Origin of the sequence: Janthinobacterium sp. Mn2066 (assembly GCF_049319705.1) — a bacterium.
In the GTDB taxonomy this organism is placed as follows: Bacteria; Pseudomonadota; Gammaproteobacteria; order Burkholderiales; family Burkholderiaceae_D; genus Janthinobacterium.
Map to the genome: position 1 here is coordinate 1 of NZ_JBMOUF010000007.1, position 57,671 is coordinate 57,671.

General features: G+C 61.6%; 47 protein-coding genes, 1 tRNA gene and 1 pseudogene. 30 read left to right on the forward strand and 19 right to left on the reverse strand.

Features of this window, described 5'->3' with window-relative positions:
- Window positions 1-216: 216 nt before the first annotated feature.
- Window positions 217-801 (forward strand): annotated as a pseudogene (locus ACL9RI_RS14575) (NUDIX domain-containing protein); the annotation flags it as partial.
- A gap of 421 nt (window positions 802-1,222) precedes the next feature.
- Here the strand turns inward: ACL9RI_RS14575 and ACL9RI_RS14580 are convergent.
- From ACL9RI_RS14580 to ACL9RI_RS14610, 7 genes are all read right to left on the reverse strand, one after another.
- Entirely contained in the window at window positions 1,223-2,194 is a 972-nt protein-coding gene (locus ACL9RI_RS14580; protein ID WP_183681095.1) for an ABC transporter permease, read from the reverse strand.
- 4 nt (window positions 2,195-2,198) lie between these two features.
- Complete coding sequence (locus ACL9RI_RS14585) at window positions 2,199-3,278, reverse strand: ABC transporter permease (RefSeq protein WP_422727247.1); 1,080 nt, start codon at window positions 3,276-3,278, stop codon at window positions 2,199-2,201.
- The gene (locus ACL9RI_RS14590; protein ID WP_422727248.1) at window positions 3,275-4,804 is read right to left on the reverse strand and encodes an ABC transporter ATP-binding protein; all 1,530 of its coding nucleotides are present in this window, start codon (window positions 4,802-4,804) and stop codon (window positions 3,275-3,277) included. The genes ACL9RI_RS14585 and ACL9RI_RS14590 overlap by 4 nt, the downstream gene beginning before the upstream one ends.
- 80 nt (window positions 4,805-4,884) lie before the next feature.
- A complete protein-coding gene (locus tag ACL9RI_RS14595) occupies window positions 4,885-5,880 on the reverse strand; it encodes a BMP family lipoprotein (protein ID WP_422727249.1) in 996 nt (331 codons plus the stop codon).
- 362 nt (window positions 5,881-6,242) lie between these two features.
- Entirely contained in the window at window positions 6,243-7,145 is a 903-nt protein-coding gene (locus ACL9RI_RS14600; RefSeq protein ID WP_422727250.1) for a LysR family transcriptional regulator, read from the reverse strand.
- A gap of 76 nt (window positions 7,146-7,221) precedes the next feature.
- On the reverse strand, window positions 7,222-8,151 hold the full coding sequence (locus tag ACL9RI_RS14605; RefSeq protein ID WP_422727251.1) for a pseudouridine-5'-phosphate glycosidase: 930 nt from the start codon (window positions 8,149-8,151) through the stop codon (window positions 7,222-7,224).
- Window positions 8,152-8,154: 3 nt separating this feature from the next.
- Window positions 8,155-9,312 carry a carbohydrate kinase gene (locus ACL9RI_RS14610; RefSeq protein WP_422727252.1) on the reverse strand — a complete coding sequence of 386 codons (1,158 nt, stop codon included), beginning with the start codon at window positions 9,310-9,312 and terminating at the stop codon, window positions 8,155-8,157.
- Window positions 9,313-9,638: 326 nt separating this feature from the next.
- Here ACL9RI_RS14610 and xapA point away from each other — a divergent pair, with 326 nt between their 5' ends.
- The 7 genes from xapA to ACL9RI_RS14645 all read left to right on the forward strand — a co-directional run bounded on the left by xapA (window position 9,639) and on the right by ACL9RI_RS14645 (window position 18,360).
- Window positions 9,639-10,478, forward strand: a complete 840-nt coding sequence (gene xapA / locus ACL9RI_RS14615) for a xanthosine phosphorylase (RefSeq protein WP_422727253.1) — start codon at window positions 9,639-9,641, stop codon at window positions 10,476-10,478.
- Between the two features lie 247 nt (window positions 10,479-10,725).
- Complete coding sequence (locus tag ACL9RI_RS14620) at window positions 10,726-11,919, forward strand: phosphopentomutase (RefSeq protein WP_422727254.1); 1,194 nt, start codon at window positions 10,726-10,728, stop codon at window positions 11,917-11,919.
- Window positions 11,916-12,875, forward strand: coding sequence for a deoxyribose-phosphate aldolase (deoC, locus tag ACL9RI_RS14625; protein ID WP_422727255.1), 960 nt, complete (start codon window positions 11,916-11,918; stop codon window positions 12,873-12,875). The genes ACL9RI_RS14620 and deoC overlap by 4 nt, the downstream gene beginning before the upstream one ends.
- Before the next feature lie 12 nt (window positions 12,876-12,887).
- The gene (locus ACL9RI_RS14630) at window positions 12,888-15,269 is read left to right on the forward strand and encodes an aldehyde dehydrogenase family protein (RefSeq protein WP_422727256.1); all 2,382 of its coding nucleotides are present in this window, start codon (window positions 12,888-12,890) and stop codon (window positions 15,267-15,269) included.
- 80 nt (window positions 15,270-15,349) lie between these two features.
- A complete protein-coding gene (deoA, locus tag ACL9RI_RS14635) occupies window positions 15,350-16,672 on the forward strand; it encodes a thymidine phosphorylase (RefSeq protein ID WP_422727257.1) in 1,323 nt (440 codons plus the stop codon).
- A gap of 58 nt (window positions 16,673-16,730) precedes the next feature.
- Window positions 16,731-17,141 (forward strand): cytidine deaminase, encoded by a 411-nt coding sequence (locus tag ACL9RI_RS14640; protein WP_422727258.1) that lies wholly within the window; start codon window positions 16,731-16,733, stop codon window positions 17,139-17,141.
- A 7-nt stretch (window positions 17,142-17,148) separates the two neighbouring features.
- The gene (locus ACL9RI_RS14645) at window positions 17,149-18,360 is read left to right on the forward strand and encodes a nucleoside deaminase (protein WP_422727259.1); all 1,212 of its coding nucleotides are present in this window, start codon (window positions 17,149-17,151) and stop codon (window positions 18,358-18,360) included.
- Window positions 18,361-18,372: 12 nt separating this feature from the next.
- Here the strand turns inward: ACL9RI_RS14645 and ACL9RI_RS14650 are convergent, their stop codons facing one another.
- The 4 genes from ACL9RI_RS14650 to ACL9RI_RS14665 form a co-directional block, all read right to left on the reverse strand.
- Window positions 18,373-19,551 (reverse strand): dipeptidase, encoded by a 1,179-nt coding sequence (locus tag ACL9RI_RS14650; protein WP_422727260.1) that lies wholly within the window; start codon window positions 19,549-19,551, stop codon window positions 18,373-18,375.
- Window positions 19,545-19,967 carry a VOC family protein gene (locus ACL9RI_RS14655; protein WP_422727261.1) on the reverse strand — a complete coding sequence of 141 codons (423 nt, stop codon included), beginning with the start codon at window positions 19,965-19,967 and terminating at the stop codon, window positions 19,545-19,547. The genes ACL9RI_RS14650 and ACL9RI_RS14655 overlap by 7 nt, the downstream gene beginning before the upstream one ends.
- A 163-nt stretch (window positions 19,968-20,130) precedes the next feature.
- On the reverse strand, window positions 20,131-20,406 hold the full coding sequence (locus ACL9RI_RS14660; protein ID WP_422727262.1) for a hypothetical protein: 276 nt from the start codon (window positions 20,404-20,406) through the stop codon (window positions 20,131-20,133).
- 145 nt (window positions 20,407-20,551) lie between these two features.
- Entirely contained in the window at window positions 20,552-21,034 is a 483-nt protein-coding gene (locus ACL9RI_RS14665; RefSeq protein WP_422727263.1) for a hypothetical protein, read from the reverse strand.
- A 307-nt stretch (window positions 21,035-21,341) separates the two neighbouring features.
- Here ACL9RI_RS14665 and ACL9RI_RS14670 point away from each other — a divergent pair, with 307 nt between their 5' ends.
- On the forward strand, window positions 21,342-22,280 hold the full coding sequence (locus tag ACL9RI_RS14670) for a choice-of-anchor A family protein (RefSeq protein ID WP_422727264.1): 939 nt from the start codon (window positions 21,342-21,344) through the stop codon (window positions 22,278-22,280).
- 69 nt (window positions 22,281-22,349) lie between these two features.
- Here the strand turns inward: ACL9RI_RS14670 and ACL9RI_RS14675 are convergent, their stop codons facing one another.
- Window positions 22,350-23,021 carry a TetR/AcrR family transcriptional regulator gene (locus ACL9RI_RS14675; RefSeq protein WP_422727265.1) on the reverse strand — a complete coding sequence of 224 codons (672 nt, stop codon included), beginning with the start codon at window positions 23,019-23,021 and terminating at the stop codon, window positions 22,350-22,352.
- 9 nt (window positions 23,022-23,030) lie between these two features.
- Window positions 23,031-24,470 carry a PLP-dependent aminotransferase family protein gene (locus ACL9RI_RS14680; RefSeq protein WP_422727556.1) on the reverse strand — a complete coding sequence of 480 codons (1,440 nt, stop codon included), beginning with the start codon at window positions 24,468-24,470 and terminating at the stop codon, window positions 23,031-23,033.
- 218 nt (window positions 24,471-24,688) lie between these two features.
- Here ACL9RI_RS14680 and ACL9RI_RS14685 point away from each other — a divergent pair, with 218 nt between their 5' ends.
- From ACL9RI_RS14685 to ACL9RI_RS14715, 7 genes are all read left to right on the forward strand, one after another.
- Entirely contained in the window at window positions 24,689-26,005 is a 1,317-nt protein-coding gene (locus ACL9RI_RS14685; RefSeq protein WP_422727266.1) for an aspartate aminotransferase family protein, read from the forward strand.
- A gap of 9 nt (window positions 26,006-26,014) precedes the next feature.
- On the forward strand, window positions 26,015-27,517 hold the full coding sequence (locus tag ACL9RI_RS14690; protein WP_422727267.1) for a CoA-acylating methylmalonate-semialdehyde dehydrogenase: 1,503 nt from the start codon (window positions 26,015-26,017) through the stop codon (window positions 27,515-27,517).
- A 39-nt stretch (window positions 27,518-27,556) separates the two neighbouring features.
- Window positions 27,557-28,924, forward strand: coding sequence for an NAD(P)-dependent oxidoreductase (locus ACL9RI_RS14695; protein ID WP_422727268.1), 1,368 nt, complete (start codon window positions 27,557-27,559; stop codon window positions 28,922-28,924).
- A complete protein-coding gene (gene preA / locus ACL9RI_RS14700; protein WP_422727269.1) occupies window positions 28,924-30,204 on the forward strand; it encodes an NAD-dependent dihydropyrimidine dehydrogenase subunit PreA in 1,281 nt (426 codons plus the stop codon). The genes ACL9RI_RS14695 and preA overlap by 1 nt, the downstream gene beginning before the upstream one ends.
- A gap of 140 nt (window positions 30,205-30,344) precedes the next feature.
- A complete protein-coding gene (locus tag ACL9RI_RS14705; RefSeq protein ID WP_422727270.1) occupies window positions 30,345-31,829 on the forward strand; it encodes an NCS1 family nucleobase:cation symporter-1 in 1,485 nt (494 codons plus the stop codon).
- A gap of 24 nt (window positions 31,830-31,853) precedes the next feature.
- Window positions 31,854-33,245 (forward strand): dihydropyrimidinase, encoded by a 1,392-nt coding sequence (gene hydA / locus ACL9RI_RS14710; RefSeq protein WP_422727271.1) that lies wholly within the window; start codon window positions 31,854-31,856, stop codon window positions 33,243-33,245.
- 10 nt (window positions 33,246-33,255) lie between these two features.
- The gene (locus tag ACL9RI_RS14715; RefSeq protein ID WP_422727272.1) at window positions 33,256-34,491 is read left to right on the forward strand and encodes a Zn-dependent hydrolase; all 1,236 of its coding nucleotides are present in this window, start codon (window positions 33,256-33,258) and stop codon (window positions 34,489-34,491) included.
- On the opposite strand, the gene ACL9RI_RS14720 is transcribed toward ACL9RI_RS14715, so the two are convergent.
- The 3 genes from ACL9RI_RS14720 to ACL9RI_RS14730 all read right to left on the reverse strand — a co-directional run bounded on the left by ACL9RI_RS14720 (window position 34,492) and on the right by ACL9RI_RS14730 (window position 38,547).
- A complete protein-coding gene (locus ACL9RI_RS14720) occupies window positions 34,492-35,775 on the reverse strand; it encodes a DUF445 domain-containing protein (protein WP_422727273.1) in 1,284 nt (427 codons plus the stop codon).
- A gap of 1 nt (window position 35,776) precedes the next feature.
- Window positions 35,777-37,534, reverse strand: coding sequence for an allantoate amidohydrolase (locus ACL9RI_RS14725; RefSeq protein WP_422727274.1), 1,758 nt, complete (start codon window positions 37,532-37,534; stop codon window positions 35,777-35,779).
- A gap of 74 nt (window positions 37,535-37,608) precedes the next feature.
- On the reverse strand, window positions 37,609-38,547 hold the full coding sequence (locus ACL9RI_RS14730) for a LysR family transcriptional regulator (protein ID WP_422727275.1): 939 nt from the start codon (window positions 38,545-38,547) through the stop codon (window positions 37,609-37,611).
- A 173-nt stretch (window positions 38,548-38,720) separates the two neighbouring features.
- Between ACL9RI_RS14730 and ACL9RI_RS14735 the strand changes: the two genes are divergently transcribed.
- From ACL9RI_RS14735 to ACL9RI_RS14795, 13 genes are all read left to right on the forward strand, one after another.
- Window positions 38,721-39,953 (forward strand): urate hydroxylase PuuD, encoded by a 1,233-nt coding sequence (locus ACL9RI_RS14735; protein ID WP_422727276.1) that lies wholly within the window; start codon window positions 38,721-38,723, stop codon window positions 39,951-39,953.
- Window positions 39,954-39,963: 10 nt separating this feature from the next.
- On the forward strand, window positions 39,964-41,199 hold the full coding sequence (locus ACL9RI_RS14740) for a M20/M25/M40 family metallo-hydrolase (RefSeq protein WP_422727277.1): 1,236 nt from the start codon (window positions 39,964-39,966) through the stop codon (window positions 41,197-41,199).
- Between the two features lie 67 nt (window positions 41,200-41,266).
- Entirely contained in the window at window positions 41,267-42,184 is a 918-nt protein-coding gene (locus ACL9RI_RS14745) for a LysR family transcriptional regulator (RefSeq protein WP_422727278.1), read from the forward strand.
- Window positions 42,185-42,301: 117 nt separating this feature from the next.
- Window positions 42,302-42,976 (forward strand): hypothetical protein, encoded by a 675-nt coding sequence (locus ACL9RI_RS14750; protein ID WP_422727279.1) that lies wholly within the window; start codon window positions 42,302-42,304, stop codon window positions 42,974-42,976.
- A gap of 104 nt (window positions 42,977-43,080) precedes the next feature.
- Window positions 43,081-44,409 carry an MFS transporter gene (locus ACL9RI_RS14755; RefSeq protein ID WP_422727280.1) on the forward strand — a complete coding sequence of 443 codons (1,329 nt, stop codon included), beginning with the start codon at window positions 43,081-43,083 and terminating at the stop codon, window positions 44,407-44,409.
- A gap of 9 nt (window positions 44,410-44,418) precedes the next feature.
- On the forward strand, window positions 44,419-45,096 hold the full coding sequence (locus ACL9RI_RS14760; RefSeq protein WP_422727281.1) for a DUF2848 domain-containing protein: 678 nt from the start codon (window positions 44,419-44,421) through the stop codon (window positions 45,094-45,096).
- A 4-nt stretch (window positions 45,097-45,100) separates the two neighbouring features.
- On the forward strand, window positions 45,101-46,450 hold the full coding sequence (locus ACL9RI_RS14765) for an amidase (RefSeq protein ID WP_422727282.1): 1,350 nt from the start codon (window positions 45,101-45,103) through the stop codon (window positions 46,448-46,450).
- 119 nt (window positions 46,451-46,569) lie between these two features.
- Entirely contained in the window at window positions 46,570-47,865 is a 1,296-nt protein-coding gene (locus tag ACL9RI_RS14770) for a paraquat-inducible protein A (protein ID WP_422727283.1), read from the forward strand.
- Complete coding sequence (locus ACL9RI_RS14775; protein ID WP_422727284.1) at window positions 47,858-49,492, forward strand: intermembrane transport protein PqiB; 1,635 nt, start codon at window positions 47,858-47,860, stop codon at window positions 49,490-49,492. Before ACL9RI_RS14770 ends, ACL9RI_RS14775 begins: the two co-directional genes overlap by 8 nt.
- Window positions 49,489-50,100: a PqiC family protein gene (locus tag ACL9RI_RS14780; RefSeq protein ID WP_422727285.1), complete on the forward strand. Its 612-nt coding sequence runs from the start codon at window positions 49,489-49,491 to the stop codon at window positions 50,098-50,100. The genes ACL9RI_RS14775 and ACL9RI_RS14780 overlap by 4 nt, the downstream gene beginning before the upstream one ends.
- Window positions 50,101-50,125: 25 nt before the next feature.
- Window positions 50,126-50,521, forward strand: coding sequence for a DUF2946 domain-containing protein (locus ACL9RI_RS14785; protein WP_422727286.1), 396 nt, complete (start codon window positions 50,126-50,128; stop codon window positions 50,519-50,521).
- A gap of 81 nt (window positions 50,522-50,602) precedes the next feature.
- Complete coding sequence (locus ACL9RI_RS14790; protein WP_422727287.1) at window positions 50,603-51,967, forward strand: PepSY-associated TM helix domain-containing protein; 1,365 nt, start codon at window positions 50,603-50,605, stop codon at window positions 51,965-51,967.
- 68 nt (window positions 51,968-52,035) lie between these two features.
- A complete protein-coding gene (locus ACL9RI_RS14795) occupies window positions 52,036-52,422 on the forward strand; it encodes a hypothetical protein (RefSeq protein WP_422727288.1) in 387 nt (128 codons plus the stop codon).
- A gap of 18 nt (window positions 52,423-52,440) precedes the next feature.
- On the opposite strand, the gene ACL9RI_RS14800 is transcribed toward ACL9RI_RS14795, so the two are convergent.
- Window positions 52,441-53,835, reverse strand: a complete 1,395-nt coding sequence (locus ACL9RI_RS14800; protein WP_422727289.1) for a GntP family permease — start codon at window positions 53,833-53,835, stop codon at window positions 52,441-52,443.
- Between the two features lie 380 nt (window positions 53,836-54,215).
- On the opposite strand from ACL9RI_RS14800, the gene ACL9RI_RS14805 reads away from it, so the two are divergent.
- Entirely contained in the window at window positions 54,216-54,884 is a 669-nt protein-coding gene (locus tag ACL9RI_RS14805) for a C39 family peptidase (RefSeq protein ID WP_422727290.1), read from the forward strand.
- A 444-nt stretch (window positions 54,885-55,328) separates the two neighbouring features.
- On the opposite strand, the gene ACL9RI_RS14810 is transcribed toward ACL9RI_RS14805, so the two are convergent.
- Window positions 55,329-55,405, reverse strand: a tRNA-Pro gene (locus ACL9RI_RS14810).
- 77 nt (window positions 55,406-55,482) lie between these two features.
- The gene (locus ACL9RI_RS14815; RefSeq protein WP_422727291.1) at window positions 55,483-57,567 is read right to left on the reverse strand and encodes an AsmA family protein; all 2,085 of its coding nucleotides are present in this window, start codon (window positions 57,565-57,567) and stop codon (window positions 55,483-55,485) included.
- Window positions 57,568-57,671: the final 104 nt, after the last annotated feature.

The following is a 57,671-nucleotide window of genomic DNA, read 5'->3' on the forward strand; positions in this document are numbered from 1 at the left end:
CAGACGTTGATGCCGAGAAAGCTCAGCGAACTGTGCGAGCCATGCCTGCCATTGCGCTTGTTGCATGCTGATCTCCCGGTTTGACTGGTCTGATGAGTCAGACCTCAGCCTTGCAGGAAGATTCCCCTATTTATCGAGGACAGAGCCTTTTTTATGGCCGTATGAAGGGTGGTATTCGCATGATAAAGTTGTTCGATGCAAACATAAGGAGATGAGATGCGCGCAGAGAATACAGAGCAGCAACGGGTACGCATCCAGGGCGTGGTGACCCTGTCGCACGACTGGTATTTATTGCAGAAGACGACCTTTGATTATCTGCGCCGCGACGGCCAGTGGCAGACGCAGACGCGGGAAACCTATGACCGTGGCGATGGCGCCACCATCTTGCTGTACAACAAAATAAAGCGCACGGTGATCCTGATACGCCAGTTTCGTTTCCCGACGTATCGCGAGGGCCATGATGGTTTCCTGATCGAATCGGCCGCGGGCTTGCTGGAACAGGCCAGCCCGGAGCAGCGCATCCGTGCCGAAGTCGAGGAAGAAACGGGATATCAGGTAGGCCAGGTGCACAAGGTATTCGACGCCTTCATGAGTCCGGGTTCCGTGACGGAGCGTCTGCATTTCTTCGTGGCGGAATATGCGCCGTCGAGCCGGATCAGCGATGGCGGCGGCCTGCCACACGAGGGTGAAGATATCGAAGTGCTGGAGTTGCCGCTCGCGCAGGCACTGCAGATGGTGGCCGATGGCGACATCTGCGACGGCAAGACCATCATGCTGCTGCAACATGTGCAATTGCATTTGATGCCGGTCAAGCGTGGTCTGCAGATATTGATTGCTGGCCCATATCGCTCGGGCACGGGTGACGATCCGGCGTTGATGGCGGCCAATGTGGCGGCCATGGAAGCGGTCTGCCTGCCCTTGTATGCGCAAGGGCATTTGCCGGTACTCGGTGAATGGCTGGCCTTGCCCATGCTGGCGCTGGCCGGTTCGCGCCAGGTGGGGGATGTCGTGTATGAGGAATTGTTCCACGCGCATGCAACGCGCTTGCTCAGCCATTGCGACGCCGTGTTGCGGATCGGTGGTGCATCGGCTGGCGCAGACCAGATGGTGGCCGTGGCGCGCAGCCTGGGGCTGCCCGTGTATTGTTCGCTCGACGAGATAACACAGGCATAAAAAAAGCGAAGCCCGTGGGCTTCGCTTGGTGCATCAGGCTAATGGAGAATTAGCGCGATTTGACGAACGGGATACCGATCGCCTTCGGTGCGACCGACTTGGCCATCAAGCCTGCCAGCACGATCACGGTGACGACATAGGGCACCATCTGGATCAGCGAGCCGGGGATGCGGCCCACGACCGGCAAGTCCACGCCTTCGATCTGGATCTGGATGGCGCTGAAGAAGCCGAACATCAGGCAGCCGAGGAAGGTGTACACAGGGCGCCAGTTGCCGAATACCATCGCCGTCAGGGCCAGGTAGCCGGCGCCGGCCGACATGTCGCGCAGGAAGAAGCCGCTTTGCACGATGGCCAGGTAGGCGCCCGAGAACGAGCACAGGATGCCGGCCACCAGCATGGCCATGTAGCGGGTCGCTTCCACGCTGATACCGGCCGAGTCGGCCGCATGCGGGTTTTCACCGCAGGCGCGCAGGCGCAGGCCAAAACGCGTGTGGTACAGCAGCCAGTGCACCAGCGGGATCAGCAGGAACGCCAGGTAGACCAGGATGGAGTGGCCGCCGATCAGGTGGGCGTAGACCCAGCCGATGAACGGGATGTGTTCCACATACTGGGTGCCCGGCAAGACTACGTCGAACAGGCGCGCATTGCCCAGGTCGGGCGTGCGGCCGCCTTGCTGGAAGAAAAATTGCGCCAGCACAAAGGTCAGTCCGCTCATGGCGATGTTGATCGCCATGCCGGCCACCAGCTGGTTGCCCTTTTGCGTGATGCTGACATACGCTTGCAGCAGCGCCAGCGCCACGCACACCAGCATGCCGACGGCCATGCCGTAGTATGGGTTTTGCGTGGTGTAGGCCACGGCCGCCGAAGCAAACGCGCTGGCCAGGATCTTGCCTTCCAGGCCGATGTCGATCATGCCGCTGCGTTCGGCGAACAGGCCGGCCATGGCGGCGAAGATCAGCACCGGCGCATTGCGCACGGTCGATACCAGGATGCTGGCGAAATGAAAGTCGTCGAGTGTCATGGTGTTAGCCTTTGATGCGCTTGAGCAGGGCGGAAATCGCCGGGGCGTAGAAGTTTTCCATCGCGCCGCAGAACAGGATGATCAAGCCCTGGATAAAGATGAAAGTTTCCGTCGGGATATTCGGTTTTTCCAGCGACAGGTCGAAGCCGCCCTGGATCAGCGCGCCGAACAGCACGGCCGACAAAAAGATGCCGACCGGGTGCTGGCGGCCCATCAGGGCAATCGCGATACCGACGAAGCCGGCGCCGCCGACGAAGTTCAGCGACAGGTAATGGGTCGAACCCATCACGGAATTGACGGAACCCAGGCCTGCCAGCGCGCCCGAGATCAGCATCACGATGATGATCATCTTGCTGATCGACACGCCCGCATAGTGGGCCGCGTGCTTGTTCAAGCCAGTGGCGCGCAGCTTGAAGCCCCACGAGGAACGCGAGACCATCACGCCGTAGATGACCAGTGCCACGATCGCCAGCAGGAAGCTGATGTTCAGCGGCGTGTCGCCCAGCGACGGGAACCAGGTATTGAGCAGCGGCATGGCGCCGGCGTCCGAGAACACGCGGCTGGCCGTGTTCTGCTCGCCTGGCGGGATCAGGTACTTCACGATCACGAAGTTCATCAGGCTGGCGGCGATGAAGTTGAACATGATGGTGGTGACCACGATGTGGCTGCCGCGCTTGGCTTGCAGATAACCGGGCAGGAAGCCCCACAGCGCGCCGAACAGGGCGGCGCCAATCATGGCCACGGGAATCAAAGCCCAGGCGGGCAGCGTATGGTCGAAGGCCAGCATGGCCACCGTCAAGCCCAGGCCGCCGATATACATCTGGCCTTCGCTGCCGATATTGAACAGGCCAGCCTGCATCGCCACCGAGACCGACAGGCCCGTGAAGATAAAGGTGCTGGCGTAGAACAGCGTGTAGCTCAGGCCTTCCGGATTGAGCACGGCGCTGTGGAGCAGGATGGACAGCGATTCGAGCGGGTCTTCACCCAGCAGATGAATCACCAGTGCTGCGACCAGCAAGGCCGACAGCAGGTTTAACATGGGCATGACAAAGGCTGTCGCCCAGCGTGGCAAGTCGTTATTCATGATTTATGCATTCCCCCCATCAAGAGACCGATGCGGGTGGTATCGAATTCTTCAATTTTCAGTTCGCCAGTGATGCGTCCGCCGCACATGACTAGGATACGGTCGGCCAGCGCCCGTACTTCTTCCAGTTCGACCGACACCAGCAGGATGGCCACGCCGCTATCGCGCAGGGCCAGCAATTGTCGGTGGATGCTTTCTATCGTGCCGATATCGACGCCACGCGTCGGCTGACCCACCAGCATCAGTTTCGGCTGCGCCAGCACTTCGCGCGCGATCACCACTTTTTGCTGGTTGCCGCCCGACAGCAGGCCGATACGCAGATCCGGGTTGGCCGGACGCACGTCAAAGGTTTTCAGCAGTTCCGCGCAGCGCGCACCGATGGCCTTGAAGTTGAACAGGCCCCAGCGGTTTTTCAAGCTGTCCTGATAACCGAGGATGGTGTTGTGCATGACGGAGAAACTTTTTACTACGCCGTCGCGCAAGCGGTCTTCCGGAATATGGGCGATGCCCAGCTTGCGGAAAGTCAATGGCAAGCCGTCGGCGTCGGTGCGCTTGCCAAACGGCAAGTCCTTGTCCAGGAAACGCAGCTTGCCCGAGGTCGGCAAACGCATGCCCGAGAGGATTTCCAGCAGTTCGCTCTGGCCATTGCCCGACACCCCCGCGATGGCGACGATTTCGCCGGCGCGCAAATTGAAGCCGATATCGGCCAGCAGTTTTACCTGTTGATCATCAGCCAGTTGCAGGTCGGCGACTTCCAGCACCGTGGCGCCCGGATTGTAGGGCGCGCGCGGCAAATGGCTCTGGATAGGACGGCCCACCATCATATTGGCAAGCTCTTCCTTCGACGTGCCCGCCGTAGGAACGGCGCCGACCACCGTGCCGCCGCGCATGACGGTGACGTTATCGGTGATTTCCAGGATCTCTTGCAGCTTGTGCGTGATCAGGATGATGGTCTTGCCCTGTTCCTTGAACAGGCGCAGGATTTCAAACAGCGAGGCCGTTTCCTGCGCCGTCAGCACGGCCGTCGGCTCGTCGAGGATCAGGATATTGGCGCTGCGGTAAATCTGTTTGAGGATTTCCACGCGCTGCTGCGCACCGACCGACAAGTCTTCGATCTTGCTGAGCGGGTCCACGTCGAGGCGGTAGCGCTCGCAAATCTCGCGCAGCTTGGCTTCCGCTTCGGCGCGGTGGCTGGCCAAACGGAAACCGCCTTCCGTGCCCAGCATGATATTGTCGAGGACGGTGAAGTTTTCGACCAGCATGAAATGCTGGTGCACCATGCCGATGCCGAGGTTGATCGCTTCCTGGCTGTTGCGGATCGGCTGTACTTTTCCGTCGAGCAGGATCTCTCCGCCATCGGCACGGTAATATCCGTACAGGATACTCATCAAGGTCGATTTGCCGGCGCCATTTTCCCCCACCAGGCCATGGATGCTGCCCTTGGCGATGGAAAAATTGACGTTGGTGTTCGCCTTCACATGTCCAAAATGCTTGGAAATGCTGCGAAATTCTACTGCTGGCTGCATAGGTTCATAAAGGATAGTTTCATGGAAACGCGCCGCGCGGGGACCAGCCCCGGCGGCGCGCTTAGTGATGAAGAGTGAGTTTAGACCGGGCAGCTGCTGCCGACGCGGTAGTCGATCACTTTGACCTTGCCATCGATAATATCTTTACGCGCACCCAACACGCGCTTCTCGATTTCCGGCGTAATCAGCTTGCGGTTGTTCGCGTCGAGCGCCCAATCCACGCCGCCTTCTTTCAAGCCTTTGGAAACCACGCCACCTTTCCAGGTGCCGTTCTTGACTTCCATGAAGCTGTCATAGACGGTGTTGTCGACCCGCTTGACCATCGAGGTCAGGATGGTGCCTGGATACAGATGGTTCTGGTTCGAATCGACGCCGATGGCCAGCTTGCCTTTTTCCTTGGCCATTTGCAAGGTGCCCAGGCCGCTGCCGCCAGCAACGGCGAAAATCACGTCGACGCCGCGCTCGAATTGCGAGCGGGCCAGTTCGCCGCCCTTGGCCGGGTCATTCCAGGCGCCGGCCGTGGTGCCGACCATGTTTTGCGTAATTTCAGCTTTTGGATTGACCGACTTGGCGCCTTGCGCGTAACCGCAGGCGAAGTTGCGGATCAAGGGAATGTCGATGCCGCCGATAAAGCCGACTTTTTTGCTTTTGCTGGCCATGGCTGCTGCCACGCCCACCAGATAGGAGCCTTCTTCTTCCTTGAACAGCACCGAGTTGACGTTGGCGCCCGTGGCCTGGCCGTCGATCAGCACGAATTTCACGTTAGGAAATTCCTTGGCGACTTTTTGCACAGCTTGTGTCTGGGAAAAACCGATCGAGGCGATCATGTCGAGTTTTTTGCGCGCCAGGCCACGCAATACTTGCTCGGCTTGGGTATCGCTGGACGCCTGCACTTCGATGAACGAGATGCCGGTATCTTTCTTGAAGCGCTCTGCGCCTTCGAAAGCGGATTGGTTGAACGACTTGTCGAACTTGCCGCCCGCGTCATACACGATACCCAGTTTAGGGGTAGCCGCGGACGCTTGAGCAGCCAGCAACGCGGCTGCGATCGTCAAACTAAATTGTGTAAGTTTCATGAATTGGCTCCTGGAAGACCGATATTGTATATTTTTTATAGGGGAAACATCTAATGTGGGGCCGATTTAAGCTGTTTTTCATACACAAGGAAATGATTCCTTATCAACATTGCACCGTATCAGGCAAGAACATTGCAGCTCCAGCATGGTTTTATATCTACAGTGTGATGCTCATGCAACAGTCGCCCGCGTCTCTTTTATGGTTACAACATCGTATCGGTCGCCGGAACTGGCTGAAAGGCAAAAGCAGCACCGGCGCCGTGATGGGCGTCCAGACCACTATGCATCATGCCAGATATGTATGACAAATACGTTTTTATTTATGGATTTATATGTATCACGTATAAATCATCAAGCCAGGATCAGGCGGCAGGCGGATTCAGGATATTCAGGAAGGCACGCACCACGGGCGCATCATCGAGCGTGGTGTAGCTGATATACAGGTTGGCGGACGGGGGATTGGTCTTGATCGGTAAAAAGACCACGCCGGGCCAGCCGATGCGGCTGGTGGTTTCCGGCACCAGGGTCACGCCCAGGCCGGCGCCCACCATGGCCAGCAGGGTTTGCGGTTCGCTTGCTTCCTGGAAAATCACCGGTTCGAAGCCGGCGTTCACGCAGCATTGCACCAGGTAGCGGGGAAAGGCCGACTTGTCCAGGTTGAGGGTCAGCAGCGGTTCGTTGGCGATGTCGATCAGCTCGATGGCGGTCTGTTTCGCCAATGGATGATGTTCATTGATGGCCACGCAGACGTTTTCGCGGAAGCACAGTTCCTGGCGCAGATTGTCGTGGCGCAAGTCATCATCGTTGAGTTTGGGTTCGCGCCAGAAACCGACGTCGATCTGCTTGGCGCGCAGCGCTTCGTATTGGGCAGTGGGGCCGGACTCATGCAAAGTCCAGGTCACGCGGGGGAATTTGGTCTGGAATTCTTCCAGCAGGCTGGGGATGGGACCCCACATGGCCGAGCCGACGATGCCGACGCGCAAGCGGCCCACTTCGCCACGGTCGATCTGGCGGATGGTGTCGATGGTCATGCGCATCTTGGCCAGCAAGTCGGACGCTTCATTCATCAGCGCCTTGCCCGCCACGGTCAGCTCGAAGGTGCGGGTGGTGCGCGCAAACAGGCGCACGCCCAGTTCGCTTTCCAGTTTCATGATCTGCTGGCTCAGGGGCGGCTGCGAGATGTGCAGGCGCTCCGCTGCGCGGCTGAAGCTTTTCTCTTCAGCCACGGCGAGAAAATACTTTAACTGTTTCAGATCGATGGACATGCTTTCCTTGGCGTTGCTGGAGGCTAGGGAAGGGCGCGCCAGTGCTGGGAGTCCGGCGCGTCTTGTTACCGTCCTATTATCGTGCCAGCACCGCCGGCATGGCAATGGCTAATGCCGTACCGACCTTGGCATTGTGCTTGACCAGCGCGATATTGGTCGCCAGGCTGCGGCCATCCGTCAATTGCTTGATGCGTGCCAGCAAGAACGGCGTGACCTGCTTGCCTTTCACGCCGCCGGCGTCGGCTTCCTGCAACGCTTGTGCCGTGATGGCGTCGATTTCTTCCTTCGGCATGGCTTGCGCGGCGGGCACGGGATTGCTGACCACCACGCCGCCTTTCAGGCCCAGCTGCCATTTGGTGGCGATGAAGGCAGCCTGTTCGGCGGCGGTATCGAGGCGGAAATCGGCCTTGAAGCCGCTTTCGCGCGTGAAGAAGGCAGGAAAACCTTCCTGGCCCACGCTGATCACCGGCACGCCATGCGTTTCCAGGTATTCCAGGGTCAGGCCGATATCGAGGATCGATTTCACGCCTGCGCAGACGACGGCGACCGAGGTGTGCGCCAGCTCCTGCAAGTCGGCGGAAATGTCGAAGCTGGTTTCCGCGCCACGGTGTACGCCGCCGATGCCGCCCGTGACGAACACGGCAATGCCGGCCAGTTCGGCGCAGATCATGGTGGCGGCCACGGTGGTGGCGCCCAGCTTGCCTTGCGACAGCACAAACGGCAAGTCGCGGCGGCTGACTTTCATGGCGTCGGGCGAGGTGCCCAGCAATTCCAGCTGTTCCGGCGACAGACCCACGCAGATCTTGCCGTCGATGATGGCGATGGTGGCCGGTACGGCGCCGCCGTCGCGGATGATCTGTTCCACTTCGCGCGCCATTTCCACGTTTTGCGGGTAGGGCATGCCGTGCGAAATGATGGTCGATTCCAGCGCCACGATGGCTTTGCCGGCCGCGCGCGCGTCCAGCACTTCTTGCGAAAACGAGAGGAAGCTATTCAGTTGTGTCATGGTTCAGTCCTGTTGGAAAAGGGTAGGGGGAGGGGGCGCCAGGTCGGCGTCGTCGATATCGTCCAGCGCATCGGCCGAGATCAGCGGCGATACGGTGGCGTCGGATTCCAGGGTCATGGCGGCCAGCTTCAAGCCGCGCCGGCACGCCAGTTTCAAATCGTTGCTGTCGTGATACAGCGACCAGCAGACGGCGGCCGAGAAAGCGTCGCCGGCGCCTGTCACGTCGACGGCGTCGACTTCGCGCGCGGCCAGGTGGGCAATCGGGGCGTCCAGGGTGTCGCCATCCGTAAAATACACGCCTTCGCCGCCGCAGGTGACGATCACCTGGCGCGCGCCCTGGCGTTGCACTTCGCGGCAGGCGGCGCGCAGGTCGGCCGCCGTGGGCAAGGCCCGCGCCACGCGCGTTTCCAGTTCGCCACGGTTCAATATCAGCAGGCGCAAGCCCGTCAGGTCTCGTGGCAAATGGGCCATCTTCGGCTGCGAGACGGCGACGATCACCAGCGGCGCGGCATGGCCATCGGCATTGCGTGCGTCGGCCAGCAGGGTCGCCACGCTGTCGTGCCCCAGGTTCAGATCGCACACGGTCAGGGCGGCGGCAGCGCGCTGCGGCTGGCGGCTGTGCAAAAAGGCCGGCGTCAGCTCTTCATACAGTTGCATGTTCGCCATGGCCAGCAGCATTTCTCCATGCTCGTCGAGCACGGCGGTATAAGTGCCGCTGCCGGTATTACTTAAATGCAAGCTACCGCGCATATCGATGCCCGCTTCCTCTGCATGGGTTTGCAGGGCGTGGCCGGCCGCGTCGTCGCCCAGCGCCGTCAGCAAGGCGACGGGGATGGACAGGCGGGCCAGGTTTTCGGCGATGTTGCGGCCCACGCCGCCAAACACTTCTTCCGAGCGCACGGGATTCGAGGTGCCCATCTGCAAGGTGGCCAGGGTACGCATCTTGCGGTCCAGGTTCGCCGCGCCGATGCACAGCACGGGGCGGCTGTCGGGCAGCACATAGGCCCTGCCCAGCAGGCGGCGTTCGCGGATCAGGCCCGCGATATGGCCGGCCACGGCGGAGCGCGACAAGCCCAGTTCGCTCGCCAGGTCTTGCTGCGAAATGAAGGGATTGCCGCGTATCAGGGCATACAGCTGGTCTTTTTTTGAAATATCGGTCACGGCGGTCATCAGTTGAAAACAATTGTTTGAAACTTTAAACATTTGTCTTGATGCTGTCAATCGCTGTGTGAAGCCGTTGGCAGGCGGGATCATGCTTGCACTATAATATTGGCCATTTATATGTGTTTGATATAAATGCGCAAAAAAAATGGTATTTGCCATACATAATCGCCTGATGCATAGTGGCGTCCATGGCATTTTAGGCATTTCAGTAGCGCATTTTCAGCGAACACCCTCAGACACGCCTGTATCGCCGATCAGCGGGCATAACAGCGCCGCAGACCGACGAACATCTAACCATTACCTTATTCCAGCAGAGGATCACCATGTCGAACAACGCCCCTTTCCACGCCGCCGAAATCATCCGTGCCCGCGCCCCTGAAAACTTCAAGCCGCGCGTGGCGATGATCCTCGGTTCCGGCCTGGGCGTACTGGCCGAGCAAATGACGGATGCCGTCAGCATCAGCTTTGACGAATTGCCAGGTTTCCCGATCAGCACCGTGCACGGCCACGCCGGCGAATTGGTGATCGGCACCCTGTCGGGCGTCGCCGTCGTCTGCATGAAAGGCCGCGGCCATTTCTACGAAGGCTACGGCATGGGCGTGATGACGAGCGCCATCCGCACCCTGAAACTGCTGGGCTGCGAAATGCTGTTCGTGACCAACGCCGCCGGCTCCCTGCGCCCCGAAGTAGACGCTGGCAGCCTGGTCGCCATCAGCGACCATATCAACCTGTTGCCAGGCACGCCGATGGTCGGCCCGAACGATGAGCGTTTCGGCCCACGCTTCTTCAGCATGGCCAACGCCTACGATGCCGACCTGCGCAACCTGGTGAAGGAAACGGCTGCATCGAACGGCATCACTCTGCACGAAGGCGTGTTTGTCGCCTACCCTGGCCCGAACTTTGAAACGGCTGCCGAGATCCGCATGATGTCGCGCCTGGGCGCCGACACGGTCGGCATGTCGGTGGTGCCGGAAGTGGTGTCGGCCCGTCATTGCGACCTGAAAGTGGTGGGCGTGTCCGTCATCACCAACCTGGCCGAAGGCCTGTCGCCATTCGCTCTGTCGCACGAACAAACCCTGAAATACGCGGCCATCGGCGCGAAAGACCTGGTGACCCTGATCCTGGCTTTCCTGGCCAAAGTGGCTGAAAAACCGCAAGCCTAAGCACACCTGTCAAAACCTACTGCGCGTAGCGATTTGCGGCTTGCGATGCTCACTGTGCCAAAGCACAGCTGCGCTTCTCGGCCACAACTCACTTTCGCTCGCTACGGTTTTGTCAGGCGTGTAACTGCTTTATTTTTTAAGCACCAGCAGCAGCGCCACTCACCGGCGCTGCCGCGCGGCAGGCCGGGGAAATCCGGCCTACACTGACCGCATCATCTTTGCATCATTCCATAAAGCGAGCCTTATCATGTCACGCGCATTTATCCTCCTGCTTGATTCCTTCGGCCTTGGCGCGACGCCAGACGCCGCCAAGTATGGCGACGCAGGCGCCAATACCCTTGGCCATATTGCCAGCACTGTCGCCAAAAGCGGCAAGACCTTGAAACTGCCTGTCATGGAAAGCCTGGGCCTGGGCGCTGCCGCGCATCTGGCCAGCGGCGAATGGCCTGCCGGCTTCGACCAGCGCGACGGTTTTACCGGTGCCTACGGCGCCGCGCGCGAACGTTCGACCGGCAAGGATACGCAGAGCGGCCACTGGGAAATCGCCGGCGTGCCCGTCGAATTCGACTGGGGCTACTTCCCCCGCACCACGCCTTCGTTCCCGGCCGACCTGACCGACAAGCTCAAGGCGCTGGCCGGCGTGCCCGGTTTCCTCGGCGACTGCCACGCTTCCGGCACCGACATCATCAACAAGCATGGCGATGAACACGTCGCCACCGGCAAACTGATTATCTACACCTCGGGCGACTCGGTGATGCAGATCGCCGCGCACGAAGAATCGTTCGGCCTCGAGCGCCTGTACGAAGTGTGCGAAATGGCTTTCAAGCTGGTCGAGCCGTACAACATCGGCCGCGTCATCGCCCGCCCGTTCACCGGCAGCAACGGCAATTACACGCGCACCAGCAACCGTCACGATTACGCCGTCGCACCACCGGCCCCGACCCTGCTCGATCACGTCAAAAACGCGGGCGGCGAAGTCGTCGGCCTGGGCAAGATCAGCGACATTTTCGCTACCCAGGGTATCTCGCGCGTGGTCAAGGGCGTCGACAATATGGCCCTGTTCGAAGCGCTGCTGAAAACGGCCGATGAAGTGCAGGACAAGTCGCTCACTTTTGTGAATTTCGTCGATTTCGACCAGGCATTCGGCCACCGCCGCAACGTCGAAGGTTATGCCGATGCGCTGCGCGAAATGGATGCTCGCCTGCCGGAATTCATCGCCAAGCTGAAAGAGGGCGACCTGGTGGTGATCACCGCCGACCATGGCTGCGACCCGACCTGGCACGGTTCCGACCACACGCGCGAACATATCCCGATGATTTTCTTCGGCCCTGGTCTCGCCCCCCGCTCGCTGGGCATTTCCGAGACCTTCTCCGATATCGGCCAGACTCTCGCCAAGCACCTTGGCGTACCACCACTTGCAAATGGAAGCAGTTTGTTATGACACTTATGCACCCCGACTTCAAGCGTAACGAAGCCATCGGCCTCGACCTGGGCTGGATCAACCAGATCCGCGTGAACCGCGCCGCCACGGACCGCCGCGCGGCCAGCCTGGCGAATCGCCGCACGGTGAAAAAGGAATACCAGGCCGCCTGGCTGGTGAAAGCCATCCAGGTGATCGACCTGACTACCCTGGGCGGCGACGATACGCCGGGCCGCGTCGAGCGCCTGTGCATGAAAGCCATGCGCCCGCTGCGCGCCGACCTGATGGCCGCGCTGGGCTTGACGGAACTGAGCACCGGCGCCGTGTGCGTGTACCACGAGATGATCAAGCCTGCCGTGCAGGTGATCCAGGGACGCTTGCCGATCGCCGCCGTGTCGACCGGTTTCCCGGCTGGCCTGACCAGCATGGAAACCAAACTGCGCGAGATCGAATTGTCGGTTGCCGCAGGCGCCACCGAAATCGATATCGTCATCACGCGCCAGCACGTCCTGAGCGGCAACTGGCAAGTGCTGTACGACGAAATGCTGGCCTACCGCAAGGCTTGCGGCGAAGCGCACGTGAAGGCGATTCTGGCCACGGGCGACTTGCTGACCCTGGAAAACGTGGCCAAGGCCTCGTGGGTGTGCATGATGGCGGGCGCTGATTTCATCAAGACCTCCACCGGTAAGGAGGGCGTGAACGCCACCATTCCCGTGGGCCTGACGATGGTGCGCACGATCCGCGAATACCACGAGCAGACGGGTTTCCAGGTGGGCTTCAAGCCCGCTGGCGGCGTCAGCTCGGCCAAGAGCGCGCTGCAGTACCTGACCCTGATGAAGGAAGAACTGGGCAATGAATGGCTGCAGCCGCACCTGTTCCGCATCGGCGCTTCCAGCCTGCTGACCGACATCGAACGCCAACTCGAGCACTACGTCACCGGCAGCTACTCGGCGAATCATCGTCACGCACAACCTTAAAGAATAATCGTCATGCCTACAATTAACGAGATCCTCACGACTATGGACTACGGCCCCGCACCCGAAAGTCAAAAAGAAGCGCTGGCCTGGCTGGACGGCCATCAGCGCAAATTTGGCCTGTTCATCGACAATGCCTGGAGCGAGCCGGCCGACCTGTTTGCCTCGACCAATCCTGCCGATGGCGTGCAACTGGCCGAACTGACGCAGGCGTCGGACGCCGACGTGGAGCGCGCAGTGGAAGCGGCCCGCCGCGCGCTGCCCGTCTGGCAAGGCATGGGAGGCCATGGCCGCGCGAAAGTCATGTACGCGCTGGCCCGCTTGCTGCAAAAGCACTCGCGCCTGTTCGCCGTGCTCGAAACCCTGGACAATGGCAAAACCATCCGCGAAACGCGCGATATCGATTTGCCGCTGGCGGCCCGCCATTTCTACCATCACGCCGGCTGGGCGCAGTTGCAATCGGAAGAATTCGCCGACTACCGCGCCGTGGGCGTGGTGGGCCAGATCGTGCCGTGGAATTTCCCGCTGCTGATGCTGTCGTGGAAAATCGCTCCGGCCCTGGCGGCCGGTAACACCGTCGTTTTCAAACCCGCCGAATTCACGTCCCTGACGGCCATGCTGTTTGCCGAGTTGTGCCTGCAGGCGGGCGTGCCGGCCGGCGTGGTCAATATCGTCACCGGTGACGGCCGCGTGGGCAGCGCCATCGTCAACCATCCGGGTGTCGACAAGATCGCCTTCACGGGGTCGACCGAAGTGGGCCGCTTGATCCGCGAGGCGACAGCTGGCAGCGGCAAGAAGCTGTCGCTGGAACTGGGCGGCAAATCGCCTTTCATCGTGTTTGAAGATGCAGACCTGGATGGCGCCGTGGAAGGCCTGGTCGATTCGATCTGGTTCAACCAGGGACAAGTCTGCTGCGCCGGTTCGCGTTTGCTGGTGCAGGAATCGATACAGGAGCGTTTCCTGAACAAGCTGCGCGCGCGCATGGAAAACCTGCGCCTGGGTTCGCCACTGGACAAGTCGATGGACGTGGGCGCGCTGGTCGATCCGGTACAGCGCCAGCGCATCGCCGCACTGGTCGATTCGGCCCGTGCCGAAGGCTGCGACGTATGGCAACCGGCCTGCGAGATTCCAGCCGACGGTTCCTGGTTCCCGCCGACCCTGATCACGGGCGCCTCGACCTCGGCTGCCGTGGCGCAGGCTGAAATCTTTGGCCCGGTGCTGGTCGCCATGAGCTTCCGCACCCCGCCTGAAGCGGTGCAACTGGCGAACAACACGGTGTACGGCCTGGCCGCCAGCGTGTGGACCGAGTCGATCAGCCTGGCGTTGGACATCGCCCCGGCCATCAAGGCTGGCGTGGTGTGGATCAATAGCGCCAACCAGTTCGACGCCGCTTGCGGCTTCGGCGGCTACCGCGAATCGGGCTTTGGCCGTGAAGGCGGCCGCGAAGGCATGCTGGAATATATGACGGCCCTGGCCGAAGATGCGCGCCCGGCCGCGCCGGTGGTGGAAGTGAAGGCAAAGGCCGCGACCAAGCCGGTGGCCGCCGATCCGTTCGCGATCGACCGCACGGCCAAGATGTATATCGGCGGCAAACAGGCGCGCCCTGACGGCGCTTACAGCACGCCCGTATTCGGCGCCAATGGCGCCCTGTTGGCCGAGGTGGGCGTGGGTAGCCGCAAGGATATCCGCAACGCCGTCGAGGCAGCCCATAAAGCCTCTGGCTGGACCAGCGCCACCGCGCACAACCGCGCGCAAGTGCTGTACTACATCGCTGAAAACCTGGCTGCCCGCGCGGATGAATTCGCCGCCCGCATCGCCGCCATGACCGGCAATAAAAACCCTGAGAAGGAAGTGCAGGCGTCGATCGAACGTCTGTTTTACTACGCCGCCTGGGCCGACAAGTACGACGGCCTGGCGCACCAGCCGCCGACCAAGGGCATCACGGTGGCGCTGAACGAAGCGGTCGGCGTGATCGGCATCGTCTGCCCGAACGAAGCGCCTTTGCTGGGTTTCATTTCGCTGGTGGCGCCTGCCATTGCGCTGGGCAACCGCGTGGTGGTGGTGCCGTCGGAAGCGCACCCGCTGTCCGCGCTGGACCTGTACCAGGTGTTCGATACGTCCGACCTGCCCGGTGGCGTGGTCAACATCATCAGCGGCAATGCCGATGAACTGGCGCGCACCCTGGCCACCCACGCCGATATCGACGCCGTCTGGCGCCACGATGGCTCGGCCGAGGGTTGCGCCGAAGTCGAGCGCCTGTCGGCCGGCACGCTGAAGCGCACCTGGGTCAGTGGCGCCAAGGGCCGCGACTGGTACAGCGCAGCCCAGAGCGGCGGCCGCGCCGTGCTGGCGCATGCCTCGCAAGTGAAAAACGTCTGGATACCTTACGGCGTCTAAGCGGTAGACAATTAGTTTCGCAAAGCTGGGGTCAGTCCTGTCAGGTCTGGCCCCAAACCTATTTTTATTGGAGTTATTCCATGTTTTTAACCCAAGAAATCATCCGCAAAAAACGCGACAAGGGCGTCTTGAGCGCAGAGGAAATCCAGTTTTTCGTGCGTGGCATTACTGACGGCAGCGTCAGCGAAGGCCAGATCGCGGCGCTGGCCATGGCGGTCTTTTTCAATGACATGAACATGGACGAGCGCGTCGCATTCACGCTGGCCATGCGCGATTCCGGCGAGGTGCTGGACTGGCGCTCGCTGAACCTGCCGGGCCCGGTGGTTGACAAGCATTCGACGGGCGGCGTGGGCGACGTGGTTTCCCTGCTGCTGGGCCCCATGATTGCCGCCTGCGGCGGCTACGTGCCGATGATCTCGGGCCGTGGCCTGGGCCACACGGGCGGCACGCTCGACAAGTTCGATGCGATTCCCGGCTATTGCACGGTGCCGGACAATGAGTTGTTCCGCAAGGTGGTGAAGGAAGTCGGCGTGGCCATCATCGGCCAGACGGCCCAGCTGGCGCCTTCCGACAAGCGTTTCTACAGCATCCGCGACGTCACGGCGACGGTGGAATCGGTGGCCATGATCACCGGCTCCATCCTGTCGAAAAAACTGTCGGCCGGCCTGGATGCGCTGGTGATGGATGTGAAAGTGGGGACGGGCGCCTTCATGCCGACCTACGACAAATCGGTGGAACTGGCCGAAAGTATCGTCACCGTCGGCAATGGCGCGGGCATGCAAACCTCGGCCATCCTGACGGACATGAACGAATCGCTGGCGCCTTACGCAGGCAATGCGCTGGAAGTGCGCGGCGCCATGGATTATTTGACGGGCCGTTCGCGTCCCGCGCGCCTGCACGAAGTCACGCTGGCGCTGTGCGCCGAGATGCTGGTGCTGGGTGGCGTGGTCACCACGGAAGAAGAGGCGTGTGCCAAGCTCGAAGCGGTGCTCGCTTCCGGTGAAGCAGCCGAGCGCTTTGCGCGCATGGTCACCGCCCTGGGCGGTCCGGCCGATCTGATCGAGAATCCGGACAAGCACCTGGAAAAAGCACCGGTCGTGGTGCCCGCGCCAGCGCTCAGCGCGGGTTTTGCCAATGTGCGCGATTGCCGCGGCATCGGCCTGGCCGTCGTCGCACTGGGCGGTGGCCGCCGCCGCCCGACGGACGCCATCGACTTTGCCGTCGGCCTGACGGAACTGGTCGAACTGGGCCAGCCAGTGGCCGCCGGCCAGCCGCTGGCCATGGTGCATGCGCGTACGCAGGAAGCAGCTGAGCAGGCGGTGAAGGAAATCCAGGCGGCGTATGAGATCAGCCCGGTGGCGCTGACGGCCAATCCGGTGATTTACCGTACGATACGCCCGTAAAGTAGCCATGGGGTCAGACCCGCCGGGTCTGCCCCCCCGATTTAGACGAGACAAAAAAATGAACAAACAAGAACTGATCGCCGAAGCCAACGCCGGCCGCGAACTGGCGTATGCGCCGTATTCGCGCTTTAAAGTTGGTGCGGCGTTGTTGTGCAAGGATGGCCGCGTGTTCCGTGGCTGTAATGTGGAGAACGCGGCGTATGGCCTGTGCAACTGCGCCGAGCGCACGGCATTTTTCAGCGCCGTCGCGCATGGCTGCAAGCCGGGCGACTTTGCCATGCTGGCTGTCACGGGCGATACTGCCGAACCGATCTCGCCGTGCGGCGCCTGCCGCCAGGTGATTTTCGAACTGGGGGGCAAGGATTTGCCGGTGGTGCTGACCAATGTGAAAAACGACGTCATGGAAGTGACGGCGGGCTGGTTGCTGCCGCATGGTTTCGGCAATTCCGACCTGGACATGCAGCGCTAGGACCATCTTGAACAAGACGATCGATATCCAGGCCGCCGTGGCCATCGCGGCAGCCGAAGCCATGGCCGCCAAGACGCAGGGCACGTTCGGCGTGGGCGGCGTCTTGCTCGATGGCGCAGGCAATGTGCTGCAATCGATGCACAACAATGTCGTGCGCCAGGGCCTGGTATTCGATCCGACCGCGCATGGCGAACGCCAGCTGGTCGACTGGTATTTTGCGGAACGGGCCAAGGGCACGCCCTTGCCGCCACCGTGCGAACTGACCATCGTCACCTCGCTGGACCCGTGCTGCATGTGCACGGGCGCCATCCTGGAAGCGGGCTTCAATGTAGTGGTGGCGGCGCCCGACGCCAAGGCCGGCATCAATTACGATGGCGCGGCCAGTTTCACGGCCTTGCCACAGCCGCTGCAGGAACTGGCGGGCAAGCGCTTTGCCTATCCCAGCGTGCGTGGCGCCACCGAATATGCGCGCCCGCCTTCGGGCGCCGCACCCAGGTCTTTTTTTATCGGCAAAAGCATCCATGAAGCGACGCAGGCTTTGTGCTCGCTGGTGTTCGAGTCCACCTCGGCCGAGGTGATGCGCCTGCTGCATGCGGGCGATGATGCGGCCCTGCTGGACCCGGCCAGCTTGCCGCCCGAGCACGTGGTGGTGCGCGCCTTGCGCCGCCGTTATCCCGATGCGCTCACTTACCGCTGCGCGCCGCACGCGCCCGACGCGGGCCTGGCGCCGTTTTTACAGGCGGCCATGGAGCAGGACAAACGCGACGGCGGCCAGGGCGATGCGGCCGCCTTGCTCGACGCCTTCGGCAATCTGCTGTTATGCATGCCGGGCCAGCTGGCCAGTTCCGTGATCCGCACGCCGTTCATGGAATGCACGCGCCAGTACGCGCAGCTGCGTTATGAATTGATGGCGGCCGCTGACGCCCCGCTGCAAGATGCAATCAAGCGCTATCTGGGCCATCCCAAGCATGGCACGTTCGTGCTGGCCATCGGCCCGGATGCGGGCGCCGCCAGTTTCATGACCCTGGGGGCGTATGGTTCGACCATGGAAGGGGCGCTGCCGGAGAATAATCCGGCGCAATTCCAGTATGTGCGGCCCAGCATGCCGCAAACGGAATTGCTGGCGCTGTGCCGCGCCATGCCTCCGCTCTACCGCAACATCATCCAGGTGCGTCCCACGCAGGTAGCGGACCGCGCGCTGGTGGCTGCCATCGGATAGGTAGTTTGCGTTTCAGGCATCGTCATCGGGTAAATTCTTCAGTAAAAAGTCGCGCACATTTTCACCGGCGATGCGGCGTATCTGGACCTCCGATAATCCCGCGTCCAGCAGCGCCTGCGTCAGGGCTGGCAAGCCGGCTGCATCGATGGCGGTAGTGACGGCGCCGTCGAAGTCCGAGCCATAGGCCACGTGTTCCACGCCGATCAGTTTGACGGTGTAGCCGATGGCGCGTGCGATGGCTGCCACATCCTGGCCGCAGACGGCGGTGCTCCAGAAACCGATGCCCACCAGGCCGCCCTGGGCGGCGATCTTTTTCAGCTGCGCATCGGACAGGTTGCGGCCATTGTCGCAAGTGCCGCGCACGCCCGTGTGCGAGACGATCATGGGCCGCGTGGCCAGGCTCAATACGTCGTCGATGGTGGCCGGCGAGGCATGCGCCAGGTCGACGATCATCTTGCGCTGTTCCATGGCGCGCAGCCATTGCTTGCCCAGCGGCGTCAAGCCGCCCTGGCGCAAGCCATGCGCCGAGCCGCCGATCTCCGTGTCGAAAAAATGCGTGGGCGCGATCATGCGGTAGCCGGCGCGGTACAGCACATCGAGATTATCGAGCTTGCCTTCCAGCGCGTGGGCGCCTTCCAGTGTCAGCCAACCTGCCACCAGGTCCGGCGTGGCTTCGCGCGCGGCGATAAATTGTTGTAGCTGGGCGCGGCTGCCGATCACCCTGACCTGGCCATTGCTGCGGCTGGCCAGTTGATGCAGTTCCTGCGCCTGGTAAGTGGCGCGCGCGAGCAAACTGGTCCAGGTGGCGGGCGGCAGGCGCTGTGCGATCACCAGCGCCGTGATGTTGTCGCTATCGCTGCCATTGTGGTCGATATTCATATGGCGCGGCGTCTTGGTCACCGCCGAAAACGCTTGCAGCGCCACGTTGCCCTGAGTCAGGCGGGGGAAGTCGATATGGCCGCGCCCGTTGGCCTGGTTCAGGTTGCGCTGCCACAGCAGGCTGTCCGCATGCAGGTCGGCGATCCACAGGCGCTGATGCAGGGCCAGCGCCTGTTGCGAGACAGGCCGGGACGACGGTGGATACACCTTGTTGAGCGACTGGTCGACCAGGATAGGTGCAGCCAGGACGCCGCCGACCAGCAGCAGGCCGATGGCGCTGGCGCCGATGAAGATGGTTTTGCGTTTTACCATGGATCGTAGGTTCCCAGGCTCCAGACGTGGCCTTCCGGATCGCGGCAGGTAAAGCCGCGTCCGCCGTAGTCTTCATCCTTGATGTCGAGCACGATTTCGGCGCCCGCGTCGAGGGCGCGCCGGTAGACCTGATCGGCGTCCTCGACGACCAGGTAGCAGCCTTGCGTGTTCGCCTTGTCGATTTCGTTTGGCTGTTTCATCAGCCGGCCATATTCGCTGTCGACCACGGAACCGAGCATGATCATGCCATTGCCAAAACTCAGTTGCGCATGGGCGATGCCGCCATTGTTATCGGGTACGACTAATTGTTTTTCAAACCCGAAGGCCTGGCAGAGCCAGTCGATTGCCGCCGGTGCGTCGTGATAGCGCACGCAAGGAATGGTGGTTGCCCGGGTAGCTTTTGCGGTATTGGACATGCGGGAACTCCTGTGACAGGGAAGGGAGTAACTTCGATCATGCACGCCGCGCAGCGTTCAGTATCTGCGCGCTCCATGCTGATGGAGTTGATGCCTGTCATGATCGTGCTCAAGTGTTTAAACTATAAGCCACACACAGCCCCGTCACAAGCAGTCTTCCTGCTTATTCGTGCTTGCCCGGCTGTTCCGCCGCGGCGGTTTTTTTATCCCAGCCGGAACCGCCCATGTTGCTGGCCCATTTCAGCAGCAGGAAGATGGCGAACAGGGTGATCACCAGCGGCAGGAGGGTGATGATGAAGGCCAGGCCGATGGCGCAGGCCAGCAGCATGGGCCAGGGCATGGCGCTCACGGCGTCGAACCCCTGGCGCGCATAGCGGCACAGGTCTTGCCAGAAGGCCGAGAAGGAATGGCTGCCAGGTGCCGAGTTGATGTCTTTCATGCTGCTCTCCTGTGATCGTCGATGTGCCTGCCGCGCTTGCGGCCTGGCGATGACTGCACTGTAGCGTGGTCATCGCGCTGGCACACCGGGTCTGCGACGAATGGAGGATTTGGCGGCATCAACGGCGGTATGCCACGACAAACTGTTATTCAAACACCTTCAGCTTGAGCTGAAAACTGAGCGCGCCATACAGCCGGTCCTTGTAGGACGGCACGATGGCGATATTCACGCCCACGCGCTGGTATTCATAGCTGACGGTGGGAATCAGGGCCGGGAACCAGCCGCCATCGCGCATCTTCGGGTAGCCGTTGAAACCGCCGACCACGGCGCCCAGGCGCAGCGGACCCATCTGGATAGGCTGGTAGTACACGCCCAGGTAGTTCGAATACGCGCGGTCGCTATTGTAGAAGCGGCCAGCGGTCGCCGAGGCCACGGTGGAAAAACGGTATTCGGCGCCCAGGCCGGGATTGCTGTCGTTCAGGTTCTTGTCGCGCTGGAAGTGATACGAGTAAAACCCCGCATTGAGCCAGGTTTCACTGAGCGGCTTGTTTTCTATGACGTTAAAGACGTCTGCTTGCGCGCCGCAGGCATAAGCCAGCAGCAAGGCGCCAAATGACCATCGTTTCATTGCACTTTTTATCCTTAAATTACCCGCTTGGGAGTTGCGGCTGATGCCATTGCTGGCGCTGGCGCGATCGTATCATCAAGTTCGCCCGAGATCGAAACACTATATCAGTTGCCGATGAGAATGATATTACGCCACCGATGGTTCCGTTTGTTGCCGTCTATAAATAAGTTAAAGGTGGGCAAGTGAAAATGATTCTCATAATGCAACATAGTTTCAATTTTTATTATGAGAGTGGTAGTTTTGAGACATATCAAGCTCAGCAGTTATGATATTCTCCGTATAACTTAATTTTCAATTTGGAAACAAAATGTCAACGATGTCCAAAGCACCACTGTTACTCTTGCTGTCTACCGTGTTTGTTGCCGGTGCTGCCCAGGCAGCAGTCGTCGATCTGGGCATCGGCGGCGCCAACCTGTATTCCCTGAATAATTTCACCGCCAATAGCAGCGACGTGGAAGGCGCCGTGCTGGTCGGCGGCAACCTGACCGCATCGAGCTATTCGATCAACCAGAACAACAAGGATGCATATGGCACGAACGGCTATTCCTTGGTGGTTGGCGGCAACCTGAACTACAGCTCCGGTTCGATCAAGAATGGCAGCTATTACGTGGGCGGCAGCACCTCGACCAGCAGCGTGGGCTTCAATAATGCGACCAGGTCGGATACGTCGCCCGTATCGTTCGCTGCCACCTCGGCCCAGCTGAAAAGCACCTCGACCTCCTTGTCGACAGTCGCTGCCACCGGCACCAGCAACGTGCAGTACGGCGGCATGACCCTGACTGGCGGTAGTGGCACGGGCGGTGTGCAAGTGTTCAACCTGACGTCGTCCGCCCTGAATTCTGTGAACTACTTCAATTTCAGCAACCTCAATGCGAACGACACGCTGATCCTCAACATCAGCGGCAGCAATGTGAATTTGAGCGGCGGCTATGGCAACTTCAGCCAGTACAACGTGCTGTACAACTTCTACGAAGCGCAAAACATCACGCTCAACGGCGTGGGCCTGTATGGCAGCATCCTGGCGCCACTGGCGACCGTTTCTGGCGGCAATGGCCAGATCAATGGCAATGTCGTGGTAGGTAACTGGGACTCGAATATCCAGGTCAATTCCAACCATTACTTCACGCCGACCAATGTGGCCGGCCTGGTGTCGGCCGTGCCGGAACCGGAAACCTACGCCATGCTGCTGGCAGGCCTGGGACTGGTCGGCTTCATGGCGCGCCGCCGTCAAAACAAGGTCGCCTGATTCGCGGGCTTGGCTGAAGAAACCGCCGTCATGGCGGTTTTTTTTTCACCCTGAAGGGCTGCAGATTCGTCAGATCGCCACTGCCGCCAGCACCATTTGCACGACCAGCGCTTCGGCGTCATCAAAATCCTGCTGTGTGAGTTCCTTGCGGTCCAGCACGAGTGTCATCTGCGCCGAAAAATCCGCATACGATTGCGTCATGGCCCAGATGGCGAACATCAGGTGCGTGGCGTTGACGGGCGCGATCTTGCCCGCCTTGCTCCACGCTTCAAACATGGCGATATCCTTGCGCAGCAGGGGCACGACACGTTCGCGTATCTGCGCGCCATACAGGGGTGCACCATTGATCACTTCCAGTGCATACACGCGCGAGGCCCATGGCTGTTCGCGTGAAAAGCGCAGCTTGGCGGCGATGTAGGCGCGCAGCATATCCTGCGGCGCATGCTTGCCCTCGCCATCGGCCGCACTGGCAAGCTTGTCCATGCGCGCCAGCCAGTCGTCGAGTACGTCGTCCAGCACCCGCTGGTACAACTGCTGCTTGGTCGGGAAGTAGTACATCAGGTTCTGCTTCGACATGCCCGCCCGTTCGGCGATGGTGGCGATCGAGGCGCCTTCGTAGCCGCTTTCCGCAAACACGCGCACGGCCTGTTCCAGGACGTCCGCTTCCAGGCGGTCGCGGTTTTGCAGACGCCGGCCGCTGGCGCTTTTGATTGGCGTGATGACAGGTTTTTCGCTATCCATGGTGTCTCGCTAGCGGGGGCGGATCGATTGCAGGAACGCCTGCAGCACGGGCGTGTCGGTGTAAGCCACGTTGAAACGGAACCACACCGTTTCGGGCGGACGCAGCATGAAAAATTCATTCGGCGACAGCAATATGCCTGCCTTTAATGCCATGTCGGCCACCAGCCTGCCATTCCATTCCGGCGTCTGGATGTCGGGCCAGCCGGCGCTGACGAACATGCCGCCACGGGGCCGCGCCACGGGCGCCATGCCTGCCTGCGCCAGGCTATCGATGCTGCGCTCGCGGGCGTCGCCGAGCTGGGAGATCAAGCGTTCGACCATGCGCTTGTACGGCCGGGCAGAGACGGCGTGATAGGCGGCGCGCTCGTTGATTTCCGAGGTCGTCAAGCCGGTCAGCATCTTCACGCGCACCAGTTCAGCCAATAGCGAAGGCGAGGCGCAGATCGAGCCCACGCGCAGCACCGGCGACAGGGTCTTGGAAAAGCTGCCCACGCGGATCACGCGGCGCAAGCCATCCATGGCGGCCAGCGAGGCGTCGCCGCGCGCCGCCAGTTCACGGTAGATATCGTCTTCCACCAGCCAGAAATCGAATTGTTCGGCCAGTGCCAGCAAGCGGTGCGCCTGCGCCTGCGACAGCGAGGTGCCCAGCGGATTTTGCAGCACCGTGTTGACGAACATCAGCTTGGGCTGGCTGCGTGCCGCATCAAGCGCCAGCGCATCGAGATCGAGCCCCGCCTCGCCGCGCTTGATGCCAACGGGGATGCAGCCGTGGTGGCGTATCAGCGACAGCAGGTTGCTGTAGCCAGGATCTTCCACCAGTACCGTATCGCCCGGCTTGGTCAGGCTGCGCAAGATCAAATCGAATGCATGCGTGGCGCCGTGCGTCAGCAGGATCTGGTCCGCCTCCACCTGGAACAGTTCTTCCGACAGGGTGCTGGCCAGGTGCTGGCGCAGCGAAGGAAAACCCAGCGGATGGCCATAACCGCGCAGGCGGCTGGCGGGTATGCGCATGGCCTGGCGCACGGCGTCGAGCACGGTCGCCTCGCCATACATTTCCGGCGGCAGCCAGCCTGTGCCCACGGGCAGCGCTTCCGATACGCCGGAATACAGGTCTGGCGTAAGGGCGTCGATGGCGGCCGGGCTGCTTTGTACGGCGGTTTGTGGCGAGCTGGCCAGATCATGGCGCGCCACAAAGTAGCCGGAACCGCGCCGCGACGACAGCAGGCCCAGGTTGACCAGGCGGTCATACGATTCGACGACGGTAAAGGTGGAGACGCCATTGCATTTGGCAAACTGGCGTACGGACGGCATTTTGGTGCCGATGCGCAAGGCGCGGCTGCCTACCATCACGCTGACGGCAATCACGATCTGCTCGACCAGCCCGCCTTTCCTGTGGCGGCCGATATCGAGCACGGGCCAGCCGCTCACGTTGCAGGATGGCTCTTCCATGTTGTCACTGTGCTTCACCGGTGGCTCCTTATGCTGCCTTGCACAAAAACTGTAGTGGTTTCTTGACCTGTACGGTTGGGTAACTTTGCCGTTTGTGTATCTGTGCCATTGCAGGTGGCCTGACTATGATTAGACCAGCTTTTTGCCAACTGGTAAATTATTTTACGCTTCGTCAAAAATACATGGACGGCGTGGCGCCTCACCTCTAGGAGCATGTCATGAATGAGAGCAAGCCGGCATCAATGTCGGCATTCTGGATGCCATTTACGAACAACCGCGATTTCAAGGCCCATCCGCGCCTGCTGGTCTCGGCCGAAGGCATGTACTACAAGGATGTCGATGGCAACACCATTCTGGACGGTACGGCCGGCTTGTGGTGCGTGCCTTGCGGCCATGCACAGCCGAAGATTGTCGGCGCCATCCGCGAAATGGTGGGCCAGCTGGACTTTGCGCCCACCTTCCAGATGGGCCATCCTGCCGCCTTCGACCTGGCGGAAAAACTGATGGACTACACGGGCCATAAATTCGGCCACGTGTTCTATACCAACTCCGGTTCCGAAGCGGTGGATACGGCCCTGAAGATCGCGCTGGCCTACCACAAGGCGCGCGGCGAGGGCGGGCGCACGCGCTTGATCGGCCGCGAGCGCGGTTATCACGGCGTGGGTTTCGGCGGCATTTCCGTGGGCGGCATCGCCGGCAACCGCAAGACCTTCGGTCCGCTGCTGACCGGCGTCGACCATCTGCCGCATACGCATAACCTGGAAAAGAACGCCTACACGATGGGCGAGCCGGAATACGGCACCCACCTGGCCGATGAACTCGAACGCATCGTGGCCCTGCACGACGCCTCGACCATTGCCGCCGTGATCGTCGAGCCAGTGGCCGGCTCCACCGGCGTGCTGATCCCGCCGAAAGGTTATCTGAAACGCTTGCGCGAACTGTGCACCAGGCACGGCATCCTGCTCATCTTCGATGAAGTCATCACGGGTTTCGGCCGCATGACGACGCCGTTCGCGGCTGACTATTTTGACGTCGAGCCTGACATGATGACCACCGCCAAGGGCCTGACCAATGGCATGGTGCCGATGGGCGCCGTCTTCAGCAAGCAGTATATCCACGACGCCTTCATGGATGCCCCGGCCGGCATCGAGCTATTCCACGGCTATACCTATTCCGGCCACCCGCTCGCGTGCGCCGCCTCGCTGGCGACACTGGAAGTGTTCGAGGAACAGGACATCCTGGGCCACGCGAAAAGCATGCAGGCCTACTGGAGCGACGCCGTTCATTCCCTGAAAGGGCTGCCGCACGTGATCGACCTGCGCAGCATCGGCCTGATCGCCGGCATCGAACTGGAAGGCATCGCCGGCAAGCCTGGCGCGCGTGCCTTTAACGCCTTCAAGCAGGCGTTTGCCGATGGCGTGCTGATACGCACCACGGGTGACATCATCGCCTTGTCGCCGCCGCTGGTGCTGGAGAAAAAACATATCGACGAACTGTTCGGCAAGCTGGCGACGGTGTTGAAGAACCTGGATTAAGGAAAAGCGATGACTGATCTCGACACCATTACTCACTTTATCAACGGCGCGAAGGTCGATACCAGCAGCGGCCGTTATGGCGACGTCTATAACCCCGCCCTGGGCGAGCCCATTGCCAGGGTTGCACTGGGCACCAGCGGCGAAGTCGATGCGGCCGTGCAGGCGGCCGCCGCCGCCTTTCCTTCGTGGTCGGCCACGCCGCCCTTGACGCGGGCGCGGGTGCTGTTCCGCTACCTGCAGCTGTGCCAGCAGCACACCGATGAATTTGCCGCCATGCTCACGCGTGAACATGGCAAGACCTTTGCCGATGCACAGGGCGAGGTGGCGCGCGGCATCGAGATGGTGGAATTTGCCGTCGGTATCCCGCAATTACTAAAGGGCGAATTCACGGACCAGATTTCACGCGGCATCGACGCCTGGTCGATGCGCCAGGCGCTCGGCGTGGTGGCTGGCATCACGCCATTCAATTTCCCCGTGATGGTGCCGATGTGGATGTTCCCCGTCGCTATCGCCTGCGGTAATACCTTTGTATTGAAGCCGTCCGAACGCGACCCATCGGCCTCGCTGCTGCATGCCAAACTGCTGAAAGAGGCGGGCTTGCCCGACGGCGTCTTCAACGTGGTGCAGGGCGACAAGGTGACGGTCGACGCCCTGCTCGATCATCCCGTGGTGCAGGCGATCAGCTTTGTCGGCTCCACGCCGATTGCCGAGTATATCTATGCGCGCGGCAGTGCCAGCGGCAAGCGCGTGCAGGCATTGGGCGGCGCAAAAAACCATATGGTGGTGATGCCCGACGCCGACATGGAGATGACCGTCGATGCGCTGATCGGCGCCGCCTATGGCTCGGCCGGCGAGCGCTGCATGGCCATTTCCGTGGTGGTGGCCGTGGGTGACGCGGGCGACAAATTGATCGCTGCACTGGCACAGCGCACGGCCGCACTCAAAGTGCGCGACGGCATGGCCGATGGTGCGGAAATGGGACCGGTGGTGTCCAGCGCCGCCAAGCAGCGCATCGAGAAACTGATAGGCGAAGGCGTGGAACAGGGCGCGACTTTGGTCGTCGATGGCCGCAACCATGTGGTGCCTGGCCGCGAAAACGGCTTCTTCGTGGGCGGCACTTTGTTCGACCATGTCACGCCCGACATGAGCATCTACAAGGAAGAAATTTTCGGCCCCGTGCTGTGCGTGCTGCGCGCGCCCGACGTGGTGCATGCGGTGGACCTGATCAACGCCAACGAGTATGGCAATGGCGTGGCCATCTACACGCGCGACGGCGGCGTGGCGCGCGAATTCGTGCGCCAGATCCAGGTGGGCATGGTGGGCGTCAACGTGCCTTTGCCCGTGCCCATGGCTTTCAACAGTTTCGGCGGCTGGAAGCGCAGCCTGTTCGGCGACCACCACGCGTATGGCCCCGAAGGCGTGCGTTTCTACACGCGCCACAAGGCCGTGATGCAGCGCTGGCCCAACACGGCCAGCGCTGGTGTGGAATTTGCTTTTCCACAGATGAAGTAGGGCTGGCAGTCCATTGCAGGCATAAGAAAAGGAATGATCATGATCGAATCCCTCAGTTATTTACCGCATCCCACCCTGCCCAGCGAAGAGCTGGCGGGCCACTTTACGGACCTGGCACCGCCCCTGACGGCGCGCCAGGCAGCGATCGAAAGCGCGCGCTGCCTGTACTGTTATGACGCGCCGTGCAGCCTCATCTGTCCATCGGAAATCGACGTGGCCAGCTTCATCCGCAATATCCACGACAAGAATATCAATGGCGCGGCGGCCGGTATCTTGAAACAGAATATTTTGGGCGGCAGCTGCGCCCGCGTCTGTCCTACCGAGATCCTGTGCGAAGACGTCTGCGTGCGCAACCACGACGCGGAAGGCCAGCCCGTGAAAATCGGCCTGCTGCAGCGTTACGCCGTCGATCACGCCCATTTTGCGGCCCACCCGTTCAAGCGGGCGGCCGCCACCGGCAAGACGATTGCCATCGTCGGCGCCGGTCCGGCCGGACTGTCGTGCGCGCACCGCCTGGCCATGCTGGGCCATGACGTGGTGATCTTTGAAAAGGAAGACAAGGCGGGCGGCCTGAATGAATACGGCATCGCCAAATACAAGCTGACCGACGACTTTGCGCAAAAGGAAGTGGCATTCCTGCTGGCCATAGGCGGGATCGACATCCGATGTCGCCAGGTGCTGGGCGAGAACCTGCAGCTGCGCGACCTGCACGCCCAGTACGACGCCGTCTTCCTGGGCCTGGGCCTGGGCGCCAGCCGCAAGCTGGGCTTGACGGGCGAAGATGCGCCGGGCTTGCTGGCGGCCGTCGATTACATTGCCGCGCTGCGCCAGGCCGACGATCTGGCTTCCTTGCCCGTGCCAAAACGCGCCATCGTGATCGGCGCTGGCAATACCGCCATCGACATGGCCGTGCAGATACAGCGCCTGGGCGCAGAGGAAGTCACGCTGGTGTACCGGCGCGGTTTCGACGCCATGACGGCTACCCACCATGAGCAGGAGATTGCCAAGGCCAACCAGGTGCGCATGCTGACCTGGGCCCAGCCGCAGCAGGTGCTGCTGGATGGGGAAGGCAAAGTGGCCGGCATGCGCTTTGAAAAAACGCGTTTGGAAGGCACGCGGCTGGTCGGTACAGGCGAGACTTTCGATGTCGTCGCCGAAACCATCTTCAAGGCCATCGGCCAAAGCCTGGCGAGCGAGGCACTGCATGACCCCATGGCGGCGCTGCTCCAGCGCGATGGCGACAAGATCGCCGTCGATGCGGGTTTTCGCACGGTGCTGCCAGGGATTTATGCGGGCGGCGATTGCGTGGCGCCCGGACAGGACTTGACGGTGCAAGCCGTCCAGCATGGCAAGCTGGCCGCACTGGCCATCCATTCCGATATCATGAATAAAGTGGAGGCTGCATAATGGCCGATCTCAGCATCGAATTTTGCGGCATCAAGTCGCCCAATCCCTTCTGGCTGGCGTCCGCGCCGCCCACCGACAAGGCCTATAACGTGGTGCGCGCTTTCGAGGCGGGCTGGGGCGGCGTGGTATGGAAAACCCTGGGCGAAGACCCGGCCGCCGTGAATGTCTCGTCGCGCTATTCCGCCCTGTATGGCAAGAACCGCGAAGTGGTGGGTTTCAATAACATCGAGCTCATTACCGACCGTTCTTTGGACATCAATCTGCGCGAAATCACGCAGGTGAAAAAGGACTGGCCGGACCGCGTCATGATCGTCTCCTTGATGCTGCCTTGCGAAGAGCACTACTGGGCCGCTATCCTGCCGAAGGTGGAGGCCACGGGCGCCGACGGCATCGAACTCAATTTCGGCTGCCCGCACGGCATGCCGGAGCGGGGCATGGGCGCCGCCGTGGGCCAGGTGCCCGAGTATGTGCAGATGGTCACCGCCTGGTGCAAGAAATACAGCCGCCTGCCCGTGATCGTCAAGCTGACGCCCAATATCACCGACGTGCGCATGCCGGCCCGTGCTGCCAAGGCGGGTGGGGCAGACGCCGTCTCGCTGATCAACACCATCAACTCGATCACCTCCCTGGACCTGGACCGCATGGTGGCCCTGCCCATCGTCGGCGGCGCCAGCACGCATGGCGGTTATTGCGGTTCTGCCGTCAAGCCGATCGCGCTGAACATGGTGGCCGAAATCGCCCGCGATCCGCAGACGTGCGGCTTGCCCATTTCCGGCATCGGCGGCATCGGCAACTGGCGCGACGCGGCCGAATTCATCGCCCTGGGCGCCGGTTGCGTGCAAGTGTGCACAGCCGCCATGCTGCATGGTTTCCGCATCGTCGAAGAGATGAAGGATGGCTTGTCGCGCTGGATGGATGAAAAGGGTTATGAGCGCATCAGCGATTTTTCCGGCAAGGCCGTGGCCAACACGACGGACTGGAAATACCTGGACATGAATTACCAGGTGATCGCGCAGATCAACCAGGACGACTGCATCAAATGCGGCAAGTGCTACGTGGCCTGCGAGGATACCTCGCACCAGGCCATCGCCCAGCTGATCGATGCCGCCGGTACGCGCAGCTATGAAGTCATCAAGGATGAATGCGTGGGCTGCAATCTGTGCGAAATCACCTGTCCGGTGCAGGGCTGCATCACGATGGTGCCGCAAACCACGGGCAAGCCGTACATGAACTGGACGCAGGATCCGAGAAATCCACGCGCGGTGGTGGAGACGGCATAGGGCATGCTTTTTGCGTGCGTTTATTTTTATAAACAGCGGCCCGACTTTGCAGTAAGCTAGATCGATTAGCCGAGCCGTTTCCACTGCCGTATCCCTGGCGTCCCTGGCGGCGCCAGCGGTCTAACCGATGGAGCAACCCTGTGAACCACGACTACTCTGGCAACACGCAGCTGTGGAATGAAGACCTGGCCCCCACCACGGCTGCGCAGCGCACCTGGCGCTGGTATCACTTTGCCGCCCTGTGGGTCGGCATGGTGATGTGCATCCCGGCCTACACCTTGTCGGCCAGCCTGATCGACAGCGGCATGTCCGGTTACCAGGCGGTGCTCACGGTGTTCCTCGCCAACGCCATCGTGCTGCTGCCCATGCTGCTGATCGGTCACGCAGGCACAAAATACGGCATTCCGTATGCAGTGCTGGCGCGTTCCTCGTTCGGCACGACCGGCGCGCGCCTGCCTGCCCTGATGCGCGCCATCGTTGCCTGCGGCTGGTACGGCATCCAGACCTGGTTCGGCGGCCAGATGATCTACACCCTGATGGGCGTATTGGCCGGCCATGAACTGGGCGGCGAGAAGATCGCGGGCCTGGGCATCAATGGCAGCCAGTTGCTGTGTTTCCTGGCTTTCTGGGCCATCCAGTTCTATTACATCCTGCATGGCATGGAAGCGATCCGCAAGCTGGAAACCTATACGGCACCATTGAAGATTCTCATCTGTTTTGTGCTGCTGTACTGGGTGCATACGCGGGCCGGCGGCGTGAACGCGCTGCTGGACCAGCCATCGCAATTCATCCCTGGCGGTAAAAAGGCGGGCCAGTTCTGGAGCGTCTTCTGGCCATCGCTGACCGCCATGGTGGGTTTCTGGGCCACCCTGGCGCTGAACATCCCCGACTTTACCCGCTTCGCCAGGACGCAGCGCGATCAGGTCATCGGCCAGTCGATAGGCTTGCCCGTTCCCATGGGGCTGCTGGCCATGCTGGCCGTGATCGTCACGGCAGGCTCGGTGGTGATGTTCGGTAAAGCCATCTGGGACCCGGTCGACCTGGCCAGCCGCATGACGGGCGCCGCCGTGCTGATCGCCTTGACCATCCTCCTGATTGATACCGTCAGCGTCAACCTGGCCGCCAACCTGGTGGGGCCGGCCTACGACTTTTCCTCGCTGGCGCCCAAGCAGATTTCGTACAAGATGGGCGGCTACATCACCGCTTCCATCGCCATCGTCATGATGCCGTGGAAGGTGCTCGAATCGACGCAAGGCTATATCTTCACCTGGCTGATCGGTTATTCGGCCCTGCTGGGGCCCATCGCCGGCATCCTGATCGTCGACTATTATTTTGTCCGCAAGACGCGCCTGGACGTGGCGCAACTCTACCGCGACGATGGCCTGTACTCGTATGGCAATGGCTGGAATATGGCGGCCATCGCCGCATTCGTGATCGCCGTGCTGCCGAATATCCCGGGCTTTTTGAACGCCGCTTTCCCCGCGACCTTCCCCGACGTGGCGGAAGGTTTCAAGACGCTCTACACCTACGCCTGGTTCGTGGGCGTGGCCATCGCCGCAGTCGTCTACGGCGTCATGATGAAGGGCAAGGCAGCGGCGCACGTGCAGCACGCACCACTGGCTTGACCCATTAATAAAGGAGACAGCAATATGACTACGCTTATCCGTGGCGGCACCGTCGTCAACGCCGACCGGGCCTTTCGCGCCGATGTCCTGATCGAGGGTGACAAGATCGCCGCCGTCGGCGAACACCTGGCCGCGCCTCCAGGCGCCACCGTGATCGATGCGGGCGGCCAGTATGTGATGCCGGGCGGGATAGACACGCACACGCACATGAACCTGCCCTTCATGGGCACGGTGACCTCCGACGATTTTTTCACGGGCACGGCGGCCGGCCTGGCGGGCGGCACCACCACCATCATGGATTTCGTGATTCCCGCGCCGAAGCAGTCGCTGATCGAGGCGTATCACCAGTGGCGCGGGTGGTCGGCCAAGGCGGCATCCGACTATACCTTTCACGTGGCGATCACCTGGTGGAGCGAGCAGGTACATGAAGAGATGGGCACCCTGGTGCGCGAGCATGGCGTCAACAGCTTCAAGCACTTCATGGCCTATAAAAACGCCATCATGGCCGACGATGAAACGCTGGTGAAAAGTTTTACCCGTTCGCTGGAGCTGGGTGCCTTGCCCACCGTGCATGCGGAAAACGGCGAGCTGGTTTTTCAATTGCAGCAAGCGCTACTCAAGAAGGGGATGACGGGGCCGCAGGCGCATCCCCTGTCGCGGCCACCGGCGGTGGAGGCGGAGGCGGCCAACCGCGCCATCGCGATTGCCAATGTCTTGAACACGCCCGTGTATATCGTGCACGTCTCGTGCGCCGAATCGCTGGATGCCATTACGCGGGCGCGCGCCAACGGCCAGCGCGTGTATGGCGAAGCGCTGGCGGGCCACCTGGTGATCGATGACAGCGTCTACCAGAGCGACGATTTCGATTATGTGGCGGGTCACGTCATGAGTCCGCCATTTCGCAGCAAGCATCACCAGGCGGCCCTGTGGCATGGCCTGCAAAGCGGCAACCTGCACACCACGGCCACCGACCACTGCACCTTTTGCGCCGAACAGAAGGCGGCTGGCAAGGACGACTTCACGCGCATCCCGAACGGCTGCGGCGGCGTGGAAGAACGCATGGCCGTGGTGTGGGATGCCGGCGTCAATACGGGTTTGCTGACGCCATCGGAATTCGTCAAGGTCTCGTCCACCAACGCGGCGCAGATTTTCAATATGTATCCGCGCAAGGGTGTGATCGCCTCCGGCAGCGACGCCGATATCGTGCTGTGGGACCCGCAAGGCACGCGCACGATTTCGGCTGCCACCCAATTTGCCAAAGGCGGTTTCAATGTCTTCGAAGGGCGTACCGTGCGCGGCATCCCCAGCACCACGATTGCCGCTGGCAAGGTGGTCTTCCACAACGGTGAGTTGATGGCAGTCGAAGGTGCAGGGCGCTATGTCGAACGTCCTGCTTTTTCTGCCGTGAGTGCATAAGGAGAAAACAATGAGTGAACTACGCATCAACGGTGAACGGCTGTGGGCAGCCCTGATGGAACTGGCGCAGATCGGCGCCACGCCCAAGGGCGGCGTCAAGCGCCTGGCCCTGACGGACCTCGACAAGCAGGGGCGCGACCTGGTGGTGGGCTGGGGCCGTGAAGCAGGCATGAGCATCACCATCGACCAGATCGGCAATGTCTTCATGCGGCGCGATGGCGTCGACAATTCCTTGCCGCCCGTGATGACGGGCAGCCATATCGACACCCAGCCCACGGGCGGCAAGTTCGATGGCAATTACGGCGTGCTGGCGGGCCTGGAAGTGGTGCGCACCCTGAACGACCTGAAAATCAAGACGCAGGCGCCCATCGAAGTGGCTTTCTGGACCAATGAAGAAGGCTCGCGCTTCGTGCCCGTGATGATGGGCTCGGGCGTATTCTGCGGCGCCTTTTCGCTGGAAACGGCGTATGCGGCGAAAGACACGGAAGGCCGGACGGTGGGCGAGGAACTGGCGCGCATCGGCTACAAAGGGGACCAAGTGCCGGGCGACCATCCGATCGGCGCCTACTTTGAAACGCATATCGAACAAGGCCCCGTGCTGGAAGACGCCAGTAAGGTCATCGGCGTAGTGCCGGCCGTGATGGGACTGTCGTGGTACGACTGCGTGGTGACGGGCATGGAAGCGCATGCGGGTCCTACACCCATGGGCTTGCGCAAGGATGCGCTGCAGGTGGCCACCACCATCATGCAGGAAGTCGTCGCCATCGCTAACCGCTATCCGCCGTATGGGCGCGGCACGGTGGGCATGGTGCAGGTGTTCCCGAATAGCCGCAACGTGATCCCCGGCGAGGTCAAGTTCAGCATCGACCTGCGCAATGTGAACGATGAACTGCTCAACACCATGCATGGCGAAATCACGGCCTTTATCGACGCCACGCGCGACAGGACGGGCCTGGGCATTACGCTGGAAAGAGTCTCTTATTATCCGCCTTGTCCGTTTCACCCCGACTGCGTGGGCGCCGTGCGCAATGCCACGGAAAAACTCGGTTATTCCGTGATGGACGTGGTCTCCGGCGCCGGCCACGACGCCATCTATGCAGCGCGGCTGGCGCCAGCCGGCATGATCTTCGTGCCCTGCAAGGATGGCATCAGCCATAATGAAATCGAGGATGCGAAACCGGAGCACCTGGAGGCGGGCTGCAATGTGCTCTTGCATGCGATGCTGGAGCGCGCCGTCGCGGTGTAATTAAAGGGCGCGCAGGACGGTAATCAGCTGGGTGCAGGCAAACAGCAGCAGGCCGATCAGGCCGCCCACGATGGTGCCGTTGATGCGGATGAACTGCAGGTCCTTGCCGATCTGCAGTTCGATCTGGCGCGACATGTCTTGCGGGTCCCAGTTTTTCACCGTGTCGCCGATATGGCGCGTCAGGAACTGGGCGAACTCGGGCGCCATCGTACGCGCCGCATCCTGCAAACGCTCATTGAGCGAGTCGCGCAGTTGCGGGTTTTGCGCCAGCTCCTTGCCCAGCCAGCCGCCCATGCCGGCTACCTTCGCATGCAGCACCGAGTCGCTCGCCGCCAGGTCCTGCTTCAGCCAGCCGCGCAGCTGTTCCCACAGGCCGTTCACATAGGAAGTGAGCATGACATCGTTCCTGATATGCTCGCGTAGCGCTTCGCCCCTGGCGAGAAACACCGGGTCGGTTTTCAGGCGTGTGATCAGCGTGTGCACCGATGCGTCTATCTTGTGCCGCAACTGGTGCTCGGGGTCTTGCGCGATGCGCCGCATGCTGCTGTCTAACGCGCTGGCGATCAGCTCTGCGCCGTGTTCTCCCAGCCACGATGTCGGCAATACCTTTTCCTTGCGCGGATGTTCCGTCTTGAGCCAGTGGACGATGCTGTCGGCGATCAGTTCGCGGCTGTCCGGTTCGCGCAGCATGGCCACCAGCTTGGCGATGGCTTCGTCCAGCAAGTCCTGGTGGCGGCCATTGGCCGTCAGCGTTTCCAGGATGGCGCCCGTCGATGACGACAGGTCCACCTTCGACAGCGCTGCGTCGAAAGCCTTCTTGATGAAGGGGCGGATGCGTGCATCGTCCGTCATATCCAGCGCGGCCGACAGCATTTTCACCAGGTAGCCGCCCAGCAGGTCGGCGTTGGCCGGTGCCGCCAGCCATTCCCCTATCATCCTCGCCGGATCATATTTCGCGATCAGCGTCACCAGCGAGTCCGTGTCGAGGAATTTATCCTTGACGAAGCTGGCCAGGTTGACGGCGATCCTGTCCTTTTCCCTGGGGATGATATTCGTATGGCGTGAAATGAAGGGGATCGGTATCGTGCGGAACAGGGCCGTGACGGCGAACCAGTCAGCCAGTGCGCCCACCATGGCCGCTTCCGAGACGGCTTTCAAGCCCTCGCTCCACAGGTTGCGCGGCAAAAAGGCCGTGACGATAAAGATGGCGCCTGCGGTCAGCAGGAAAAACAGGGCCAGTCGCTTGCTGCGGCGCAGTTCGGCGGCCTTGTCCTCGTTCGCCATGCTAGGTGGCCCTGGGCTGGAACCGGCGCAGGAAGGCGAGCAGCGCGTGGGCCGCGATATCGGCGTCGTCTGCCGTCATGGTTTCCAGCGGATTATGGCTGATGCCGCCATTGCCGCAGCGGGTAAACAGCATGGCCACGTCAGTGATCGCCGCCATGGCCATGGCGTCGTGGCCGGCGCCCGACAGCAGCGGGAACGCTTTCAGGCCCACCGATTCCACCGCCTCGCCCAGTTGCGCCATCAGCCACGGTGCACACGGCGCTGCGCTGGCCGACAGCAGCAACTCGATGTCCACGTCGATCTGCCGTCGCGCGCAGATGGCGGCCACGCCGTCGAGGATATCGTCCACGGCTGCCTGGCGTACGCTGTCGCTGGCTGCGCGTATATCGAGCGACAACTGGCAGGCGCCAGCGATCACGTTGACGGAGCCATTGGGCACGTGCAGCTGGCCCACGGTGCCCACCAGTGCCTCGCCCTGGCTGCAGCGCTGCTCCACCAGCAGGATGATTTCAGCGGCCGCACTGGCCGCATCGCGCCGCATGCCCATCGGCGTGGTGCCGGCATGGCTGGCCAGGCCGCCCAGTTTCAGCAGATAGCGCGAACTGCCGGCGATCGCCGTGACGATGCCCAGCGGGTGATCGCGTTCGAGCAGCACGGGGCCTTGCTCGATATGCACTTCCACATAGCCGAGCAGGCTGGCCGGATCGCGCGCGATGGCGGCGATGCTGGCCGCATCGTGGCCGGCAGCCGCCAGTGCATCGCGCATGCTCACGCCATCGGCATCACGCTGTTCCAGCAGCGACAGGTCGAACTTGCCCGTGACGGCCGTGCTGCCCAGGAAGGTGCTCTTGAAGCGCACGCCTTCCTCTTCGGCGAAAGCCACGACCTCGAAGTGAAACGGCAGTTTTTCGCCACGCTGCTGCAGATGGCGCACGACGGCGATCGGCAGCAGGATGCCCAGGCGGCCATCGTATTTGCCGCCATTGCGCACGGTGTCGTAATGCGACCCTGTCATCAGGGTTTTTGCGCCCGGCTCGTCCGACAGATAGCGCCCGACCACATTGCCCACGGCGTCGATATGTACCTGCATGCCCGCTTCGCGCATCCATTCGGCCAGTTGATCGGCCGTCTGGCGGTGGGCCGGCGTCATGTAGGCGCAGGTCAGGTTATAGGCGCTGTCGCTCCAGCCGGCCAGGGTGTCGGCCTGCTGCATGATGGTGGGGCCGAAAGCCAGGCGCACGTCGAACAAATCGTTCAGGCGCAGTTCGGCGATGCGCTTGATTTGCCGCAGCGACTCGGCCAGTTCATCTGCGCGGCGGTTTTTCAGGCGTCGCGTAAAGGTGGCGATGATGTCCTGCCGTGTCAGGCCGGCGCCAGACGGGCCTTTCACCGCCAGGATGAAGGGAAAGCCGAATTTTGCGTTGTACTCGTTATTGAGCCGCTGCAGGGTAGCGAATTCTTCGGGGCTGCACAGATGGAGTCCGGACCTGGCTTGCTCGCGCGTCGATTCCACCGTCAGCTGGCCGGCGATGGCGGCCTTGCCGGCCAGTTCGGGATGGGCGCGGATCAGGCCCAGCTGTTCGGCCGGCGCGGCTAGCTCCAGCACGTCCTGCAAGGCGCGCTTGAGGGCGGTAATGCTCTCGAAAGGCCGCGCTGCCGCCGCGCGCCGGGCGATCCAGGGCGAATGCTCATAGATGCCTTGCAGCAGATCGACGAAGCCGACGTCGCTGCTGCTGTTCAAGTCTGAAAGTGTGGTCATGCTTGTCTCCATCGTGCAAGCTGTGATGATAGCGTCCCGGTCATGCTTGCATTATATGCATGCGCGCATAACGCTTATCGCTGCACCAGCGCCCTGGCCGCTGCCGTGACCTGGTCGCGCAGCCATTTATGTTCAGGCGCCTGGTGCACGCGCTGGTGCCACAGCTGGTAAAAGCGCATCGGCGGAAATTTCAGCGGCACCGTATAGCTTTTCAGGGCCAGGCTCTTTTCATAAAAGCGCATGAACTGGCGGCCTGTCGTCAGCACCAGGTCGGTCTGCGTCAGCATGTAGGGGATCAGGCCGAAATAGGCCGATTCCACCACCACGTTGCGCTGCAGGTTTTGCCGTTCCAAAAAGGAGTCGATCACGCCATGGTAGCCGGGCATCATGGGCGAGGGCGCCACATGGGGCAGGCTCAGATAATCGGCCAAGGTCATGGCGTCGCTGGCGGTGCGCCGCGCATAGGCCGTTTCCGCATGCATGGCGCAGATGATGGGGTCTTCGAACAGCTTGGAGATATGCAGATGGGCCGGTGGTTCATCCCAGTTGGCGATCACCAGGTCCAGGCCACCGTCCGACAGTTGGCGGATATGGTCGATGCCTGGCCCCAGGCTATGCAGCACCACGCGGCTTTTCGGTGAACCGCGCCGCAGCAGCGCCACCACGTTCGGCAGGAACTGGCTGTCGAGATAATCGGGCGCGGCGATGTGGAAGGTGCGCGCCTCGTCCTCGGCCACGAACGGTTTCTTCCTGACGAACAGGCTTTCCGTCTGGTCGAGGATGCGCTTGGCCGGATTGAGCAGGCTTTCGCCATGCTGGGTCGGCACCATGCCGCGCGCGCCGCGCACCAGCAGCGGGTCGCCCGTCAGCTCGCGCAGCTTGCGCAGCGACGCCGAAATCGAGGGCTGCGGCTGATTCAGCTTGAGCGCCACGCGCGACACGTTTTTTTCCACCAGCAGCAGGTACAGGATGCGGATCAGGTGCAAGTCGAGGTGTTGCGGCAGGCTGGACATGTGGCGGCGGCTTGGTTGTACAGGGTTGTATATGGATACGGATATGTCAAATATACGGCATTTTTCATGTGATGGGCCGTGAATCGGTTTATCTTGTGGACACTGGCGCAACATTGTTGACAGTGCGCTTACCGGTCGCCGCTCGCCTCTTACTGCCTCATTCAAGGAAATGTATGGAAGTCTTTACGTATCTGATTCCCTATGGCCTGGAATGGCTGAACCTGATCGTGCGCTGGCTGCACGTCATCACGGGCATCGCCTGGATCGGCGCTTCGTTTTATTTCGTCTGGCTCGATAACTCGATCCGCCCGCCGGCGCCTGGCTCCGACCTGGCGAAGAAGGGCGTCTCGGGCGAGCTGTGGGCCGTGCATGGCGGCGGCTTTTACAATCCACAGAAATACCTGGTGGCGCCGGCCGAACTGCCCAAGGAACTGCACTGGTTCAAATGGGAAGCCTACACCACCTGGCTGTCCGGTATCGCGCTCTTGACCATCGCGTACTACTTCAACGCGCAAGCCATGATGATCGACAAATCCGTGGCCGACATCAGCAGCGGCCAGGCCATCGCCATCGGTATCGCCACCCTGGTCATCGGCTGGGTCGTGTATGACCTGCTGTGCCGCTCGCCGCTGGCCAGACATGAGCTGTGGTTCGGGGTGACGGTGTTTGCCCTGATCGTCGCCGCTGCGTATGGGCTGACGCATCTGCTGAGCGGACGCGCCGCCTACATCCACGTTGGCGCCATGATCGGCACCATCATGGTGGCCAATGTGCTGATGCTGATCATTCCCGGCCAGCGCAAGATGGTGGAAGCCATGGCGGCCGGCAAACTGCCCGACCCGCGCCACGGCCAGAAGGCCAAGCAGCGCAGCGTGCATAACAATTACTTTACGTTGCCGGTGCTGTTCATCATGATCAGCAACCACTACGCGATGACCTACCGGAACGATCACGCCTGGCTGGTGCTGGCCATGATCATGGCGGCCGGCGTGTTCATCCGCCACTTCTTCAACCTGCGCCACAAGGGCCGCGTGGAGTGGCGTTATCCCGTCATCGGCGTGGCGCTGCTGATAGCGGTGGCGGTGGCCATCGCACCGAAGGCACCGGCGCCGCTGGCGGCGACACCCGCATCCGATGCAGCCACGCAGTTCCTGGCGGCGCAGGCGATTATCACGCAGCGCTGCGCCACCTGCCATTCGGCGCATCCGACGCAGCCGGGTTTTGCGACGGCGCCATCCGGTATCATGCTCGATAGCGAGCCCTTGATACGCCAGCATGCGGCACAGATCTACAAGCAGGCGATCGAATTGAAGGCCATGCCGATCGGGAATTTGACGAATATGACGGAAGCCGAACGCACGCAACTGGGCGCCTGGCTGCAACACACACTGCAGGGAGCACAATGAAAGGAACACCATGACTGCGCATGCCGAACAACTGAGCGCCTGGATCGACGCGCATTTCGACGAAGAGATCGCCTTCCTGCAGCGCGTGGTACAGCAGCCTACCGATACTCCGCCAGGCAATAACGCGCCGCATGCAGAGCTGGTGGCGCAACTGCTGTCAGCCTATGGCTGGCAGGCGGAAAAACATGCGGTGCCGCAGGACCAGGTCGAAGCCTATGGCATGCAAAGCATCACCAACCTGATCGTGCGCCGCCCGTATGCACCGGGCGGGCCGACGGTGGCCTTGAATGCGCATGGCGACGTGGTGCCGCCCGGCGATAACTGGACGTATCCGCCATATGGCGGCCAGGTGGCCGATGGCTATATCTACGGCCGCGCGACGGCTGTCTCGAAAGGCGATTTTGCCACCTATGTGTTCGCCGCGCGCGCGCTTGAAGCGCTGGGCGTACCCCTGAAGGGAAAACTGGAACTGCATTTCACCTATGACGAGGAATTTGGCGGCTTGCTGGGACCGGGCTGGCTGCTGGAGCAAAAGCTGACGCGCCCTGATTTTGTGATTGCGGCTGGCTTCAGCTATAACATCGTCACCGCCCACAACGCCTGTTTGCAGCTGGAGATTAGCGTGCATGGCAAGTCCGGCCATGGCGCCATGCCCGAAACAGGGCACGATGCGCTGCAGGCGGCCAGCAAGATCCTTAACGCCATCTATGGCCAGCTGCCGGAACTGAAGAAGATCAAGTCCACAGTGCCGGGCATCGATTCACCCACCATGCTGGTGGGGCGCATCGATGGCGGCACGAATACCAATGTGGTGCCGGGCAAGGTGGTGATGAAGATGGACCGCCGCATGATCCCGGAAGAAGATCCGGTGCAGGTGGAAGCGCAGGTGCGTGCACTGATCGAGGATGCCGTGCGCGGGGAAGAGGGCATACGCGTGGAGATACGCCGCTTGCTGCTGTCGCACGCGCTGCGCCCCTTGCCTGGTTCGCAGCAGCTGGTGGACAGCTTGCAGAAAAACGCGCTGACTATCCTCGGCGAGGTGATTCCGGCCCAGGGCACGCCGCTGTATGCCGATGCGCGGCTGTATGGCGAGCATGGCATCCCGGCTGTGCTGTATGGCGCTGGTCCGCGCACGGTGCCGGAATCGAACGCCAAGAAGGCCGATGAACGGCTGGCGCTGGACGATTTGCGCAAGGCCAGCAAGATCGTGGCGCTGACTTTGTACGACTTGCTGGCGCAGAAATAATAGACAGCTACTTTGGCTTACAATGGGGCGATGTCACGTTTTGTGAAGACTAGTGAAGAAGCCCGATTTGAATACCCGTTTTCTCGAAGCCTTTGTCTGGGCTGCGCGGCTGGGCAGTTTTCGTACTGCCGCCGACAAGCTCAATATCACGCAGGCCGCCATTTCCAACCGCATCGCTTCGCTGGAGCAGGACTTCGGCACGCGGCTGTTCGACCGCGATACGCGTGAAATCCGTCTCACTTTCGCCGGGCGTAATCTGCTCGGCTATGCCGAACGCATGCTCGAACTGTGCCGCGACATGTATGCGGCCAATTCCTCGCCCTCGCAGATCACCGGTGAAGTGCGCATCGGCGTGATCGAAACCATCGTGCATACCTGGCTGCTGCCGTTTTTGCAGCGGGTGCAGGAACGTTATCCGGGCATTGAAATCCAGCTGACCTCCGAGTCGACGCGCCGCCTGCACGAGCAGCTGCAGCAGGGCGAACTCGATATCGCCCTGCAGACGGACATGCTGACGGGCGACCATATCCGCAGCACGGGCAGCGGCGCCATCGCCATGGGTTGGGCGGGCAGGGCGGCCGACTGGCCGGCTGGCAGCGCGCCTTTTACGGTAGCGCAGCTGGCCGAACACCCTATCATCACCATGAACCGGGGCTCGCAGCCGCATTCCGCCCTCAAGGCGCTATTCCAGGATGAAGGCGTGCAGCTGGGCCGCGTGCATTGCGTCAGCTCGATCTCGGCCATCGTGCGCCTGGTGAAGGCGGGCTTCGGCATCGCCGTGCTGCCGCTGGCGCCCCTGCGCGAAGAAATCGAGTTGGGCAATATCGCCCTGATCCCCTGTACGGGAACCCTGGCGCCGCAGCGCATCGTGATCAGCTATAGCGAAGATTTGACGACGGAAGCGATTCAATTGGTGGCCATGCTGGCCTGCGAAGAGGCGGCGCGGTTTACGGTGGGACTGAGCGCGGAATATGGAGTCGGCTAAGCCTGTACTCACAAGAAAAACTTATCAGTCGTCTTCAAAATAACCCGTTTGCCTTGTAGAGGGGCGCCACCTATTCTTGGGGTGCACTTCACTACAACGCAATTCAACGGAATTATCATGACGACGTCCCCCAACACCTTGCCTGGCATCCTGTTTGTCTGGACCAGCGCCGATCCTGAACACGAGATCGATTTCAACCGCTGGTACGACCGCGAACACGTGGAAGAGCGCGTGCGCATCCCCGGCTTTGTCAGCGGCACGCGTTACCAGAGCGTGCGCGGCCCGCGCAAATACCTGGGCTTGTACCGCACGGTGTCGCTGGACGCCTTCCAGACGCCCGATTACTTCAAGGCTTTCCAGCAGCAGACGCCCTGGTCGGTGACGAACCTGGGCCGCATGCGCGATCCGATGCGCCGCGTGTGCGCCATCGAGGCGGAAACAGGTTTCGGCACGGGCGCCTGGCTGGCCGTGCTGCGCCTGGGCGCGAAGGCCATCGGCCAGGATGCACAGGCAGTAGCCGGCCTGGCGGCGCTGGGCCGTGAATTGCTGCAGATCGATGGCGTGATCGCTTCGCGCCTGCTGACGCCGGACAGCCATCTTTCCGGTCCGCTGCCGGCGGAACAAAAAGAAGGGCGCGTGCTGGACCCGATCTTCCTGATCGACGCTTCCTCCGAGGCGGCTGCGCTGGCGGCGGTTGCCAGGACCAGTGCCGCGCTGGGCCTGGATGCGGATGAAGCAGCCATCCTGCAACTGTCCTGGCAATTGCGCGAGACGGACCTGCAAGCTGCCTGAGTGCACTGTACTTTGCTGCTGCACTGATAAAACGAGACACTGGCCACGGCGCAGGGCATGTATCCTGCACCGGGCCTGCAATAACATTGACGAGAGAGGCAGGCATGAGCACCTACACTTCCGCGCATATCCCCGCGCATGACGGCAGTACAGCGTCAGCAGAAAAACCGAAAACCGGCCGCCTGGCCACTGCCAGCATGGTCGGCACGACCCTGGAATGGTATGACTTCACCGTCTACAACACCATGGCCGCGCTGATCTTCAACCATCTGTTCTTTCCTTCCTTCGATCCGCTGACGGGCACCATCCTGGCCTTTTCCACCTATGCGGTCGGCTATATTTCGCGCCCGATCGGCGGTGTAATCTTCGGTCACCTGGGCGACAAGCTGGGACGCCGCTGGGTGCTGGTCGTGACCCTGATGCTGATGGGCGTGACGACAGGCTTGATGGGCCTCTTGCCGACCTATGCAACGGCCGGCATCTGGAGCCCGATTTTGCTGGTGGCGCTGCGCTTCGTGCAGGGCATCGCGCTGGGCGGCGAGTGGGCGGGCGCTGTGCTGATTTCAGTTGAACACGGGGCGGCCGACAAGCGCGGACGCAATGCATCGTGGACGCAGGTGGGGCCGTCGTTCGGCACCTTGCTGGCGACTGGCTGCATCGGCCTGATCACGTATTTCCTGCCGCATGAAGCCTTCATGGCCTGGGGCTGGCGTATTCCGTTTGTCGCCAGCCTGCTGCTGGTGATCTTCGGCATGTGGATACGCAGCGGCATCGATGAAACGCCGCTGTTCCAGGAACTCGACAAGAAGGATGCCAAGGCTGAAGCGCCGATCGGCGACGTGCTGCGCATCTACTGGCGCCGCCTGCTGATCGCCGGTGGCGTGCGCATCGGCTCGGACGTGCTGTATGCGCTGGTGGTGGTGTTTACCCTGACCTATGTGACGACGGTGCTGCACCTGTCGTCGACCCTGGCGCTGACCGCGATCATGCTCGGCACGGCCTGCAATGCATTGAGCGTGCCCGTCTTTGGCGCCCTGTCGGACAAGATCGGCCGCCGTCCCGTGTATGCGCTGGGGGCAGTATTGGGGCTGATCTGGGCCTTCGTGTTTTTCACCTTGCTCGATACGGCCAGCCCGGCCGCCATCGTCGTTGCTGTCGTCGTCGGCCTGATCATCCACGCCATCATGTATGGCCCGCAGGCGGCTTTTGTGATCGAACAATTCCCCACCAAGGTGCGCTATGCGGGATCGTCGCTGGCCTACACCCTGGCCGGTGTGATCGGCGGCGGTTTTGCCCCGCTGGTGATCGCCAGCCTGTACCGCTCCTATGCCAGCACCATGGCTGTCTCGCTGTATGTGGCGGCGGCCTTGCTGATTACGGGACTGTCGGTGTTTGCTGCCCGCGAAACGGGCCGCGGCCCATTGGAAGAGTAAATATAAACCATGACAAGCTTGAATTTTCAATTGACGGGCCACGGCCCCATCACCTTCACTATCGACAATCTGATCATCGCCGGCTGGACAGGGCGCGACCTGGCCATGGTCGAGCACCATATCGCCGAACTGGAAGCGATCGGCGTGGCGCGGCCGAAAAGCGTGCCCACGTTTTACCGCGTGGCGGCGGCCCTGCTGTCCAGCGACGGCGCCATCGAAGTGCCGGGCAGGGATTCCTCGGGCGAGGCCGAATTCGTGCTGTTTTCCACTGAATTCGGCCTGCTGGTGGGCATCGGCTCCGACCATACGGACCGCAAGGTGGAGAGTTATGGCGTGACGGTCTCCAAGCAGATGTGCGGCAAGCCGGTCGGCGATACCCTGTGGCGCTACGACGACGTGGCCAGCCACTGGGATCAGTTGCAGATGCGTTCGTGGCGCGAGCGCGACGGCGCGCCAGCGCTGTACCAGGAAGGCCCCGTCACGCGCATGCTGGCGCCGCAAGACTTGATCCAGCGTTACACTGGCCAGGCTGGCTTGCCGGTGGGGAGCGCCATGTTTTGCGGCACCCAGCCGATTATCGGCGAGATGGGCCATGGCGACGCCTTTGCACTGGAGCTGTATGATCCGGTCTTGCAGCGCCGCCTGCAGCATCGCTATGCGGTGCAAACCCTGCCCGTGGAAGGATAAGGTAATGAGCAAGCAGCACAAGACTATCCGCGACCTGGCGGCCGACCTGGCCGCTGGCCGCACTACCAGCGTGGAACTGACGCAGCGCATGCTGGCGCGGGGCGAAGCCCATCGCGCGCAGGGCGGCCTAGCCTATGTCAGCCTTGATGGCGAGCAGGCACTGGCCGAGGCGCGCGCCAGCGATGCGGCCCGCGCGGCCGGCATCGTCGCGTCGCCGCTGGCCGGCATTCCGATTTCCATCAAGGACCTGTTCGATGTAAAAGGGCAGGTCAGTAGCGCCGCTTCGCTGGCGCTGGCCGATGCGCCGCCCGCCAGTGCAGACGCCACCGCCGTGGCCCGCTTGCGCGCCGCCGGCGCCATCCTGCTGGGGCGCACCAACATGAGCGAGTTCGCGTTTTCCGGCCTGGGCCTGAATCCCCATTACGGCACGCCCGTTAATCCGTTTGACCGTAGCCGCATCGCCGGCGGCTCCACCTCGGGCGGCGCCGTCACGGTGGTGCTGCAGATGGCGGCCGGCGCGCTGGGCACGGATACGGGCGGCTCGATCCGCATCCCGGCCGCATTTTGCGGTTTGACGGGTTTCAAGCCGACGGCGTCAACCGTGCCGCTCGCTGGCGCCGTGCCGTTATCGCGCTCGCTCGATTCGGCCGGTCCCATCGCGCACAGCGTCGATTGCTGCGCCATCTTGCATGCAGCCTTGTCGGGCCAGGATATCGTCCTTGATGCGCCCGCACTGAAAGGCTTGCGCTTCGGTTTTACGCGCGACTATGTGGGCGCCAATGTCGACGCCCACGTGCAGCAGGCGTTTGACGCCGCACTGGACTGGCTGCGCGCAGCGGGCGCACTGGTGCAGCAGTTCGATTTTCCGGAACTGCTGGAGCTGCCCGCCATCAACGGCGGGGGCGGGCTGGTGGCGGCCGAAGCCTGGCATTGGCACCGCGCGCTGCTGGAGGAAAAGGGGGCACAGTACGACCAGCGCGTGGCGGCCCGCATTCGTCGCGGCCAGCAGCAGGGCGCCGCCGACTATATCGACCTGCTCGATGCGCGCCGCCGCCTGATCAAGGTCGCGCGCAGCCGTCTTGCTCCCTACGATGCCTGGCTGATGCCCAGCGTGGCCATCGTGGCGCCCGAACTGGCGCCGTTGGAACACGACGACGCGGCGTTTTTCGCGACGAATGGCCTGGTGCTGCGCAATACCAGCGTGATCAATTTCCTCGATGGCTGCGCGCTCTCCCTGCCGTGCCAGGCAGAGGGCGAACTGCCCGTGGGGCTGGGTATTTGTGGCCTGGGCGGCCAGGATGGACAAATATTGCGCTTGGGCCGCGCCGTGGAAGTATTGTTACGCGGAAATTAAAACTGGTAACTAAGTAATGCTGCTGTGCAGTAATCGGGCCGGTTTGTCGTATGATAGGTGATCTTGAGGTATATCAATACTTATCAACTTGACACTTATTAAGCGGCCCACTCCCTACTGTGCACCGATATGACCTGATCAGCTGTCATGACTGCGGCGTGTTGTACCGCAAACGCCTGCTGCGCCCGCGCGAAAAAGCGCGCTGCATCCGCTGCCGTTCGGTGCTGTACCGGGGCAGTTCCGCCGACTTGAACAAGGTGGTAGCGCTGACCCTGGGCGCCGCCTTTGTTTTCCTGATCGCCCAGTTTTTCCCCATCGTCGAACTCGACATCAATGGCTTGACTTCCAGCGCCACCTTGCTGGGCTCCATCCGCGTGCTGTGGTCCGAGCAGATGCAGGTGGTGGCGACCATGGTCTTCCTGTTTACCATGCTGTTTCCCGCCATCGAACTGGGTTCCCTGCTGTATGTGGCGCTGGGCTTGCGCATGAAGATCAGGGTGCCCGGTTTCAACCGCGTGCTGCGTGCGGTGCAGACGGCGCGCGAGTGGGGCATGACGGAAGTACTGATGATCGGCATCCTGATCACCGTCGTCAAGATGACCAGCCTGGCCACCGTGGTGCCGCAACCGGGTTTGTTCGCCTTCGGCGCGCTGACCATCATGCTGGCCATCGTCGTCTCGTTCGACCCCAAGGCCCTGTGGAATGTGGGCGACGACCTGGTGCGAGAATCCCTGCCTGGCCTGCGCTACAAGCCGCTTGCGCCTGGCGCCCGTGTACTGCCCTGCCACGCTTGCGGCCTGGTGGCGCCACCCGTGGCCAAGGGCCATCACCTGCAATGCGCGCGCTGCGGCACGCCGCTGCACACGCGCAAACCGAATAGCATCAGCCGTACCTGGGCCTTGCTGATCGCCGCCGCCATTTTGTACATCCCCGCCAACCTGCTGCCCGTGATGGTGACGCAGTCGCTGTTCGGCGCGCAGGACGACACCATCATGAGCGGCGTGGCGCTGTTCTGGAATAGCGGTTCAAAAGTACTGGCCATCATCATCTTCATCGCCAGCGTGGTGGTGCCGATGCTGAAACTGGGCACCCTGGCCTTGCTGGCCTGGACGGCGCAGCGGCGTTCGCGCTGGCGGCCGCGCCAGCGCACGGTGCTGTACCGCATGGTCGAATTCATCGGCCGCTGGTCCATGCTCGATATCTTCGTTGTCACCCTGACGGTGGCCTTGGTGCGTTTCAAGTCGCTGGCCGTGATCACGGCCGGCCCCGGCGCGCTGGCGTTCGGCGCGGTGGTGGTGCTGACCATGCTGGCCTCGATGCAGTTCGATCCGCGCCTGATCTGGGACCCGGTCGACGACAAGACGCGCAGCGATGCGGAAAAAAATAAACTGGCGATTGGAGAGCAGCATGTCTGAAAAAGAAAGTGAAAACACGAGCGTGGTGGCCGAACCCGATGTGGACAAGGCCAGCCGCTGGCTGCCATCGCTGGTATGGCTGATTCCCTTGCTGGCCGCGCTGATCGGTGCTGTCCTGGTGACCAAGTCCATCCTCGACCAGGGGCCGACGGTGACCGTGAGCTTCAAGAGCGCCGAGGGGCTGGAACCAGGCAAGACCAAGGTCAAGTACAAGGACGTGGATATCGGCCAGGTGCGCGCCATCAGCCTGGGCGACGATTTGAGCAAGGTACTGGTGACGATCGACATGAGCAAGGATGCGCGCCGCTTCGCCACGGCCGATTCGCGTTTCTGGGTGGTGCGTCCGCAAATCGGCGCCAGTGGGGTGACGGGTCTGGGCACCTTGCTGTCAGGCGCCTACATCGGCGTCGATACGGGCAAGTCGGAAGCGAAAAAAGACAGTTTCGTTGGCCTGGAAACGCCGCCACCAGTAGCCGGCGACCAGAAGGGCAAGCTGTTCACGCTGCATGCCGAAAGCCTCGGTTCCATCGATGTGGGTTCGCCCCTGTTCTTCCACCGCCTGCGGGTAGGCAAGGTGGTCAGCTTTGCGCTGGACAAGGACGGCAATGGCATCACCATGTCGGTCTTCGTCAACGCGCCGTATGACCAGTTTGTCGGCAAGGATGCGCGCTGGTGGCATGCCAGCGGCGTCGACGTGCGCCTCGATTCGAACGGCTTCAAATTGAATACGCAATCGCTGGCGGCGATGCTGGTGGGCGGCATCGCGTTTGAAGCGGAAAATGGCCGCAAGCCGCAGGAACCGGCGCCGGCCGGCACCACTTACCGCCTGGCGGCCGACGAAGCGAGCGCCATGCGCGAGCCCGATGGCGAGGCGATTACCAGCGTATTTTATTTTGACCAGTCGCTGCGCGGCCTGCAGCCTGGCGCCACCGTCGATTTCCGCGGCATCGTGCTCGGTGAAGTGCGTTCGGTGGGTATCGAATTTGATCCCGTGAAAAAGAATTTCCGCATGCCGGTGACGGTCAACCTGTACCCGGCGCGCCTGGGCATGCGCTTCAAGGCGGCCGTGGACCAGCCCGACGGATCGGCCGGCCACCAGCTGTTGGAGCGCATGGTCAGCCGCGGTTTGCGCGCCCAGCTGCGCACGGGGAACCTGCTCACCAGCCAGCTGTATATCGCGCTGGACTTCTTCCCGAAAGCGCCCAAGGTGGAGATGGACGTCAACAAATATCCGATGGAAGTGCCGACCGTGCCCAATACCCTGGACGAATTGCAGACGCAGATCGCCAGCATCGCGAGAAAACTCGACCAGGTGCCGTTTGAAGATATCGGCAATAACCTCAATTCGACCATCAAGCAGGCCGACGCGCTGTTCAAGCAAGGCAATGCCCTGTTCAAGCAGCTCGATGGCCAGGTGGTGCCGGAAGTGCGCGACACCCTGAAAGCGGCCAAGCAGACCTTCGGTACAGCCGAACAGGTCTTGCAAAAGGATTCGCCGCTGCAGTCCGATGTGCGCCAGGCCTTGCAGCAGCTGACGCAGACCCTGCAATCGCTGAACGCGCTGTCCGATTACCTGGAACGCCACCCGGAATCGCTGATCCGTGGCAAAAAAGGAGATGAAAAATGATCAAGCCCCTGTTCTCGGTGCTGGCCGCCGCCAGCCTGGCAGTGCTGCTGGGCGCCTGCTCCACGCCGCAGCCCGAGTATTTTTATACCCTCAGCGGCGGCTCCGCCGTGTCCGACAAGCCGGTGCAGTATTACGTGGAAGTGCTGGCTGTCAGCGTGCCGCAGCAGGTCAACCGCAACCAGTTCGTGGTGACGGCCCCGTCGGGCCGTATCGAGCTGCTGGAGCAGCAGCGCTGGGCGGGGCCGCTGGCCGGTGAAATCGGCCAGTCGCTGTCGACGGCCGTGACCAACGAACTGGGCGCCATCGACGTGTTCCGCACGCCGTACCCGGAAAAGCTGCCCGTCTACCGCATCAGCACCAACGTGCAGCGGTTCGAATCCGTGATGGGCCAGTACGCGCTGATCGACGCCGTGTGGAGCGTGCGCCAGCTGTCAAACAACAAGGTGGTCACTTGCCGCACGGTCGCCAATGAAAAGGTGGGCGGCGGCTACGATGAACTGGTGCTGGGTCACCGCCGCGCCGTGCAGAAAATCGCCACCGATATGTCGGCCGTGGTGCGCGGTTTCAATAACGGCAATGGTGGCTGCCCGGCCATGCAAGCGGGCTAGCGGATGCTAAAATGCCGGCATGGGAATGACATCAATCACACGCAGGCTGGCCGCCTGGATCGCCTGTTTTGCGATCCTGCTATCGGCGCTTGCACCGTCGATTTCCCAGGCTGTGGCCCATGCCAAGCAGGAGTCGGGCTCCGGCTGGGTAGAAATCTGCTCGATGGCCGGCATCCGTTTCGTCAAGGTCGAGGCAGATCAATCCGGCATCGGCCAGCCTGACGGCAAGGCCATGCAGATGGCGCAGTGCGCCTTCTGCTCCATGCACGCCGGTTCCGTCGGCTTGCCGCCCACCAGCCCCGTGCTGCCGCTGCGCATCGACGTGGGCACGGCCATGCAGCCTGCCTTGTACTACCAGTCTCCCAATCCCCTGTTTGTGTGGTCCACGGCGCAGTCGCGCGCCCCTCCTGGCCTCGTTTAAATCCAGTTTCAGCTTTTTTGCGTTTGCGCTTCCCGCCTTCCGGCGCGAGGTGCTGCGCCCGCTAATTTAAACGAGAACCACATGACCGACAATCTTCAAACCCGGCGCCTGGCGCGCCGTAAAAGCCTGTACTGGCGCATCCATTTCTGGGCTGCGCTGATTGCTACACCGTTTGCCTTGCTGGCAGCCCTGACGGGCATGCTGTATGTATTCACGCCGCAGATCGAGTCGGCACTGTACGGCCATCTCGATCACGTAACGCCGCACGGCGCCATGCAGCCGCTCGATACTTCTGTGGCTGCCGCCGAAAAAGCCGCACCCTCTGGCTGGCTGGTGCAAAACGTGGTGCCGCCGTTTCAGGCGACCGACTCGGTGCAGGTGACGTTTGCACCGGCAGGCGTGCAGGTCGATGAACATGCGGGCCACAATATGCCGGGCATGAAGCCGCCGTCCGCAAAACCATCATTCGTCCAGCCCGCACAAGCCGTGGTGGTATATGTGAATCCGTATGACGCTACCGTGCTGGGCAGCCTGGCCAGCAGCCAGCGTTTCAATAACTGGGCCAGGAAGCTGCATTCGCGGCTGCTGCAGACGGATGGCTGGCGCTGGATGATCGAGCTGGCGGCCAGCTGGCTGATGGTGATGCTGGTGACGGGCGTGATCCTGTGGTGGCCGCGCGGCACGCAATCGGGCTTGCCGAAGCAGGGCGCAACGGGCCGCAATGGCTGGCGCCAGTGGCATGCCTTTCTGGGGGTGGCGCTGGGCCTGGTCAGCTTCGTGATTTTGACGACGGGGCTGACCTGGAGCCAACAGGCGGGCGGGCGCATCCGCACCTTGCGCGATGTCAGCGGCCAGGCCAATCCACCGGTGCCACGCAGCCTGCATTCGCGCGAGGATGCGGGCGGTGGTCCGCTGGACTGGCAGGGCGCCTGGCAAGTGGCGCGCAGCCACGCACCTGCCATCGCACTGCAATTGACGGCGCCGGCCAGCCAGGAAGATGTCTGGCGCGTCACCATGGCTGACCGCAGCCAGCCCTTGAAACGCTTCGACCTGCAGTTTGACGCTTACAGCGGCAAGCCCCTGTATTACGCGGGATGGAATGAGCAGACGGCGTTCGGCAAGGCGACGGCCATCGGCATTCCGTTTCACCGCGGTGAATTTGGCTGGTGGAACCAGGCCTTGCTGTTCGTGTTTGGCGCCAGCGTGCTGTTCTCTCTGGTGTCGGGCTGGATCATGTACTTCAAGCGGCGCACACCGGGCACGCTCGGTTTGCCCAAGCTGCTGCCAGGCGCCTGGACCTCGCCTTCGCCGCTGGCCTGGCTGGTGGCAGCGGCCATGTGCGCGCTGATGCCCTTGCTGCTGATCTCAGGCGCCGTGCTGGCGCTGCTGGAGCTGGGCCTGGCGATGGCGCATGCCAGGTCTGCGCATGCGGGAGGGACGCGCTAAAATAAGCAAGGTAGCCAGGGTCAAGCAAACGTGCTGGCCATGGCTGCCATTCCCTATAAAGGCGCCGCATGCTCTATATCGACTTTTCCGCTTTATCCGAATTGGCTGCCGTATCGGCCCGCGTGACGCAATCGTGCAGCTGCTGCAGCGTGCCGCTGGACGCCTGGCAGCGCCTGCCCCCTACACTGGAACTGGACCGTTTTGAAGAAGTCGGCACCCTGCGCGAAGATCCGTACGAAGAGCCGACCTTCGCCGAATACCACCCGCACGGCACGCGTTACGACAGTGCCGATGCCCCCATCGCCCCGCGCTATTTTCCGGCCAACCTGAGCCAGGTGTCGCGCTGTCTGAACTGCGGCCGCCACTACCTGCGCTACAACGAGGCGGGCGGCTATTTCACGGAATTGCGTATCCGCGCGCTGCGCCCGGAATTGTTGGCCGACGCAGCGCTGTAGCGTTGGCGAGGAGGGCGGTCAGACCAGTCCCGTCATGTAATACACGCCGATGATGATAAACACGATCACCGTCTTGATGATGGTGATGCCGAAAATATCGCGGTAAGACTGGCGGTGCGTCAGGCCCGTGACCGCCAGCAGGGTGATCACGGCGCCGTTGTGCGGCAGGGTGTCCATGCCGCCGCTGGCCATCGCCACGATGCGGTGCATGACTTCCAGCGGAATATGGGCTTGCTGGGCCGCGGCGATAAAACTGTCCGACATGGCGGCCAGCGCAATGCTCATGCCGCCCGAGGCCGAACCGGTGATGCCGGCCAGCGTGGTCACTGACACGGCTGCGTTGACGAGCGGATCGGGCACGCTGCGCAAGGTATTGCTGACGGCGAGAAAGCCGGGCAGTGCGGCAATCACGCCACCAAAACCATATTCCGACGCCGTATTCATGGCCGCCAGCAGCGCGCCGCCGACGGCCACCTTGGTGCCTTCGGCAAACGCGCTGCGGATGCGGCCAAACGCCGTCAGGCACACCAGCAAGATACCCAGCAACAAGGCGCCCTCCACGGCCCAGATGCCTGTTACGGAAGCGATGGTGGTCGTCACGGGCGCATGCAGCCCCGGCAGTTCATCGGTGCCCAGCACGTGGCTGGCGCCATACCAGTGCGGAATCAAGCGGGTCAGCGCAAAGTTGGCCACGCCCACCAGTATCAAAGGCGCGACGGACAGCAGTGGATGGGGCAAGTTGCTGGCGTCGGTTTTTGCCTGTTCGGCTTCGGCGCCATATCCCTCGCCGGTCGCCATCACGGAGCGCCTGCGCCACTCCAGGAAGGCCAGGCCGAACACCACCGTCAAGATCGCGCCTATCGTGCCCAGCCAGGGCGCAGCCCAGCCCGTCGTGTTGAAGAAGGTGGTGGGAATGATGTTCTGGATTTGCGGCGTGCCGGGCAGGGTATCCATGGTGAACGAGAACGCACCCAGTGCAATGGCGCCGGGCATCAAGCGCTTGGGGATATTGCTTTGCCGATAAAGCTCGGCCGCAAACGGATAGACGGCAAACACCACCACGAACAGCGACACGCCGCCATACGTCAGCGCACCGCACACGGCGACGATCACGGCATTGGCGCGCGAACGGCCGATATAGCGGATGGCCGCTACCACGATGGATTGCGAAAAGCCGGACAGCTCAATCAGCTTGCCGAATACCGCACCGAGCAAAAACACGGGGAAATACAGCTTGATAAATCCCACCATCTTTTCCATGAAGATGCCGCTGAACACGGCAGGCACGGCGGCAGGATCGGTCAGCAAAACAGCGCCCAGCGCGGCGACCGGAGCAAACAGGATCACGCTGTAGCCGCGGTAGGCGGCCAGCATGAGGAAAGCCAATGCGGCAAGTACGATCAAGAAAGACATGCGGACTAATCCTTGCGTGATAACGTGGAATAGGAGAAGAGGCGGGGAAGCGGCGACCAGAGCGAGTCTGGAACCTGTTGACGGCTTGAGAGCGTAAGCTTCAGTCTCTGCATCCGGAATGTAATTTGCTTCGGATTCCCAGCCTCAGCGTGTGGCGAATTTATTATAAATCAGAGGATTGAAAGTGTGATTTTTCTTTCAATAAATCTCAACTTGTATCAAAAATTAGGTTGGGTCATACGCTTTTTGAACTTTTATAACGTCAACTGTGACAATTGAAGAGTGTTTTTTAATTGGTATCGCCTAGGATTACTCTTACGCTGACAACTTGCCAAGTATCTCGCCGCCAGCCAAATTGACTGCACAACGGGAGGTGACAGATGTTTGTTCATACATTAGGTATAAGCGTATGCTTTGTACTCGGCTTTGTATCCACATCTGCCTACGCACAGAATGTCGGCATATCCAAGACCGCATTCATGGACCACTACCGCGAGCAGGGAACCACCACCTGGTGCTGGGCATCCAGCGCCGAAATGGTCCTGTCGTTCCAGGGCGTCAAAATTCCCCAGGATGCAATTGTAACGAGAGTGAAAGGTGCGCCGATACAGGGGACAGCTGATCCCGTAGCCATGGTTGCAGCAACCAATGGCGTCTTCGATGATGAATCCAGGAAGAAAATCATCATCTCTGGTCAATATGTGACAGGTTCGCCAGCTCCAACCGTCTTGTATAACCAGTTAAAACACAACCGCCCGGTAGTACTAACTTATCAGAATGGCCCATGGACCGGTCACGCAGTAGTGCTGACAGGGATGGATGCCAAGGCCACTCAGGATGGGGTGTGGATTAATCGATTTTATGTTTTTGATCCATTTCCGTATGTACAAGTGATGACACCGTTCGGTGTACGCCTAGTCAAGGATGCATCGTTGATATATCAACAACTCGATTTGATTGCAACACCAATTGGTCTGCAATTGTCGCGGGCTGGCATGCCAATAGGAGTTTTAAGCGGCATGATATTAATGGATGCGACAAATTTGTAGTGTCGGACCTTGATGTGCTCTGCGTCGAATCTTCAAGCACGAAGAAGAGATTGTGGAACAAAATATTCGTTCCGCTTGTTCATTTTCTGTGTCCGGTTAGAAAAGGCTTACCTGACTTGTTTGCGCAGGTTCTGCTGGACAATCATCCATAGCTGCTGCTTGCTTTGCCGATATCGTAGGTGCGGAATGGTTTGGCGGGCGACTTTCCCTTGTGGACGACCGTATGGTATTACTTTGACCTATGGGGCGGCACTTTATCGGACGATGCCCCCAGCCTGCTTGAAGTGCCATATTGCCGTGATACGCAGGCATTGCCGCATGTCGGCATGGCAAATCTGACTGAGCGGGCGGGTGCCCTAGCGATGTTTGCGCGCTCTTGGCAATACTTGATGTGATTGATTAAGAGCGCTTAAAGAGATGTAACGGCGGTGTGTAAATGAAGGCTGGTCGGGGTGAGAGGATTCGAACCTCCGGCCTCTGCGTCCCGAACGCAGCGCTCTACCAGGCTGAGCCACACCCCGCATGTTGTTCTTGAATTACAGCAGATGCGGGGGCGGGTTGCAAGTGACGGTATCAAGCAGTTTCTTTTTCGCCAGCGTTATTTCTTTTCCTGTTGCGCTTTCTTGATTTCCGCTTCGCTCACCTTTTTTGCCGGCGCATTCGTGGCCGGCGAGGTGGGATGCTGGCGGGTGGCCGTAGCTTGCGCCATGATGGCGGCGCAGTCGGTGTCGGGGGCTTTGTCGATATTGACCAGTGGCAGCAGGGCTGCAACGGGCGCCACCACGGTGGCGAGGGCGATGGCGGCGCCCGCTTTCAGGGCCAGCGGGCCTTTTTGCGGACCCACGTCGGGATTTTTGAAGGTGCCTTTGGCGTACAGCGGGGTGCGCAGCGAGATGATGCGGGCGCCCTTGGTTTTCGGGCGGATGTCGAGGTCCAGGGTTTCTTTCGCCAGGCTGACGTTGCCGGTCACGTCGACCACCGCGCTGTCCGTGTCGAGCACGAAGCGGCGCACCTGGGCCAGGCCATCGGTGACGGCGAAGTCGCTGGCCATGCAGTTCAGCTGTACTTGTTTATCGCCGAAGACCTTCACAAAGACGGCGTTGGCCAGGTTCAGGCCGGCCAGTTCCAGCATGAACTGGCTGACCGTGCCTTCGCTGACGGTAGCCGCCAGTTCGCCATTGGCCGTGGCCAGCATGGACGAGACGGAGTTGCCGTGACCCGTCAGTGCCGCATCGCCATACACTTCGCCGAAGCTCGCTTGCATCGATTGCAGCTTGGGAAACAGTTCGCGCACTTTCAGATGGCGCGCCGCCACCTTGGCTTGCGCGGCGATGGTTTTCTGGCGGCCGTCGAGCGTGATATTGGTGGTGATTTCGCCGCCCGCCATGCCGAAGTTCAGGGGCGTCAGGCTCAGCACCTTGTCTTTCATGTGGATGTTGGCAACGATATTGTCGAGTGGTATATCGTGCGTGCGCACCAGTTTTTTACCCGTAAATTTTACGTCTGCATCGAGCGCATCCCAATGCGCCGTATTGAACTGTTCCACCGGCAAGGCTTTGCTGTCGGGCTGGTTCGCCGTCTTGCCGCGCGCTTGCTTGCTGGCATTGCTTTCTGCGCCGATGGTGGGGCCCAGGTCTTCCAGGCGTAACTGTTCGGAACGGACTTCGCCGCGCAGTAGCGGGCGGGGCTGGCGCGGCAGGTATTGCAAGGTGCCGGCCAGGTCGCTGGCGCCCAGGGCGCCCTTGAAGTTCTGGTAGGTCCAGGTCCACAGCTGGCCATCCTTCTTGCCCAGCAGGCGGCCGGTGGTGGCGTAGGCCGGGGTTTCGGGCAGCAGCACGCCCGTCAGCGGATACAGGTCAGCCATGCTGGCGCCAGCCAGGCTCAGCTTCAGGTCGATGCCGGACAGCGAGCGCGGGTCGGTCAGGGTGCCGTTGACGCTGGCCTTGTTCTTGCCCAGCACGGCATGGGCTTGCAGCGGATACACTGTGTGGTTGTCCGTCAGCGACAGCACGGCGCCTGCCTGGCCGCCGCCCGTGACGGGCGCCTTGCGGTAGCTGCCGCCCAAAGTAAATGTGATGCCATACTTTTGGCGTGCTGCGTCGGCAGTCTTCTGGTTCTCGGATACTGTAGAACTGGCCTTGGCGCGCAGGTCGAGCGCGATTGCTTCATCGAGATAGCGGATGGTGCCATCGGCAAAGGCCAGGCGTTCGATGTCCACGTCCCACGACGAAGGGCCATTGTCTTTCAAGGTCCAGCTATTGCTGCCATCGGCGCGGCGCTGCAGGGCGATTTGTGGCGCTTCCAGCGCCAGGTCGGTCAGCACTACCTGGTGATGCAGCAGGGGTAGCAGATGCAGGGAGAGCTCGACGCGGCGCGCGCTGGCCAGATCAGGCCCTGCCGTCACCCATTCGGGATTGCCCATGCGCACATCTTGCGCCGTGATGGTCGGGCGCGGCACGTAGCGGCGCCAGCCGGTTTCCGTGGCGGCGCCCTGGTGCCATGCCACCTTGAGATCCCCGCCGATGACGAACTCGCGCCCCGTGCTGTCCGAGACGCTGCGGTTGATATAGGGCCGGGCGCGGTTCCAGTCGAAGGTCGCGATGACGATGACGAGGATGGCGATCAGGGTCAGCAAGGCGGCGATTGCCCAGCCCAGGATTTTCAACGGTCTGGTGCGTGTCATGGCATGTCCATTGTTTTGAGTTTTTAGCCAAGATAGACAATTCTTCCATGCCTGTCGGTGCGCTGGGTTACGTAGGAACAGATAGAAGCTGGCATTGATTCCAT

Coding starts and splice junctions, on each gene's coding strand:
- ACL9RI_RS14785 (WP_422727286.1), top strand. CDS start 50,126: ATGACATCAATCACACGCAGGCTGGCCGCCTGGATCGCCTGTTTTGCG.
- ACL9RI_RS14580 (WP_183681095.1), bottom strand. CDS start 2,194: ATGACACTCGACGACTTTCATTTCGCCAGCATCCTGGTATCGACCGTG.
- preA (WP_422727269.1), top strand. CDS start 28,924: ATGGCCGATCTCAGCATCGAATTTTGCGGCATCAAGTCGCCCAATCCC.
- ACL9RI_RS14790 (WP_422727287.1), top strand. CDS start 50,603: ATGACCGACAATCTTCAAACCCGGCGCCTGGCGCGCCGTAAAAGCCTG.
- ACL9RI_RS14735 (WP_422727276.1), top strand. CDS start 38,721: ATGGAAGTCTTTACGTATCTGATTCCCTATGGCCTGGAATGGCTGAAC.
- ACL9RI_RS14815 (WP_422727291.1), bottom strand. CDS start 57,567: ATGACACGCACCAGACCGTTGAAAATCCTGGGCTGGGCAATCGCCGCC.
- ACL9RI_RS14760 (WP_422727281.1), top strand. CDS start 44,419: ATGACAAGCTTGAATTTTCAATTGACGGGCCACGGCCCCATCACCTTC.
- ACL9RI_RS14630 (WP_422727256.1), top strand. CDS start 12,888: ATGCCTACAATTAACGAGATCCTCACGACTATGGACTACGGCCCCGCA.
- ACL9RI_RS14590 (WP_422727248.1), bottom strand. CDS start 4,804: ATGCAGCCAGCAGTAGAATTTCGCAGCATTTCCAAGCATTTTGGACAT.
- ACL9RI_RS14685 (WP_422727266.1), top strand. CDS start 24,689: ATGAATGAGAGCAAGCCGGCATCAATGTCGGCATTCTGGATGCCATTT.
- ACL9RI_RS14750 (WP_422727279.1), top strand. CDS start 42,302: ATGACGACGTCCCCCAACACCTTGCCTGGCATCCTGTTTGTCTGGACC.
- ACL9RI_RS14620 (WP_422727254.1), top strand. CDS start 10,726: ATGTCACGCGCATTTATCCTCCTGCTTGATTCCTTCGGCCTTGGCGCG.
- ACL9RI_RS14605 (WP_422727251.1), bottom strand. CDS start 8,151: ATGACACAACTGAATAGCTTCCTCTCGTTTTCGCAAGAAGTGCTGGAC.
- ACL9RI_RS14690 (WP_422727267.1), top strand. CDS start 26,015: ATGACTGATCTCGACACCATTACTCACTTTATCAACGGCGCGAAGGTC.
- ACL9RI_RS14695 (WP_422727268.1), top strand. CDS start 27,557: ATGATCGAATCCCTCAGTTATTTACCGCATCCCACCCTGCCCAGCGAA.
- ACL9RI_RS14775 (WP_422727284.1), top strand. CDS start 47,858: ATGTCTGAAAAAGAAAGTGAAAACACGAGCGTGGTGGCCGAACCCGAT.
- ACL9RI_RS14680 (WP_422727556.1), bottom strand. CDS start 24,470: ATGGAAGAGCCATCCTGCAACGTGAGCGGCTGGCCCGTGCTCGATATC.
- ACL9RI_RS14660 (WP_422727262.1), bottom strand. CDS start 20,406: ATGAAAGACATCAACTCGGCACCTGGCAGCCATTCCTTCTCGGCCTTC.
- deoC (WP_422727255.1), top strand. CDS start 11,916: ATGACACTTATGCACCCCGACTTCAAGCGTAACGAAGCCATCGGCCTC.
- xapA (WP_422727253.1), top strand. CDS start 9,639: ATGTCGAACAACGCCCCTTTCCACGCCGCCGAAATCATCCGTGCCCGC.
- ACL9RI_RS14720 (WP_422727273.1), bottom strand. CDS start 35,775: ATGGCGAACGAGGACAAGGCCGCCGAACTGCGCCGCAGCAAGCGACTG.
- ACL9RI_RS14675 (WP_422727265.1), bottom strand. CDS start 23,021: ATGGATAGCGAAAAACCTGTCATCACGCCAATCAAAAGCGCCAGCGGC.
- ACL9RI_RS14585 (WP_422727247.1), bottom strand. CDS start 3,278: ATGAATAACGACTTGCCACGCTGGGCGACAGCCTTTGTCATGCCCATG.
- ACL9RI_RS14595 (WP_422727249.1), bottom strand. CDS start 5,880: ATGAAACTTACACAATTTAGTTTGACGATCGCAGCCGCGTTGCTGGCT.
- ACL9RI_RS14600 (WP_422727250.1), bottom strand. CDS start 7,145: ATGTCCATCGATCTGAAACAGTTAAAGTATTTTCTCGCCGTGGCTGAA.
- ACL9RI_RS14800 (WP_422727289.1), bottom strand. CDS start 53,835: ATGTCTTTCTTGATCGTACTTGCCGCATTGGCTTTCCTCATGCTGGCC.
- ACL9RI_RS14665 (WP_422727263.1), bottom strand. CDS start 21,034: ATGAAACGATGGTCATTTGGCGCCTTGCTGCTGGCTTATGCCTGCGGC.
- ACL9RI_RS14795 (WP_422727288.1), top strand. CDS start 52,036: ATGCTCTATATCGACTTTTCCGCTTTATCCGAATTGGCTGCCGTATCG.
- ACL9RI_RS14650 (WP_422727260.1), bottom strand. CDS start 19,551: ATGGTAAAACGCAAAACCATCTTCATCGGCGCCAGCGCCATCGGCCTG.
- ACL9RI_RS14670 (WP_422727264.1), top strand. CDS start 21,342: ATGTCAACGATGTCCAAAGCACCACTGTTACTCTTGCTGTCTACCGTG.
- ACL9RI_RS14765 (WP_422727282.1), top strand. CDS start 45,101: ATGAGCAAGCAGCACAAGACTATCCGCGACCTGGCGGCCGACCTGGCC.
- ACL9RI_RS14655 (WP_422727261.1), bottom strand. CDS start 19,967: ATGTCCAATACCGCAAAAGCTACCCGGGCAACCACCATTCCTTGCGTG.
- ACL9RI_RS14730 (WP_422727275.1), bottom strand. CDS start 38,547: ATGTCCAGCCTGCCGCAACACCTCGACTTGCACCTGATCCGCATCCTG.
- ACL9RI_RS14740 (WP_422727277.1), top strand. CDS start 39,964: ATGACTGCGCATGCCGAACAACTGAGCGCCTGGATCGACGCGCATTTC.
- ACL9RI_RS14755 (WP_422727280.1), top strand. CDS start 43,081: ATGAGCACCTACACTTCCGCGCATATCCCCGCGCATGACGGCAGTACA.
- deoA (WP_422727257.1), top strand. CDS start 15,350: ATGTTTTTAACCCAAGAAATCATCCGCAAAAAACGCGACAAGGGCGTC.
- ACL9RI_RS14805 (WP_422727290.1), top strand. CDS start 54,216: ATGTTTGTTCATACATTAGGTATAAGCGTATGCTTTGTACTCGGCTTT.
- ACL9RI_RS14725 (WP_422727274.1), bottom strand. CDS start 37,534: ATGACCACACTTTCAGACTTGAACAGCAGCAGCGACGTCGGCTTCGTC.
- ACL9RI_RS14780 (WP_422727285.1), top strand. CDS start 49,489: ATGATCAAGCCCCTGTTCTCGGTGCTGGCCGCCGCCAGCCTGGCAGTG.
- ACL9RI_RS14640 (WP_422727258.1), top strand. CDS start 16,731: ATGAACAAACAAGAACTGATCGCCGAAGCCAACGCCGGCCGCGAACTG.
- hydA (WP_422727271.1), top strand. CDS start 31,854: ATGACTACGCTTATCCGTGGCGGCACCGTCGTCAACGCCGACCGGGCC.
- ACL9RI_RS14715 (WP_422727272.1), top strand. CDS start 33,256: ATGAGTGAACTACGCATCAACGGTGAACGGCTGTGGGCAGCCCTGATG.